The organism is Rhizobium sp. BK049 (genome assembly GCF_014193135.1).
GTDB lineage: Bacteria > Pseudomonadota > Alphaproteobacteria > Rhizobiales > Rhizobiaceae > Rhizobium.
Genome location: NZ_JACHYV010000012.1, coordinates 111,397 through 165,817, shown reverse-complemented (window position 1 = coordinate 165,817; position 54,421 = coordinate 111,397). Strand labels below are relative to the sequence as shown.

General features: G+C 61.3%; 56 protein-coding genes, 1 pseudogene and 1 riboswitch (1 of these 58 cut by a window edge). Of the genes and pseudogenes, 32 read left to right on the top strand and 25 right to left on the bottom strand.

Translation table 11 applies throughout. From position 1 onward, the window contains the following. The coding region (locus tag FHT70_RS15060) for a VCBS domain-containing protein (RefSeq protein WP_210282839.1) at positions 1-653 on the bottom strand (653 nt) is incomplete at its 3' end. Positions 654-1,143: 490 nt separating this feature from the next. On the opposite strand from FHT70_RS15060, the gene FHT70_RS15055 reads away from it, so the two are divergent. Continuing rightward, positions 1,144-1,467: a hypothetical protein gene (locus tag FHT70_RS15055; protein WP_183702538.1), complete on the top strand. Its 324-nt coding sequence runs from the start codon at positions 1,144-1,146 to the stop codon at positions 1,465-1,467. A gap of 148 nt (positions 1,468-1,615) precedes the next feature. On the opposite strand, the gene FHT70_RS15050 is transcribed toward FHT70_RS15055, so the two are convergent. Both FHT70_RS15050 and FHT70_RS15045 read right to left on the bottom strand, forming a co-directional pair. Next, complete coding sequence (locus FHT70_RS15050) at positions 1,616-2,059, bottom strand: SRPBCC family protein (RefSeq protein WP_064803462.1); 444 nt, start codon at positions 2,057-2,059, stop codon at positions 1,616-1,618. Between the two features lie 143 nt (positions 2,060-2,202). Then, on the bottom strand, positions 2,203-2,895 hold the full coding sequence (locus FHT70_RS15045; RefSeq protein WP_097598105.1) for a type 1 glutamine amidotransferase domain-containing protein: 693 nt from the start codon (positions 2,893-2,895) through the stop codon (positions 2,203-2,205). Between the two features lie 212 nt (positions 2,896-3,107). On the opposite strand from FHT70_RS15045, the gene FHT70_RS15040 reads away from it, so the two are divergent. The 13 genes from FHT70_RS15040 to FHT70_RS14980 all read left to right on the top strand — a co-directional run bounded on the left by FHT70_RS15040 (position 3,108) and on the right by FHT70_RS14980 (position 16,903). Then, on the top strand, positions 3,108-4,109 hold the full coding sequence (locus tag FHT70_RS15040) for a LacI family DNA-binding transcriptional regulator (protein ID WP_183702536.1): 1,002 nt from the start codon (positions 3,108-3,110) through the stop codon (positions 4,107-4,109). A 168-nt stretch (positions 4,110-4,277) separates the two neighbouring features. Then, positions 4,278-5,312: a sterol desaturase family protein gene (locus FHT70_RS15035; protein ID WP_183702534.1), complete on the top strand. Its 1,035-nt coding sequence runs from the start codon at positions 4,278-4,280 to the stop codon at positions 5,310-5,312. Further along, positions 5,309-5,620 carry a MocE family 2Fe-2S type ferredoxin gene (locus tag FHT70_RS15030; RefSeq protein WP_183702532.1) on the top strand — a complete coding sequence of 104 codons (312 nt, stop codon included), beginning with the start codon at positions 5,309-5,311 and terminating at the stop codon, positions 5,618-5,620. The genes FHT70_RS15035 and FHT70_RS15030 overlap by 4 nt, the downstream gene beginning before the upstream one ends. A gap of 101 nt (positions 5,621-5,721) precedes the next feature. Further along, complete coding sequence (locus FHT70_RS15025) at positions 5,722-6,927, top strand: FAD-dependent oxidoreductase (RefSeq protein WP_183702529.1); 1,206 nt, start codon at positions 5,722-5,724, stop codon at positions 6,925-6,927. Continuing rightward, positions 6,924-7,757, top strand: coding sequence for a sugar phosphate isomerase/epimerase (locus FHT70_RS15020; RefSeq protein WP_183702527.1), 834 nt, complete (start codon positions 6,924-6,926; stop codon positions 7,755-7,757). The genes FHT70_RS15025 and FHT70_RS15020 overlap by 4 nt, the downstream gene beginning before the upstream one ends. A 241-nt stretch (positions 7,758-7,998) precedes the next feature. After that, positions 7,999-9,648 (top strand): EAL domain-containing protein, encoded by a 1,650-nt coding sequence (locus tag FHT70_RS15015; protein ID WP_183702524.1) that lies wholly within the window; start codon positions 7,999-8,001, stop codon positions 9,646-9,648. A 72-nt stretch (positions 9,649-9,720) separates the two neighbouring features. After that, positions 9,721-10,227, top strand: coding sequence for a hypothetical protein (locus FHT70_RS15010; protein WP_097598100.1), 507 nt, complete (start codon positions 9,721-9,723; stop codon positions 10,225-10,227). After that, a complete protein-coding gene (locus tag FHT70_RS15005; protein ID WP_097598099.1) occupies positions 10,224-11,396 on the top strand; it encodes a class I SAM-dependent methyltransferase in 1,173 nt (390 codons plus the stop codon). The genes FHT70_RS15010 and FHT70_RS15005 overlap by 4 nt, the downstream gene beginning before the upstream one ends. Then, positions 11,393-13,753 carry a SpoIIE family protein phosphatase gene (locus FHT70_RS15000; RefSeq protein ID WP_183702556.1) on the top strand — a complete coding sequence of 787 codons (2,361 nt, stop codon included), beginning with the start codon at positions 11,393-11,395 and terminating at the stop codon, positions 13,751-13,753. The genes FHT70_RS15005 and FHT70_RS15000 overlap by 4 nt, the downstream gene beginning before the upstream one ends. 3 nt (positions 13,754-13,756) lie before the next feature. Then, complete coding sequence (locus FHT70_RS14995) at positions 13,757-14,317, top strand: hypothetical protein (protein WP_085778606.1); 561 nt, start codon at positions 13,757-13,759, stop codon at positions 14,315-14,317. A 7-nt stretch (positions 14,318-14,324) separates the two neighbouring features. Further along, positions 14,325-14,663, top strand: a complete 339-nt coding sequence (locus FHT70_RS14990) for a hypothetical protein (RefSeq protein ID WP_085778607.1) — start codon at positions 14,325-14,327, stop codon at positions 14,661-14,663. A 468-nt stretch (positions 14,664-15,131) separates the two neighbouring features. Beyond that, a complete protein-coding gene (locus tag FHT70_RS14985) occupies positions 15,132-16,070 on the top strand; it encodes a sialate O-acetylesterase (RefSeq protein WP_183702521.1) in 939 nt (312 codons plus the stop codon). Between the two features lie 200 nt (positions 16,071-16,270). Continuing rightward, on the top strand, positions 16,271-16,903 hold the full coding sequence (locus tag FHT70_RS14980) for a hypothetical protein (RefSeq protein ID WP_183702553.1): 633 nt from the start codon (positions 16,271-16,273) through the stop codon (positions 16,901-16,903). 303 nt (positions 16,904-17,206) lie between these two features. Here the strand turns inward: FHT70_RS14980 and FHT70_RS14975 are convergent, their stop codons facing one another. Then, positions 17,207-17,794 carry a TetR/AcrR family transcriptional regulator gene (locus FHT70_RS14975; RefSeq protein ID WP_183702518.1) on the bottom strand — a complete coding sequence of 196 codons (588 nt, stop codon included), beginning with the start codon at positions 17,792-17,794 and terminating at the stop codon, positions 17,207-17,209. 150 nt (positions 17,795-17,944) lie between these two features. On the opposite strand from FHT70_RS14975, the gene FHT70_RS14970 reads away from it, so the two are divergent. Next, positions 17,945-18,706: an SDR family oxidoreductase gene (locus FHT70_RS14970; protein ID WP_183702515.1), complete on the top strand. Its 762-nt coding sequence runs from the start codon at positions 17,945-17,947 to the stop codon at positions 18,704-18,706. A gap of 326 nt (positions 18,707-19,032) precedes the next feature. Here the strand turns inward: FHT70_RS14970 and FHT70_RS14965 are convergent, their stop codons facing one another. After that, entirely contained in the window at positions 19,033-19,521 is a 489-nt protein-coding gene (locus tag FHT70_RS14965; protein ID WP_183702512.1) for a hypothetical protein, read from the bottom strand. Between the two features lie 169 nt (positions 19,522-19,690). Between FHT70_RS14965 and FHT70_RS14960 the strand changes: the two genes are divergently transcribed. The 3 genes from FHT70_RS14960 (at position 19,691) to FHT70_RS14950 (ending at position 21,188) form a co-directional block, all read left to right on the top strand. Beyond that, a complete protein-coding gene (locus tag FHT70_RS14960) occupies positions 19,691-20,293 on the top strand; it encodes a hypothetical protein (protein ID WP_183702509.1) in 603 nt (200 codons plus the stop codon). A gap of 121 nt (positions 20,294-20,414) precedes the next feature. Next, a complete protein-coding gene (locus tag FHT70_RS14955) occupies positions 20,415-20,681 on the top strand; it encodes a DUF2277 domain-containing protein (protein ID WP_097598091.1) in 267 nt (88 codons plus the stop codon). A gap of 120 nt (positions 20,682-20,801) precedes the next feature. Continuing rightward, on the top strand, positions 20,802-21,188 hold the full coding sequence (locus FHT70_RS14950; protein ID WP_097598090.1) for a cupin domain-containing protein: 387 nt from the start codon (positions 20,802-20,804) through the stop codon (positions 21,186-21,188). 169 nt (positions 21,189-21,357) lie between these two features. Here the strand turns inward: FHT70_RS14950 and FHT70_RS14945 are convergent, their stop codons facing one another. Both FHT70_RS14945 and FHT70_RS14940 read right to left on the bottom strand, forming a co-directional pair. Then, the gene (locus FHT70_RS14945) at positions 21,358-21,804 is read right to left on the bottom strand and encodes a DUF4168 domain-containing protein (RefSeq protein WP_097598089.1); all 447 of its coding nucleotides are present in this window, start codon (positions 21,802-21,804) and stop codon (positions 21,358-21,360) included. A gap of 172 nt (positions 21,805-21,976) precedes the next feature. After that, on the bottom strand, positions 21,977-22,840 hold the full coding sequence (locus FHT70_RS14940; protein ID WP_097598135.1) for a DMT family transporter: 864 nt from the start codon (positions 22,838-22,840) through the stop codon (positions 21,977-21,979). A gap of 180 nt (positions 22,841-23,020) precedes the next feature. Between FHT70_RS14940 and FHT70_RS14935 the strand changes: the two genes are divergently transcribed. Next, entirely contained in the window at positions 23,021-24,442 is a 1,422-nt protein-coding gene (locus FHT70_RS14935) for a PLP-dependent aminotransferase family protein (RefSeq protein WP_183702505.1), read from the top strand. A gap of 302 nt (positions 24,443-24,744) precedes the next feature. On the opposite strand, the gene FHT70_RS14930 is transcribed toward FHT70_RS14935, so the two are convergent. From FHT70_RS14930 to FHT70_RS14910, 5 genes are all read right to left on the bottom strand, one after another. Next, positions 24,745-25,146: a response regulator gene (locus FHT70_RS14930; protein WP_085778621.1), complete on the bottom strand. Its 402-nt coding sequence runs from the start codon at positions 25,144-25,146 to the stop codon at positions 24,745-24,747. A gap of 10 nt (positions 25,147-25,156) precedes the next feature. Then, positions 25,157-26,899 carry an ATP-binding protein gene (locus FHT70_RS14925; protein WP_183702502.1) on the bottom strand — a complete coding sequence of 581 codons (1,743 nt, stop codon included), beginning with the start codon at positions 26,897-26,899 and terminating at the stop codon, positions 25,157-25,159. A gap of 83 nt (positions 26,900-26,982) precedes the next feature. Beyond that, positions 26,983-27,897, bottom strand: coding sequence for an esterase (locus FHT70_RS14920; RefSeq protein WP_097598134.1), 915 nt, complete (start codon positions 27,895-27,897; stop codon positions 26,983-26,985). 182 nt (positions 27,898-28,079) lie between these two features. After that, positions 28,080-28,718 carry a PQQ-binding-like beta-propeller repeat protein gene (locus FHT70_RS14915; RefSeq protein WP_097598087.1) on the bottom strand — a complete coding sequence of 213 codons (639 nt, stop codon included), beginning with the start codon at positions 28,716-28,718 and terminating at the stop codon, positions 28,080-28,082. A gap of 26 nt (positions 28,719-28,744) precedes the next feature. Further along, positions 28,745-29,965: a helix-turn-helix domain-containing protein gene (locus tag FHT70_RS14910; protein ID WP_097598086.1), complete on the bottom strand. Its 1,221-nt coding sequence runs from the start codon at positions 29,963-29,965 to the stop codon at positions 28,745-28,747. Between the two features lie 115 nt (positions 29,966-30,080). Here FHT70_RS14910 and FHT70_RS14905 point away from each other — a divergent pair, with 115 nt between their 5' ends. Both FHT70_RS14905 and FHT70_RS14900 read left to right on the top strand, forming a co-directional pair. Further along, a complete protein-coding gene (locus FHT70_RS14905) occupies positions 30,081-30,878 on the top strand; it encodes a thioredoxin family protein (protein ID WP_097598085.1) in 798 nt (265 codons plus the stop codon). Positions 30,879-30,898: 20 nt separating this feature from the next. Further along, a pseudogene (locus FHT70_RS14900) lies at positions 30,899-31,105 on the top strand (hypothetical protein); the annotation flags it as partial. 60 nt (positions 31,106-31,165) lie between these two features. Here FHT70_RS14900 and FHT70_RS14895 read toward each other — a convergent pair. After that, the gene (locus tag FHT70_RS14895) at positions 31,166-32,173 is read right to left on the bottom strand and encodes an SDR family oxidoreductase (RefSeq protein WP_097598133.1); all 1,008 of its coding nucleotides are present in this window, start codon (positions 32,171-32,173) and stop codon (positions 31,166-31,168) included. 274 nt (positions 32,174-32,447) lie between these two features. Here FHT70_RS14895 and FHT70_RS14890 point away from each other — a divergent pair, with 274 nt between their 5' ends. Continuing rightward, on the top strand, positions 32,448-33,470 hold the full coding sequence (locus tag FHT70_RS14890; protein ID WP_183702499.1) for an LLM class flavin-dependent oxidoreductase: 1,023 nt from the start codon (positions 32,448-32,450) through the stop codon (positions 33,468-33,470). A gap of 184 nt (positions 33,471-33,654) precedes the next feature. Beyond that, positions 33,655-34,560 (top strand): LysR family transcriptional regulator, encoded by a 906-nt coding sequence (locus FHT70_RS14885; RefSeq protein ID WP_183702496.1) that lies wholly within the window; start codon positions 33,655-33,657, stop codon positions 34,558-34,560. Here the strand turns inward: FHT70_RS14885 and FHT70_RS14880 are convergent. Both FHT70_RS14880 and FHT70_RS14875 read right to left on the bottom strand, forming a co-directional pair. Continuing rightward, complete coding sequence (locus FHT70_RS14880) at positions 34,520-35,812, bottom strand: MFS transporter (RefSeq protein ID WP_097598082.1); 1,293 nt, start codon at positions 35,810-35,812, stop codon at positions 34,520-34,522. The two genes, FHT70_RS14885 and FHT70_RS14880, sit on opposite strands and share 41 nt — an antisense overlap. Beyond that, entirely contained in the window at positions 35,809-36,459 is a 651-nt protein-coding gene (locus tag FHT70_RS14875) for a helix-turn-helix domain-containing protein (RefSeq protein WP_097598081.1), read from the bottom strand. Before FHT70_RS14875 ends, FHT70_RS14880 begins: the two co-directional genes overlap by 4 nt. Positions 36,460-36,613: 154 nt before the next feature. Between FHT70_RS14875 and FHT70_RS14870 the strand changes: the two genes are divergently transcribed. Then, a complete protein-coding gene (locus FHT70_RS14870) occupies positions 36,614-37,297 on the top strand; it encodes a class I SAM-dependent methyltransferase (RefSeq protein ID WP_183702493.1) in 684 nt (227 codons plus the stop codon). Here the strand turns inward: FHT70_RS14870 and FHT70_RS14865 are convergent. The 5 genes from FHT70_RS14865 to FHT70_RS14845 form a co-directional block, all read right to left on the bottom strand. Then, the gene (locus FHT70_RS14865; RefSeq protein ID WP_183702490.1) at positions 37,287-38,090 is read right to left on the bottom strand and encodes an ABC transporter ATP-binding protein; all 804 of its coding nucleotides are present in this window, start codon (positions 38,088-38,090) and stop codon (positions 37,287-37,289) included. The two genes, FHT70_RS14870 and FHT70_RS14865, sit on opposite strands and share 11 nt — an antisense overlap. 7 nt (positions 38,091-38,097) lie before the next feature. Next, on the bottom strand, positions 38,098-39,135 hold the full coding sequence (locus tag FHT70_RS14860) for an iron ABC transporter permease (protein ID WP_097598078.1): 1,038 nt from the start codon (positions 39,133-39,135) through the stop codon (positions 38,098-38,100). Then, positions 39,132-40,136, bottom strand: a complete 1,005-nt coding sequence (locus FHT70_RS14855; protein WP_097598077.1) for an iron ABC transporter permease — start codon at positions 40,134-40,136, stop codon at positions 39,132-39,134. Before FHT70_RS14855 ends, FHT70_RS14860 begins: the two co-directional genes overlap by 4 nt. A gap of 20 nt (positions 40,137-40,156) precedes the next feature. Continuing rightward, positions 40,157-41,125 (bottom strand): ABC transporter substrate-binding protein, encoded by a 969-nt coding sequence (locus FHT70_RS14850; protein WP_097598076.1) that lies wholly within the window; start codon positions 41,123-41,125, stop codon positions 40,157-40,159. 130 nt (positions 41,126-41,255) lie between these two features. Beyond that, positions 41,256-42,353 (bottom strand): adenylate/guanylate cyclase domain-containing protein, encoded by a 1,098-nt coding sequence (locus tag FHT70_RS14845; RefSeq protein ID WP_097598075.1) that lies wholly within the window; start codon positions 42,351-42,353, stop codon positions 41,256-41,258. Between the two features lie 217 nt (positions 42,354-42,570). On the opposite strand from FHT70_RS14845, the gene FHT70_RS14840 reads away from it, so the two are divergent. Both FHT70_RS14840 and FHT70_RS14835 read left to right on the top strand, forming a co-directional pair. Further along, positions 42,571-42,774, top strand: coding sequence for a hypothetical protein (locus tag FHT70_RS14840; protein ID WP_183702487.1), 204 nt, complete (start codon positions 42,571-42,573; stop codon positions 42,772-42,774). A 9-nt stretch (positions 42,775-42,783) separates the two neighbouring features. Next, positions 42,784-43,008: a hypothetical protein gene (locus tag FHT70_RS14835; RefSeq protein WP_183702484.1), complete on the top strand. Its 225-nt coding sequence runs from the start codon at positions 42,784-42,786 to the stop codon at positions 43,006-43,008. A gap of 77 nt (positions 43,009-43,085) precedes the next feature. Here the strand turns inward: FHT70_RS14835 and FHT70_RS14830 are convergent, their stop codons facing one another. Then, positions 43,086-43,394, bottom strand: a complete 309-nt coding sequence (locus tag FHT70_RS14830) for a hypothetical protein (protein WP_097598132.1) — start codon at positions 43,392-43,394, stop codon at positions 43,086-43,088. Positions 43,395-43,568: 174 nt separating this feature from the next. After that, complete coding sequence (locus tag FHT70_RS14825; RefSeq protein WP_097598074.1) at positions 43,569-44,015, bottom strand: SRPBCC family protein; 447 nt, start codon at positions 44,013-44,015, stop codon at positions 43,569-43,571. Between the two features lie 184 nt (positions 44,016-44,199). Next, a riboswitch (FMN riboswitch) is annotated at positions 44,200-44,342 on the top strand. A 79-nt stretch (positions 44,343-44,421) separates the two neighbouring features. Between FHT70_RS14825 and FHT70_RS14820 the strand changes: the two genes are divergently transcribed. Then, on the top strand, positions 44,422-44,856 hold the full coding sequence (locus tag FHT70_RS14820; protein ID WP_064694549.1) for a 6,7-dimethyl-8-ribityllumazine synthase: 435 nt from the start codon (positions 44,422-44,424) through the stop codon (positions 44,854-44,856). 146 nt (positions 44,857-45,002) lie between these two features. Further along, positions 45,003-45,692 carry a VOC family protein gene (locus tag FHT70_RS14815; protein WP_183702480.1) on the top strand — a complete coding sequence of 230 codons (690 nt, stop codon included), beginning with the start codon at positions 45,003-45,005 and terminating at the stop codon, positions 45,690-45,692. Between the two features lie 141 nt (positions 45,693-45,833). Here FHT70_RS14815 and FHT70_RS14810 read toward each other — a convergent pair whose 3' ends face one another. Beyond that, complete coding sequence (locus FHT70_RS14810; protein WP_097598131.1) at positions 45,834-46,610, bottom strand: DUF1194 domain-containing protein; 777 nt, start codon at positions 46,608-46,610, stop codon at positions 45,834-45,836. Positions 46,611-46,784: 174 nt separating this feature from the next. Further along, positions 46,785-47,687: a LysR family transcriptional regulator gene (locus tag FHT70_RS14805; protein ID WP_097598073.1), complete on the bottom strand. Its 903-nt coding sequence runs from the start codon at positions 47,685-47,687 to the stop codon at positions 46,785-46,787. A gap of 188 nt (positions 47,688-47,875) precedes the next feature. Between FHT70_RS14805 and FHT70_RS14800 the strand changes: the two genes are divergently transcribed. Then, a complete protein-coding gene (locus FHT70_RS14800; RefSeq protein WP_183702477.1) occupies positions 47,876-48,601 on the top strand; it encodes an SDR family oxidoreductase in 726 nt (241 codons plus the stop codon). Then, positions 48,595-49,083, top strand: coding sequence for a RidA family protein (locus FHT70_RS14795; protein WP_183702474.1), 489 nt, complete (start codon positions 48,595-48,597; stop codon positions 49,081-49,083). Before FHT70_RS14800 ends, FHT70_RS14795 begins: the two co-directional genes overlap by 7 nt. 54 nt (positions 49,084-49,137) lie before the next feature. On the opposite strand, the gene FHT70_RS14790 is transcribed toward FHT70_RS14795, so the two are convergent. Further along, entirely contained in the window at positions 49,138-49,677 is a 540-nt protein-coding gene (locus FHT70_RS14790) for a Pycsar system effector family protein (protein ID WP_097598071.1), read from the bottom strand. 130 nt (positions 49,678-49,807) lie between these two features. Here FHT70_RS14790 and FHT70_RS14785 point away from each other — a divergent pair, with 130 nt between their 5' ends. Further along, a complete protein-coding gene (locus tag FHT70_RS14785; RefSeq protein ID WP_183702471.1) occupies positions 49,808-53,527 on the top strand; it encodes a FecR domain-containing protein in 3,720 nt (1,239 codons plus the stop codon). Beyond that, on the top strand, positions 53,527-54,421 hold the 5' portion of the coding sequence (locus tag FHT70_RS14780) for an adenylate/guanylate cyclase domain-containing protein (protein ID WP_183702468.1). 1,076 nt of this gene lie beyond the right edge of the window; only the first 895 of its 1,971 coding nucleotides appear in the window; its start codon is at positions 53,527-53,529; the stop codon falls past the right edge of the window. The genes FHT70_RS14785 and FHT70_RS14780 overlap by 1 nt, the downstream gene beginning before the upstream one ends.

Here is a 54,421-nt window from a genome sequence, read left to right as displayed (position 1 = left end):
CCATAGATGCCGTCGAGCGATGCCGGGGCGGCAAACACCGCCTCGCCGTCGTCGACGTCGCTGACCGTCAGCTTGCCGGAGGCGCTCGGATCGCCACTGCCGGCCGCCCCCGCCTCGACCGTTGCCCGGTCGTCGGTCACCGTCGCATCGACGACGATCGCAGCCGCATCGTTGGCGCCGGTGAGTGAGATCGAGACATTGGCCTCGCTCAGCGTGCCATTGCCGAGCCGTATCGCATAGACAAAACTATCTTTGAGGATTTCACCGGCAGACAGCGTATTGATATCCGCGCCCGAGCCCGCGATGCCGCTTCCATCGCTAATGCGGTATTCAATCTTTCCATTGTTGATCCTGACCCAATTGCCGAGCAGGGTCGTCTCCCAGGCAGATGCCCCATTCGCTCCGACGTCTTTCGCAATAAGCTCATAATCAGTTGTAATTGGATTGCCATCTCCGTCATCGACCGAGAAGAGGGATTTGGCATTCCCGCCAAGATCATTCGACATCACGTCAAGGGTTATCGTTTTGGTGGCCGCATTGTAGAGCTGAAGACTGAGCAGCTGATCTTCCGTCCAGATGTAAGAGTCATCCTTCGCCTGTGGCGCATTGGTGAAAGAAGTCGTGCTGCCACCGCCGGTGCTTTGCGTAGCCATTAAAATACCCCCATGAATCAAAACAAGTAATCTGGAACCGATTTAAGAATATTAAGGCTAAGACGACACGCAGGAACACGTCGCCGCCCCGGTATTGTCGAGGCAAACACCATTTTTCTTAATCCAGAACCGGAATACTCCCCACTCCTAATAAAGTGTTAACATATATACTATGAAATAAAAGACGATTTTCTTGCGACGGTTAATTTCTCCTCGAATTCGCTACGAGAGAAGGCCTCTTGTCAGCGCGGCACGCGCGCGACGGCGATCGCCGAGGCTTAAATCGCAGACGTCGATCGTAATGAGCAACGGGGTGTGACGCCGGTGCGAGGCGTTGGTGAAGCGCAGGCTCAAGCTTCAGAGCGTTTCCACTCTTCCTCGATCGATCAGGTCAGCACGGCTGAGTCCACGCCGATCATTTCATCGACATGTCATGAAACTTCTAGCTGGGGATCGGCTTTCTACAACGAAGCCAAACAAGGAGCTCCCAATGTCCGGCGAAGCCGAAAATAATGGAAAAACCGCCATCGTTCCAGTTCAGAACCCGTCAGCAGCCGAACAAGCCGTCACTGCGTCCGTGCTCGAAGACATGCAGAAAGCAAGCACGGAGACCCGTCAGCCGGAGCCGGCCGCCGCGTTGTTCTCCTGGGAGATCGATCCCCCGGAACTGGCCAAACTGATCTCCGAAGTGATGACACTGCCGATGATCCTGTGGTCGACGGGTATATCCCTGACCTATTCCCTCTGGCTGTCTTCGCTGCTTCCCGCACGCGAGACGATCGGCTCGCTCAAGCAAAGCGCGGATCACGCTTAGCAACTTCGGCCGACTGCGGCCGAACCACGCCCCCGGCCCCTGCAAGCTCCGCCTCTCCGCCCCCGTTCCACAGAATATCTGCGGAATGATGGGCGGAGAAGCGGCAAGCGCCTGCGCGCCGCCGCTCGTCAAGTTTCGCGCAATTGCATTATTCGTTGATGTCGGGCTCGACGACCCTAGCCAGATTGCGTAGCGACTCCTGCCAGCCGAGATAGCAGGCTTCGGGCGGGATGAGATCGGGCACGCCGGCCTGGGTGATATCCACCTCAGTGCCGACCGAGACTTTCTTCAGCGTCACCGTGACTTCCATTTCGCCCGGCAGGTTCGGGTCGTCGAACTTGTCCGTATAACGCACGCGTTCGCCCGGGACGAGCTCACGAAATTCGCCGCCGAAGGCGTGGCTATTGCCAGTGGTGAAGTTACGGAAAGACATTCTGAAGGTGCCGCCGACGGCCGGCTCCAGGTGATGCACTGTGCAGAGGAAGCCGTTCGGCGGAAGCCATTTTGCGAGCGCATCTGCCTCGATGAAGGCGCGATAGACCTTCTCCGGGCTCGTGGCGAAAACGCGGTGCAGTCGTATGGTGCTTGGCATAGTGGTGATCCTTGTCTGGACGGAATGAACGAGCTAAGGACGGACAAGTCTTCGCCGATCCGACAGTGAGCCGAAATTTTCTTTAAGAAAAAATCACTCACGTCCGAACTGCACCGCACCGCAAATACGCTTCCCCGTTCGCGTCATGCAGCCGCCTGCTCCCCCACTGCGTTGAGCAGCAGCCGTGCGGCCTGCTTCGACGATGCCGGGTTCTGTCCGGTGATCAGCAGCCCGTCCTGGACGACATGCACGGCCCAGTCCTCAGTCGCGGAAAACTTCGCCCCCTGCCCCCTCAACACGTCTTCGAGCAGATAGGGCACGACCTCGACGAGCTGCACGGCGGCCTCCTCGGAATTGGTAAAGCCGGTCACCGTCCGCCCCTTCGCGATCGGCCCGCCGTCTGGCGCCTTGACATTGGTCAGGATTCCCGGTGCGTGGCAGACGAGCGCCAGCGGCTTTCCCGCCGCAAGCGTCTCCTCGATCAGCGCGTGCGCATTGCGGTCGTTCGTCAGGTCCCAAAGCGGGCCATGGCCACCAGGGAAGAACACCGTGTCATAATCGGCCTGGTCGATGTCGGACAGCCTCAACGTATTGGCAAGCGCAGCCGTCGCGGCCGGGTCCTTTTCAAATCGCCTCGTGTCGTCCGTCTGAAACGCCGGCTCATTGCTTTTCGGATCGAGCGGAGGCTGGCCTCCTTTCGGCGACGCAAGCACGACCTCGGCCCCAGCGTCACGGAAGACGAAGTAAGGGGCCGCGAGCTCCTCAAGCCAAAAGCCGGTTTTCTTGCCGGTATTTCCCAGTTGATCATGCGATGTGAGAACCATGAGAATTTTCATTGCTAAGCTCCTTCGACCCGGCCGGCGGACAAAATCTCCCGCGTCCGGTTTAACGGTGAATGACTGCCTGCAATCTCATGCTGAACCAGCAGAACCATAGATCGGCTGCACCCGCGTTACAAGCTCTGTGAGTCTTGGGGCTCAGGTGTATGAAGAACGACAGATTGCCCATAGGATCAACCACATCGCGTTAGCATCCGAAGGACTTGGAAGTGAGCAAGCCGAATTATCGGGATATCGCCCGCCACGCCGGCGTTGGAACGGCCACGGTCGAGCGGGTCCTGAACGGACGCGGGGGCGTTCGGCCGGAACTGGTCGAGAAGGTCATATCCGCGGCGCGTCACCTGGACTACCCGCGCAAGCTTCCCGACACCCATCGCGGCCTGCTCCGGATAGAAGTGCTGATGGTTCGTCCGGAAACGAGCTTCTATCGTCGTCTTTCCCACGCCTTCGAAAGGATTGCGGCAACCCTTGATCCCTTGGTCGTCGTGCATCGCAGTTTCACCGACGAAATGAATCCGGAGGCGATTGCGCGCCGCATTCTCTCCACCGACCTTTCCCGTGCCGGCTTGATCCTTGCCGTGCCGAGCAGCCCCTTGATCAGCGCCGCGGTAGAAAAGGTGAATTCGCAAGGCCTGCCGGTGGTCCATGTCGTCACCCGCGCTTCCGAACGTGTCGGGGAGTTCGTCGGCATCGACAACAATGCCGCCGGCCGGACGGCTGCGCTCTATATCAGCCGAATGGCCGTTCGAGCCGGGCCTGTGGTTGCGATCTGCCATCCCATCTATCAGGTGCATCGCGATCGGATCCGCGGTTTTTCGGACTATTTTCGCGATCATCCCGGCGCCTCCGATTTCGGATGGCTGGGATTCGGTGGCGATGAAGAGCGCGCCAGCGCCGATTTCTTATGGTCGGCCCTGGAGATGTATCCCGGGCTTGCCGGCCTCTACAATGCCGGCGGCGCTAATTCCGCCCTGATCGAAGTGCTTCGCCGCCATCCGCGCGGCGGCAACGTCTTCTTCGTTGGACATGAATTGACGGACTATACCCGCGCGGCCCTGAAGGACGGCATCATGGATGTGGTACTTGACCAGGCGCCGGAAGCTCAGGCGCGACGCGCGCTCGACCACATCCTGCGCCGCATCGGCTTGACCGATATCGAGCCGGACCGGACTCCGATCCGCTTCATCACCATCACCAAGGAAGGGCTTTGATCTAATTAGATCAAAGAAGCCTTCGCCGTTCGAAATGCCCCCTGCTACTTTCGCCTCAGGAGAAGTTCCGGTGCGTAAGGAGCCGCATCGGATCAAGGCGCGCGGGGCGCTCTCCTTTTCCAAGAATATGTGCGGCACCGAGACATCCGGCGCCCGGAGGAGATGCCAATGGATGATCTGAACTTCGGCAAGCGTAACAAGCGCGGCGATTGGGCGCCGAACCAGCCGGTCGAAACCGCGCCGCTTTTCGTCTTCCCCCCGCAACTGATGGCAATCCTGAAATGGTTGCCGCACTACTTCCTTCCCTGGAACCTGATTTTTGCGGTGTCTGCGCTCGCCTATTGGACCTGGATCATTCCCCCGGTCGCCACGATGCAGACGCTGAGCCTCGGCTGGATCGCCTGGCTGTACGCTGTGAATGCGATCTGCGTGTTCCTGTTCTATGGCGCCTTCGAACTGCATCTCTATGTTCTGAAGCGCCAGGAAAACCGCTTCAAGTACAATGGCAAGTTCCCCGCCGAACAGAAAAACAGCGCCTTTTGGTTCCAAAGCCAGAACCTCGACAATATTCTGCGCACCTTCCTGTCTGGCGTCGTGATCTGGACCGCCATCGAGGCTGGTATGCTCTGGGCCTATGCCAACGGCTATGCACCCTGGCTCGGCTTCGCGGAAAATCCATGGACGCTCGCGCTCGTCGCGCTCGTGGTTCCGATCATTCACGAGTTCCACTTCTTCTGCATTCACAGGCTCATCCACACACCCTTTCTCTATAAATGGGTGCATTCGGTCCACCACAACTCCGTCAACCCTTCGCCCTGGTCATCGCTGTCCATGCATCCGGTCGAGCATCTGCTCTATCTGGGAACGGCGTTTTACCACCTGATCCTGCCCTCCAACCCGGTCATCATGCTCTATCAGCTGCACTATGCCGGCTTCGGGGCAATTCCCGGCCATGTCGGATTCGACAAGGTCGAGATCGGCAAGGAAAGATTGGTCGATAGTCATGCCTATGCTCATTACCTCCACCACAAATATTTCGAGGTGAATTACGGCGACGCCCTGATCCCGCTCGATAAGTGGTTCGGCACCTGGCACGACGGCTCCCCCGAAGGCGAAGCGCAGATGCAGGAACGCTACCGCAGGCGAAAGGAAAAGCTTCAAGCCCGCAAGGCTCGCCTCGAAACGGAAGGAGCCGCCGAATGACCTGGGTTTCAGCTGGCAGACTTGACGACATCGAACAGGAAGGCGCCATCCGTTTCGATCATGGCGGACGCACCTACGCGATTTACCGGGGCCCGGATGACAGCGTCTACTGCACGGCCGGGCTCTGCACACACGAGGCGATCCACCTCGCCGACGGACTGGTCATGGATTTCGAGGTGGAATGTCCGAAGCATTCCGGCGCTTTCGATTACCGCACCGGTGAAGCGCTGAGGCTGCCGGCCTGCGAGAACCTGAAGACCTATCCGGCGGAGGTCGTCGACGGAGAGGTGCGGGTGGCCATCGGTTAAGTGGCCAAAGAACCCGGCGGAATCCGCCAAGAAGAACTGATCCTCCCCGGCCGGCGTCTCATCCTCACGAACGCCGGCTGCTCATTCTACTGGAGAATGCAATGGACGGTATCGTCATCATCGGTGCAGGCGAGTCCGGAACCCGGGCGGCCTTCACCCTGCGCGAGGTGGGTTATTCCGGAGCCGTCACGCTGGTCGGAGCCGAGCCTCATCTGCCTTATGAACGGCCACCTCTGTCGAAAACTCTCGACGGCACGGTCCAGATGAAGCTGATCTGCCCGCCAGACGCATTGGAAGCGGCCGAAATCACCTATCTCAAGGGCTGCTCTGTCTCGACGCTGGATGCCGCCGCCGCGACCGTAACCTTGAGCGACGGGCGGGTATTGAATTACGAAAAGCTGCTTCTGGCCACCGGCGCACGGCCGAGACGGCTTCCATGTGCCGGCGCGGAACGCGCGCTCGACTTTCGCACCCACGCCGACGCCGAAGCGATATTCTCCAATGTCGCGCCCGGCCGACGCGTCGCGATCATCGGCGCGGGTCTGATCGGGATGGAACTCGCATCCGTCCTTCGCGCACAGGACGTTACGGTCGATGTGATCGAGGCCGCGCCGAAACCTTTGGGCCGCGCCGTCCCTGCCCGCTTTGCCGACAAGCTGCATGCCCGACATGCCGCCGAAGGTGTGCGCTTCTACTTTGATCGGAGCGTTGCGGAGATCGGCAAGGACAGTGTCGTCTTGAGCGATGGCACCATCCTGCCCGCTGATCTCGTCGTCAGCGCCATCGGGGTCCAGCCTGAAACCACTTTGGCGGAAGCATCGGGGCTGGCCACGGGCAACGGAATTCTGACGGACGCATGTCTTCGCACCAGCGCGCCCAACATATTTGCCGCAGGCGATTGCGCCGCGGTGGCTCAACCCGGCGGAGGACATATCCGCTATGAAAGCTGGCGCAATGCCAGAACGCAGGCCGAGACCGCAGCACGGAACATGGCCGGCGCCGCCGAGACTTTCGCCGCCATTCCCTGGTTCTGGTCCGACCAGTACGATCTCGGCCTCCAGGTGGCGGGGCAGCCGCTGCCCGCGCATCAGAGCGTCCGGCGATCGGCGCCAGAGGGAGAGCTCGAATTCTATCTCGATGACGGGCGTTTGGTGGCCGCCGCGGGTCTTGGCATCGGCAACGGCCTGGCCAAGCATATCAAGCTTGCTGAAATGCTGATTGCCGCATGTATCTGTCCCGAGCCTGCGGCATTGGCCGATCCGGGCGTGAACCTCAAGACCCTTCTGAAAAGCGCGCGGGCCGCATGATGCAGAAGCTCCTGATCTTCCAGTCACTCTGGGCCATGGAGCGCCGGCACACCGATGGGTTCGAGCCGAGCCTCGACGACAATATCGCTGCGATCTGCGAAGCGGGCTTCGACGGCATCAGTGCGCACTATACCAACCGCGACGATGTCATCCGCCTCAACAAGGCCATTCGGGGCACCGGCTTGAAGATCGAGGCGGTCTGCTTTCCCCGCAGCATCGAGGATTTGCGTCTGCCGCTGGAACTTGCCGCGGCCTTTCCGGTCAGCCACATCAACCTGCAGCCCGATATCCGCCCCCGCCGGATCGAGGATTGCCTGCCGATTCTCGATGGCTGGATGCGGCTCGCCGAAAATGCCGGTATTCCGGTATTCATCGAAACCCATCGCGACAGGATGACGACGGACCTGTTCTTCACGCTCGATCTGCTCGATCGACGTCCCGATCTGCCGTTGCTGGCCGATCTGTCGCATTTCCTGGTCGGGCGCGAATTCGCCTTTCCGGTCGATGAGGAAAATCACGCGCATATCAGGCGCATCCTGCAGAATGCCCATGCATTTCACGGCCGCGTCGCTTCACGCGAACAGGTGCAGATCGAAATCTCCTTTGCGCATCACCGGCCCTGGGTCGATCTCTTCCTGCAGTGGTGGGACTACGGCTTTCGCCATTGGCGATCACGCGCAGCCGATCAGGCCGAACTGGTCTTTACCTGCGAATTGGGCCCCAAACCCTATGCGATCACCGCCAGAGACGGCAACGACTCGACGGACAGATGGGCCGAGGCGCTGGCGCTGCGCCAGATGGTGCGCGAACTATGGGCTGCCATTGCCTGAGCCACAGCGCACGAACAATCGTGCGGCAATTCGTTCTCTCGTCACCCCCGCCGCCACTCTGAGGTGGCGGCCAATGACTCCGTCAGATCAGTGCAGGCGCGTCCACAGCGGTGAGTGCATTGGCAAAGGTTGGGGATTGTTAATCAGAAATGCCTAATGTATTTCTTAACGTGCACAAGTTGTGCGGCAGTTAAGTTGCTATAATATCTGGTAGGACATTCAATCAGGGAGAGCCTCCGACATGCGGAAAATTCCTGCTGCCAGCTTGGCCCTCGAAAAAACGGAGACAATCGATTCGGGGGGCCCGGTCGACCGGCTTATGTTCTTTGATCGCGATTTCAATCCCGTTGAAAATTTGCTTGGCAATGCTCTGCCCACCTCCTTAAAACCAGCCACCTCCTTCTGGGAGCATTTTCCGGAGCTGGACAAATCAGCAGTCATGCTGGCTTTCCGTTCACTGGGTGACAGCGCCCAGCCGTTGCGAATAACAGACGCGCTCGGCGGATCACATGACCTGACGATCTATCGGATCGGTGATCTGTTTGCCGTGCTCCAATCCGAGGAACAGGTTGACGACGAGCGCGCAACACTTTTGCATCTCGCCACACATGATCCGCTGACTGGACTGCCGAACCGGCGCCAGTTCAGCGAGGACCTGAGCGCGCTGTTGCAAGAGACTGCAAGCTCGAACGAAACTCTTTCATTGATGCAACTCGACCTCGACGATTTCAAGCCCGTAAACGACACGCTCGGGCATGCGGCGGGCGACCAGCTTCTTCAATCGGCTGCGAGGCGTATCCAAGCCTGCCTCTCCAGCGATGACAGGGCCTATCGATTGGCTGGCGACGAATTCACGGTGATCTCCCTTGGCGGAGGACATCCGGCCAAAGCGCACCTCCTGGCCGAAGATCTGGTTGCCGCGTTCAAAAAACCCTTCACGATAGACGGCATTGCGCTCTTTGTCGGCACCAGCATCGGCATATCCACCGCTCCGTCGGACGGCACGAGTCCGGAACAGCTGATGAAGGCTTCCGACCTCGCACTCTACGCCGCCAAGAAAGAGGGGCGTGGTCGGGCAAAAGCCTATGACCCAACAATGCTAGAATTGCTGGAGCAGCGGGAACTGCTTCGCCGCAGTCTGCGCATGGCACTCGACCAACAGCAATTCTATGTCGAATACCAGCCGATTGCCGAGGGCGGCTGCATTGTCGGCTTCGAGGCGTTGCTGAGATGGCACCACCCCCTGCTTGGAAAAATTCCACCGTCGGTATTCATTCCAATGGCCGAGGCGGACGGAATGATGCCGGATATTGGGGCGTGGGTGTTGGAACAGTCATGTCGCGAGGCGATGAAATGGCCGGACAACTACCTCGTCGCCGTCAATGTGTCCGCGGCTGAATTCTTGACAAGCGGCCTGACCGACCGGATTTCCCAGACGCTGGACCTGGTCGGACTGCCGCCCGAGCGTCTGGAGCTCGAAATAACCGAGAGCGTACTGCTCGAGCGGACAGTCAACAACATTGATACGCTCAACACGCTCAATGTGCTGGGCATACGAATTTCGCTTGACGACTTCGGCACGGAATATTCGTCCCTGAGCTATCTCAAGACATTTCCGTTCGACACGATCAAGATCGACAAATACTTTATCACTGATCTCGAAATCGATCTGAAAAGTCAGGCAATCGTCCGCTGCATCGTAAACCTTGCACATGACCTCGACATGCAGGTGACAGCCGAGGGAGTTGAAATGCCGGGTCAGGCGGAATGGCTGCACAGCGTGGGCTGCGACCGGCTTCAGGGCTACCTGCTGAGCAGACCGCTTCCCGTCGAGGCAATTGACGAATTCATCAAAGGGGCAGAAGCATTCAAAAACCGCGCCCGACGATAGTGCTCGAAACTTTTCGCCGTGCTTCTACATGCATGCAGATCCAACGCTCCTGACAGACGAACGGAGGACATATTGGAAGAGGAAGCATCCCGCTTCGACGACCACGCATTTGTGCCGATGGTATCACTGGAAATGAACGTTGCGATGTTCAAATCTCAATGGCAGTTTTGCGACGAGATTACCGAATATCTCTCCGATATCCTCGGCCAGGGTCATAGCGATCCGGCTCGCTATTCCAACTTTCTTTCGGTCGCTGCAAACGAGCTCATAGAGCTCGCCTTCCGCGCGACAAACGAACGGGGAAAGATACGTTTCAGCCTCTCACGCAACGCGACGTTCAACCGGCTGAGAATTGCCTTTCCTTGTGATGAGGAATTCCGCCGCAAACACACCAAGGTAGGATCAAGCGAAACAGAGCCTGGCCTCGACAACGGCTCCGGTCACCTGGTTACCAAGCCCAATGAGGCCTTGCTCAGTAATCTGGCGACGATATTAGGCGCCGGTATCCGCATCGAGAGAGACGGCGAGGACGGGATCGAAATCATTGCCGATTTCCCCTCGGCCGAGGATTTCCAATGAGCCTGCCTCCCCTGCCCTACACCGTGCGGTTTGATCCGACAAACCAGGAGCTCGTGTTGTCCGGCAAGATGCGGCCCGAAAGCACCGCCGAGATTGCCGATGCCCTCGAACTGATGCGGCAAAGTTTGGAAAGATACAGCGGCATCGTTTACCTCAATGTGAAACGCCTGACGCACATCAATATGACGGCCTTCGCCGCCCTCTCCGATGTCGTAGCGGCAGCCTGCCGAACCAGGCCGGAACGGCAGATCAGGATCATTACGTCGAGCGTGATGGCGTGGTCTGCCTCGCTGTTCGAGACGTTGACGACATCGCAACCCAACCTGTCGGTTGAAGTCTATGATTCGGCCTTTTATCCCGGGCAAAGCTTTGTCGAGGACGAGAGCTTCATTCCCATTCTGCGCACGCAGACGAAAATGACATGGCGGCACGAACGCGAACTCTTACCACGCCACGGTCTGCGCAACGGTCAGGTCATGGCCGATATCTGTTGTGGCATTGGTGATTTTGCGGCTCTGGTTCAACGGGAATTCAACCCGACGCGCCTTGTCGCACTGGACCACTCCGTGCGCAGTCTCGACTATGCCCGCAAGGTCGCCGCCGAGTTCGGCATGGATGGCATCGAGTACACCTATGGCGATGCATCACAGATGCTGCTTCGAGACAATCAATTCGATTTTGTAACCTGCCGGCACTCGCTACAGATTTTCGACCGCCCCGAGATGCTGCTGCGGGAGCTTTATCGTATCTGCAAGCCCGGCGGCCGTGTCTACATCACAAATGAAAAGAATTCGCATTGTTTGGGCGAGCCGCATGCCGACTCGATAAGATGGACCTACGAGGAAGTGGCAAAATTGTTCAGGCACTTCGACATGGACGTCGAGATGGGCCCGAAAAGCCGCCATCTCCTCCTCAATGCCGGCTTCGAGGACATCAAGGTCGACTGCTTCATGGTGACGAACCTTGACGGCGACCCCCAGGATTTCGCAGATATCATCGAAGCGTGGGAAAATGTCTATGCGGGTGAGATGGCGGTGCGCCGCGGCGACCCGCCGGATTTCATTCGCAAATTCCGGCAAGGGTTCAAGGATCATGTCTTTGCCGCTCTTCACCCCAAGGGTTATGCAGGCTGGCCGATCTGGGCAGCCTCTGGTCGAAAGCCGCTATAATGGATAGGGGATCATCGAAAAGACCGGTTGGACTGAGCTCGTTTCGGGCGAAATTCATCCTGGTCGTCGGTGGAGCCGTTCTCTTCGACTTATTGGTCAGCGGCGGCCTGGCGCTTTGGAATGTTCAGAGGCTGTCGCGTGACGCAACGCTGGAAGTCGGCCAGGGCCTCGAAGCCGCAAGCCAGGAATATATCCGCACCTATGCCGATTCGACCGCAGCCCAGGTGAACCTGCTCCTGCGGCAGGTTCACAACGACGTCGACACCTTGGCAGGCGTGCTGCAGGCGCAGATCGACAATCCCGTGCGCAATTCCGATGTCGGCGCGGCAATCGCCCGCACATCGCCGGACAGTGTCAGTCTGTCTTACGATGAGAAGGGGAAATGGTCGCAAAACGCTCCCGGCTCCGCTTCCGTCGTCAGCGTCTGGGGTTACTTGCTCGGTGAGGACCATCAGCCGAAGCCCGAAATCAGGCGCGATATAGAGACAAGCGCGGTTCTCGATCTCGTTGCGCCGAGCCTGCTACAGCACGGCGCTTCAAAGCTGCAGATGTATTACATCGGACCGAGGGAACGACCGATCTTCAGGACGGCGCCCTATACCGATCAGGCTCAGACCTTCGACCGCCTCTATCCCGGGCATAACGAAGCTGATTTCTGGAACTTCTTCTTTCCCGGCCTGTATGAGTCCTGGCAGGGATGGGCCAAGGACATGAAAACGCGACCCGTCGCGGACGATATCACGCAGACGGCTCCCTATACGGATGCAATTACCGGCAAGCTAATCGTCAGTTTCTTTCATCCGCTCTGGACCGCCGACCGCAAGGACGTCGCCGGGACAGCCGGCGCCGATATCACGCTCGACCAACTCGCCCAGACGGTTGAAAATGTGAAAGTGGCCCAGTCCGGCTTCGGCTTCCTGGCCATGTCCGACGGAAACGTGGTTGCGATCAACGGAACAGGCGAACAGACGCTCGGGCTGCGTTCTGCGAGCGGTGCGAGCGGAACCGGCGTGACCGGGCTGGAGCGTTCCTTGAAAGGAAGCGCCCAGCCTGCGATAGCGAAACTGGCCCTCGACCGGGAACAGGGCATTCAACATCTGCTGCTACAGCGGGACGGTAACGAGGTCCCCTATATCGTCATCGTCAAGAAACTGCCTGCGACGAATCTCTGGTCCAGCGGCCCGGTTCGGCAGGAGGCGATGTTGCTGGGAGTGGTTGTGCCGGAACGAGAAATCGACGCCTCGCTCTATGCCGCCCAGGCGAAAATTTCCGAAGCCACCAACCGGATCGTGATCTATCAGATCCTGGCGATCTTGATGTCGCTGCTGATTGTGACGATCGCTGTGTTTGCCGCTTCGAAACGCATAACGAGCGGGATCAGCGCACTTGCGGGGGCCGCTAAGCGCATTCAGGCGCAGGACTATTCGGTCAGAGTGGCGATAACAAGCAAGGATGAAGTCGGCGCAGCTGGTGAAGCATTCAATCGGATGGCCGAACAGATCAGCTATCACACCGAAAATCTCGAGCAACTCGTCGAAGAACGAACGGCCCAGATCGCAGATCAGAAGGAAGAGATCTCGGCGTTGAATGCACAGCTCCAGCGAGAAAATCGCCGTCTCGGAACAGAGGTGGCCGTCGCTGAAAGAATCCAGCTCATGGTTCTTCCGTTGCAACAGGAGCTGGAGGAATTTCAGGACATCGAGATCGCAGCCTATATGAGACCTGCGGAAGAAGTCGGCGGCGATTATTACGACGTCTTGAAGAACGGAAAGCGGTTGAAGATCGGGATCGGCGACGTCACCGGTCACGGGCTCGAAAGCGGCGTGTTGATGCTGATGGTCCAGTCTGTCGCCCGCGCCCTTCAGGAGGCGGGGAACACCGACGCCGTCAAATTTCTGGCGGATCTAAACAGCGCCCTGTTCAAGAACTTAGTAAGGACGAGAATAGACAAGCATCTCACCCTGGCCTTTCTCGACTATGACGGCAAGGAGATGATCTTGTCCGGGCAGCACGAGGAAGTCGTCATCGTGCGGGCGAACGGTGAGATCCAACGCGTCGACACCATGGATCTCGGCATACCGATCGGCTTGGACGCCGATATTTCTGCATTCATCAAAACTCGTGAAATAACGTTCGAGAAAGGCGACCTCATCCTCCTGCATACCGACGGCGTAACGGAAGCAGCGAACGGCGCGGGGGAAATGTTTGGCATCGAACGTCTCTGCAGCGAAGCGCTTCGCTTGAAGGGTCAAAGCGCCGAGAAGGTCGTTTCCGGCATTGTCACGACACTGATGCACTTCATCGGATCGCAGAAGATCTACGACGACATCACGCTTCTCGCAGTACGGCATAGGTGAGACATGGCGCCCAAAATATATGGCATCGAATCTTTGGCGGAGATAAGCCTGGATTCTGGCGCTCGCCTGACATTGAGTGATGGGCCGCTTCAGCTTGGATGGAAGCATTCAGGAATGACTTCGGACTTCATAGCGGAGATCATGGCGCTGCCCTATTCCCGGTCGAGGAAAGATTACCTGCAGGCGCATCATGATATCGGATACCTCAGCAACGAGCTGATCGAAAATGCCGTCAAATTTCGACAGCCTGGCGAGATCCTTATCGAAGCCGACATTATCGATGGAAGCTTTCTGTTCAGGGTCAAGAATGCCATCGACGGCGCGACATCATCTCGCTTCCAGCAGCTCCTGCAGCGCCTTCAATCGAAGGAACCCGGCGCACTTCTTCTTGAGCAAATCGAAACCAACGCCATATCGCCGGAAAGTGGTTCCGGTTTGGGCCTGCTCACCCTTTTGAGCGATTACGATGCGAGAATGGCATGGACATTCGAAGAGAATAATGACGAGCATATCATACTGACGACGACTGCAGCTGTGGCGATGCCACCCTCCTCCAATCGGTGAGCGAAGAATGGAAATCAGCGACGAAAGCTTCCGCGTATGGGCGGAAAAAAACGAGGTGTATTTCGATGGCGTCTTCCGCCTGGCAGGACCGGACGCCTATGCGCCGATCTATTCATTGATAACAGGCCTTCTCCGTGAGGGACACAAACAGGTAACGTTCAACCTGACGGGCCTCGAATTCCTGAACTCCTCGGGCATCAACCTCCTGGCGAAGCTGACCATCGAAGCCAGAAAGATGGACGACCTGCTGCTCATCGTCAAAGGCACTAATCAGCATCCGTGGCAGGCAAAATCCCTGCCGAATCTGAAGAAGCTGCACCCGCTGCTCGATTTACGCCTGGCGTGATTTGCGGCAAACAACTCTCCTTCTTCATTCCTCTCTCGGGCTGACCCGCGGGAGATGCAGTCGCGCGCAATAATGCCAACGACCGCGGTGATGCCCCCCAGATCGACCCTCCCGCGTCGACCCCACCAGTTGGCCGCGACGAATAGCCGGTGCTCTGCTCCCACGTTGTCCTCGGGCCACAATCTGTGATCGTCTTTCAGTGGACGAGCAACGGGAATTTTCTCCATGAAGCTGATGCTGCGGAGCACGATTTCTCACCCATCCGGATGATTGTAATCACTGGTCCGATCTATAGTTTAGAGCAGGTTTTTGGCGACGCCACGCGACTAGTCGACGATCGGGCTCGGATTTCGCGAAGAACTCTTTTTGCAAAGAGCATGCCCGAGCAAGCAGATGTGGCAGGTGTAAAGGAACTTTCGTGGCTGGACTAGCTTCGAATAGTCCGAATGATGTTTTAAAGGTAACAACATGCGTAAAACAGTATCAGTCGGCCTGGCAGCCCTGATTGCCATGTACCTTCTCGGCGGCACGAGCGCGAGACATGAGATCTTTCCTTGGCCGCAACTTTCCGCGGCGAAGAAAATGGTAACCGGAGAGCAGGCGGCAGCTCCAAGCCGTTATACTTTCGACGATAAGGAACGACTCATTGCCGATGAATCAAAAACCGCTGTGACCTGCCCGACTCAAACTGATCGAACTGCTGTCCTACTCATTCTTGGCCAATCGAACGCAGCCAACTACGGTGGACAACGGCACCGATCGGATTATGGCGCTCGCGTTGTAAACGCCTTTGACAAACGGTGCTTCATCGCGGCGTCGCCGCTTCTTGGCTCGACCAATACCAAGGGAGAGTACTGGACGCTTCTTGGGAACAAATTGATCGCGTCGGGACAAAACGACAGCGTCGTCCTCGCACCTCTCGCATACGGCGGATCAGAGGTCGCACGATGGGCGACAGGCGGTGACCTCAATTCTATGCTTGTCGATACAATGAAACAGCTTCACGATTCCGGTTATCGGATAACGAGCGTCCTCTGGGTGCAAGGAGAGGCAGACCTCGTTCACGGCACGACCGGGGAAGCCTATCAAAAACATTTCATGTCGATGGTCGACACATTGCGTCAGCACGGCGTCGAAGCACCCGTTTACATTTCGATCGCATCGAAATGCCTGGAACCGAGCAACGGCGGCTTCAAGGAGCACATTCCCGACAATGCGATCGTACGGGCGCAACTGGCCCTATCAAGAAGTGGCCACGGTATCCGAGAAGGCGTCAATTCTGACGCGTTACTCGATGGAGACGACCGCTACGACGATTGCCACTTCGGGGGCACAGCCGGAGAGAAAGTGTCGCAGGCCTGGCTGAACCTTCTGCGTAGCGAGAGCCACCTGGAAAGCTCGCGATAGTCTTCCCTGAACCGGTTCTCGCGCCTTCGTGAGCTTCGACCATGGCCGCCCGCAGGCCGAGTCTCGTATGCTTCTTCTGGGACCATAGCCGGGGCCCTTCGCCAGACCTCCGTCCGATGTGCAGAGCGCGATAGCAATCTATCCTCCAAGTCAGATCTCGTCGTGCAGTTGCACGGCATCTGGTCTCATTGGAGGAAACGATGCGGATAACAACTTTAGCGTCCCTGGCCGTGCTTTCGCTGACGCTTGCAGCAAGCCCGGCAACGATTGCGGGGCTCGACATGAGCGCACTGGCAAAGGACGGCGGGAACGGCGGCGGCAATGGTGGTGGCAACGGCGGCGGTAACGGCGGCGGCCACGGAAACGGTGGCGGCCACAACAGCGGTTCAAACCACGGCAATTCCAACTCGTCAGCCGTGAGAGGCAAATCGTCCGAGGCACCGGGCAAGTCCAAATCTGGCAAGTCAGACACCGCAACGACCAGCACCAAGGAGAAGAACCTGTCGGCGCAGCTTGCCGGCCTGAATTCCTTGAAACGAAATTACAGGGCGTTGATGCATACATCGGACCCGCGCATGGCTGCCATATCGGCCTATGCCGTGGCTTATGCCCAGTATGAAATTGACAACGGTATCGAGCCTGCGGCCGACGATCCCCTGCTGGGCGATCAGGCGCTGGAGGACGCCTTGGCTTCCGCAACGAAAACCGGTCAGGTCAGCCCGGCGGTCCTGGATAAAGCCAAGACCATTCTCGGGGTCGGCGATGCCGACGGCAAGATTGATCAGATCCGCAGCTCGCTGGAAAACGCCGCGTCGGCGGCGCCAGACGAATAGCCACCTGGCGAGATGCGAGAGGTGCGAAGCCGACATTGCTTCGCACCGAACTAGGAGAGCATTTCCGTTTCTCTCTGCGTCCGGAAATGCTCTATTTTTTTGCCAGTTTGCCGGCGGCCCAAGCCTTCCTTATCAGCCATTACGCATGGGCCAGCTCAGCTTTCAGATGGGTGCGCCTTTTCTCTTCCACCCAACTGTCAACAGAAGGCGCAAAGTGCCGACAGGCGCTCGGTTGACGGATGCCTGGAGCAGCGTTGAAGGGCGTGCTTCGAGGCTCCGCCCTCTCGGGCTGCGCACATCGGCTCACCGCCCCACCGGCCACGTCGACAGCGCCTGCTCGGCGACAGCCTCGAGCGTATCTCGGGTGAAGCCGGCTTTGGCCTGGACCGCCATGCCGTGCAGCACCGCCATAAGGAAGGCCGCAAGCACGTCGGGTTTGGCGGTCTCCGGCAGGTCGCCCTCGGCTTTCGCCCTTTCGAAGCGCTCGCGAAGCTGTGCCTCGCTCGCAGCGCGCGCTTCGATCAGGGCCTGCCGTATGGGTTCGGCCTCATCCGATCCGGCCAGCACGCCATTGATGACGAGACAGCCCCGGTGGTCGGCAAAGCGCGTGTTGAGATCGACGGCGCTGCGGAGGATATGGGCGGCAACCTCCCGCGCTGTCGGTAGCTCCAGCGCGGCCGGGACATAATCCAGATGGCGCTCGTAATAGCGCGCCAGCGCCTGGCGGAACATCGCTTCCTTGTTGCCGAAGGCGGAATAGAGCGCCGGTCTTTCGACTCCCGCCGCCTCGGTCAGGTCGGCATAGGACGCGCCTTCGTAACCCTTGCGCCAGAAAACGCAGAGGACGGCATCGAGCGCTTTTCCCACGTCAAATTCGCGATGGCGTCCCATCAGCTCGGCTCGGGCAATTTCATAATAGCCGTTATTAAATCTCTTGACGTAAGATGTCAAATTTCATACCGATCATTATCGTAACATTCGTTATGAAACAGGCGGCGACCTGACGAACTCAGGCGCCGCCACTATGAAGGACGGATTCTCATGTCTGATATACTCAAGGGCAAGGTCGTGCTGGTGACCGGCGGATCGCGCGGCCTCGGCGCCGCAACCACGGAAGCCTTCGCCGATCACGGCGCTGATGTCGCCATCAGCTACGCCGCCTCGGCCGACAAGGCTGCAGCGGTAGTGGAGAAGCTGAGGGCGAAGGGCGTTCGCGCCATCGCGGTCAAGAGCGACCAGGCAGACCTCGCCTCCGCCAAGCCGCTGATCGACCGGGTCATCGCAGAGTTCGGCAGGCTCGATATCCTCGTCAACAATGCCGCCATTGCCATCCAGGGCCAGAATATCGACGATCCTGCGCTCGACGGGGAGAAATATAACCGCCAATGGCAGGTCAATGTGCTCGGCACGATCGCCAACACACGGGCGGCAGCGCCGAGACTGACAGATGGCGGCCGCATCATCTTCGTCGGCTCGCTGCTCGGCTCCTACGTGCCCTTCCCCGGCGTTGCCGATTATGCCGGCACCAAGTGGGCGCTCGTCGGTTATGCCAAGGGCATCGCCCGCGAGCTCGGCCCGCGCAACATCACCGTCAACATCGTCCAGCCCGGCATCATGCCGACCGACATGGCAGCAGAGGTCGCCGGCGAACTGCCGAACCGCGACGCCATCCTCGACCTGCACCCGATCCGCCGCATCGCGACCCTTGAAGAAGTCGCCCAAACCATCTGCTTCCTCGCCGGCCCGCATGCGGGGTATATCAATGGCGAGCAGATCAATATCGCCGGCGGGCTTTCGATCTAGGTGTCAAAGGCCGCCCCTCACCCTAACCTTACCAGGGTCGAGCCACTCGTCTCAACCCCGTCCTTCGGACCCGCGCTTGCGGGGCGAGGGGACGTGCCCTTCGAGAGCGAGTGGAAACGGGGAGGTCGCCCCTTGTCCCTTCTCCCCGTCAAAAAGGGGGAGAAGGTGGCGGCAGCCGGATGAGGGGCTGCACTCCCACCCCGAGCGCGAGGATGGCCCGGACGATCGCCTGGATTGGGCATTGCTTTCAACCTCGGCCATGAAGCTCTTGTCGAGGGTGAGAGGAGCACGGCGTCTCCAGCGAGAAGTAGCCAGTGCCCAGATACTCACTGGTAATCGGGGATCCTGACGTTCCCTTCCGGCGTGTCGTACCAAGCTCGATAGATCTCGTAGGTCACCGCGCCCGAAGCGATCCCTTTGACCATTCTGCAGCAAACTTCCCTCGTCGCCTGCCCAACCGGTTGAGATGTCTCGCGCTCGACCTCAGCCTTCATATCGCCATCCATCTTCGCGATTGCCTTCTTCGCGCAGTTGTCGATGAGACGGCTGTGCGTCTCCTGCAACTGACGGATGATCGAGGCGTAATATTCGAACGTTTCCTCGTTGAAGCCGCTCTCATCGGCCACCGCTGCGCCCGCCCATCCAACGAGCAGAAAAACAAGCACCGAGCTGCGCACCAACAATCCTCCGGGGAACTTATGAACATGATCGCCTCCTGCGAAGCCGAAAGCGAAGTTTATTATCGCGATGCTTTTGCGGTGGCGATAAGCTCTTTTTTGACGAAATTTTTTACTTTGGTCTGATGGAATTATCAAACACTGTGTCGGTGGTGGACGGTAGCAGTTGGCGGATTATTGGATAAGAATGCGTATCCGCCGGTTCATGATCTGGACGAAGACAGCGGAGTGGATGGGACGGCTTGAACAAGATGGAGCAATTTGACCGAAGCACCATGGTAGCGGATTTACATGAGAGATATCTGGGATGTCGATCTTGCTAAGAAATCTGTCGCTTCTGGTCGGAATAACTTTAGCGGTGCCGGCCCTTGGCAATTGCTTGACCGCCAATGAGACCAAACAGGGCGTGCTGCTGACCAGAGAAGAGCCTTTCTATTCCGTCTTCTACAAGCCGGACGGCCCGGTCCTCACCGAACAACGACTGATGGAGCGTGACCGTTCGCTGCAGCCGGCATCGGTTGTCTATCTCCACCCCTTGCTCGTCGATAAGAGAGTGACTGCCAACGGGACGCATGAGCTGAAATACGCGAATGCGATTGCGTTGGACGATCTACCAGAGAAGAAGAACTGGCAATCCGGCACCACGCTTTTCATCAATGGCAAAAAATCCGTTTCCGGGACGACGTCTCTTAGGTTCGACGGCTTCGGAGAGGAAACGATTGGATCTTGTTCCTACAAAGTCTGGGCCATCAACAGCCGTCTGAAATTGGCGGAATTGCCTCCGATTATTTTCGAACAATACTATTCCCCCGAGCTTCATCTCGTTCTTCGTTCGGTAAGGCTAAACCCCTCCAACCGGCCGTTGAGCGAGCTTCGATTTGATCGGTTCCAAATCGGCTGGGGCAACTAGGGGGACATTGTGTCCCCTCTATCATCCCAGAAAGCCAGTTGCAATTCACGCCCATGCGACTACCTTTCATACGAGGCCCCTCTCCCCTCAGCGGCAAGCAGAAACGACCGTGAGCAAAGCCATGTGCCGAAACATAAAACCCCTGTTCAATTTCGATCCGCCGGCGACGGACGAAGAGATTCATGATGCCGCGCTCCAGTTCGTGCGCAAGCTCAGTGGAACGACCAAGCCGTCGAAGCGCAATGAGGCCGCGTTCGAACGCGCGGTCAGCTCGATCGCTGCCTGCGCCCGCGAAATGCTCGATTCAATGGAGACGTCTCAACCGCCTCGCGATCGCGAGGAAGTGGCGGCGAAGGCGCGCGCGAGATCCGCGATGCGGTTTGCGTAACTCGCAGATACACAAGCATACAAAAATACGGGTTCTTCGACACATGCCTGGTTCAATCATCGACTGAAATGGCGTCGCGGCCAACGAGCCGGAAACGACCAATTCAGGAAGGATGACACAATGAAAACGATCCAGGCCATGGTGCTCGCCCTTGCTCTCGGCGGCGCGGCGGCAGCGCATGCGGAGCAGCCGATAGAGCGCACCGACCTCATCAAGAACGATATCGACGTGCCGGGCCACGAAGTCGTCCAGGTGCGCGTCGATATCGCTCCGGGCGTGCTCGCACCGAACCACTCGCATCCCGGCGAAGAGGTCGCCTTCGTGCTCGAGGGCACGCTGGAATATAAGCTAGAAGGCAGGGAGCCGGTAACGCTGAAGGCCGGCCAGTCCCTGTTCATTCCCTCCGGCGTGGTGCACTCGGCAAAGAACGTTGGCAGCGGCAAGGCATCGGAATTGGCGACCTATATCGTGCGCAAGGGTGAGGCGCTCGTCGTGCCTGCCAAGTGAGGTCACGTGAGATTAGGGCGGGCGCTTGGAACTCGGTCCGCCACTTCGATTTCGGTCATTTCACGCCCGAGGATTGGAAAACTGCGTGCCGAGGTTTTCGACCGGCGCTGCGGACCGGGCCGAAGCAGCGCCCGGCCAAATGGCGGGGCACTGCGCCTTAGACGGCAGCCTATCGCTGCTGCTGCGCCGGCGGCGGGGTGCCGATCTTTTCCAGAACCTTCTTGGCGAGCGCCGGGTCGCTTTGCGCGGCGGTCAGGATCGAGGAATATTCCTCGACGGAGATGTCGGGAGAGGCCTGGACGGTTTCGACCATCTGCTTCTTGGCTTCATCCTGCAGCTTCTGCTTCGAAGCCTGATCCTTCGTAGCGTCGATCTTGGCGGAATATTCCTGCCTGACTTTATCGACCTGCACGTAGGCAACGGCAAAGGCCTCAAGTTTCTGATCACTGACAGGGGAAGCCGCACCGGTACCGCCCTGTCCTTGCATGGGCGCCTGGCCCTGTGCCGGCGGCTGCTGTTGTGCCTGGGCAAGCTCGGTCGCAGATGCCGGGCTGAGAGCAAGCAGGCTGAGCACCGCGGCCGTCATCGTTGCGAGGGATGTATAACGAGTGATCATTTTCATTCCTTTTCCGGTGATTTTGGACGGCAGCAAGACCGCCTCGGTCGATCGCTCAGCCGCTCAAAAGGCTGGCGAGGTCGCAACGATGAAGGCTGAAAAGGGCTCGGTGCGGCGATAACAGGGCCATTTGCTGACGATTGAGCGGCAGCTTTGTGGCCTGAGGCAGCCACTACCTCGCGAACTTCCGCGCGCCCATCACGCAGAGAATGACCGCAACCGTCACGCCGAGCATGGCCCACGTCACCGGCTCGTGCAGCAGGGTGGCGGCGAGCGCCAGACCGAAGAAGGGCTGGAGCAGCTGCAACTGGCCGACGGCGGCGATGCCGCCCTGCGAGAGGCCGCGATACCAGAAGATGAAGCCGATCAGCATCGAGAACAGCGAGACATAGGCAAGGCCGACAAGCGCCGGCGTTTCTATTCCGGCGAAACTTGCCGGCCGGTAGATGAACGCGACGGCGATCATGATCGGCAGCGACAAGACCAGCGCCCAGGAAATCACCTGCCAGCCGCCGAGCGTGCGCGACAGCCTGCCGCCCTCGGCATAACCGAGACCGCAGGCAAGGATTGCCGCAAGCATCAGCAGGTCGCCGACCGGCGAGGCCGTCAGGCCTTGCGTCAGGGCAAAGCCCGCCACGAGCGTACTGCCGAGTATTGAGAACAACCAGAAGGCCGGCTTCGGCCGCTCGCCGCCGCGGATGACGCCGAAGGTGGCCGTTGCAAGAGGCAGCAGACCGACGAAGACGATCGAATGGGCTGACGTGACATGCTGCAGCGCCAGCGCGGTCAGCAGCGGAAAGCCCACCACGACGCCGAGCGCGACAACGGCGAGCGAGAGGATATCGCGCCCGGCCGGCCGCCTCTCACGAAAGACGATCAGCAGGCAGAGCGCCAGCAGCCCGGCGATCGCCGCGCGCGCAACGGTCAGGAAGACGGGATCGAATTGCGCCACCGCCACGCGCGTCGCCGGCAGCGAACCGCTGAAGATCACCACACCGATCAAACCATTGACCCACCCTGCCGTCATTCGCTCCATCATGCATTCCTTCCGAGATGCATGCCGTCGAAACCCTGCGGCCTTGAGAGAACGGCATGCATAAACAATAAGCTGAGGCGCGTTAGTTGAATCGAATTCGCAAGAACGGGCCGTCCAGTCTTATTCGCCAACACCGATAGCCCCGACAGTGACGGTCTGATACGATTTTGCAAAACTGTTATGGTTCAAAAGGCAGTACGGATGAAGGAAGAGATAACGGGCCGCACGCGCGTCGAGATGGTGATGACGACGATCCGGCAGCGCATTGCCGGTCGCAGCCTGACGCCGGGGGCAAGGCTGCCCTCGGTGCGCGGCCTCGCAGCCAGCATGAAGCTCTCGACTTCGACCGTCGTCGACGCCTATGAGCGTCTGGTCGCCGAGGGCGCGATCATGTCCCGGCCGGGCTCCGGCTTCTATGTCGCCAATCAGGCTGCCCCCTTCGCACTGACCGAGGCCGGACCGAAGCTCGACCGCGCCGTCGACCCCTTCTGGATTTCGCGGCAATCGCTGGAGGCGGATGAAGCCGATCTGAAGCCCGGCTGCGGCTGGCTGCCGCCCTCCTGGCTACCCGGCGAGGGCGTGCGCCGGGCGCTCAGAACGCTTGCGCGCGCCGAGGGGAAGGCCCTTGCCGATTACGGCTCGCCGCTCGGTCTGCCGCCGCTGCGCCAGCTGATTTCGCGGCGCATGGGCGAGCGTGGCATCGAGGCCTCGCCGGATCAGATCCTGCTCGCCGAGTCCGGCACGCAGGCCATCGACCTTCTCTGCCGTTTCCTGCTCGAACCCGGCGACACGGTGCTGGTCGACGACCCCTGCTATTTCAACTTTCACGCACTGCTGCGCGCCCACCGGGCGAAGATCGTCAGCGTGCCCTATACACCGTCAGGCCCCGATCTCGAACTCTTCGCACAGACGCTCGCCGAACATCGGCCCCGGCTCTACATCACCAATTCGGCCATCCACAATCCCACAGGCGCGACACTCTCTCCCGTCACGGCCCACCGGCTCCTGAAATTCGCCGACCAGTTCGATCTCACCATCGTCGAGGACGATATCTTCGCCGATTTCGAATATGTGGCCGCGCCCCGCCTCGCCGCTTTCGACGGGCTCGAGCGGGTCATCCAGATCGGGAGCTTTTCCAAAACGCTTTCGGCCTCCGCCCGCTGCGGCTTCATCGCCACCAGGCCCGAATGGATCGAGGGCCTCACCGACCTCAAGATCGCCACCTCCTTCGGCGGCGGCCGGATGATGGCCGAGCTGGTGCTCAACGTCCTGAGCGACGGCGGCTACCGCAAACACATGGAAATGCTCAGGCAGCGGCTGGCGCGCGCCATGAGCGAAGTCTCCGCGCGCCTAAAGAGTTTGGGGATAAAACCCTGGCTTGAGCCCCAGGCCGGCATGTTCCTCTGGTGCCGACTGCCGGACGGCCTCGACGCAGCTGATGTCGCGCGGGCGGCGTTGCAAAAGCGGATCGTGCTGGCGCCGGGCAATGCGTTCAGCCTGTCGCAATCGGCGACGAATTTCATGCGGTTCAATGTGTCGCAGACGCTGGATGAGAGAGCGTTTGCGGCGTTGGGGGACGTGTTGGGAAAGGCCGCACGATAAAGCTTACAACACATCCCTCGGAAAAACGGTGAGGACATCAGAGCGACCGAAAGGTCATGCAGTGGGACACTCCCCTCTGACCTGCCGGCCATCTCTCCCACAATGAGGGAGATTGGCTGGAAGCGCCGGCTTCCCCAAACAATAAGCGCCGCAAACTGCGCAACGTTAGTGATGCGCGAAGGTCAGGCCTCCTGCCGATCTCCACCCTTGTGGGGGAGATAGCCGGCAGGCCAGAGGGGGTGCCACACAGCACGCCGGTAGAATCAGCCAACGATTTCGGACGCGCTGGTCTCGCCCACCCATCAAAACGACCGATTGAGCGCCTTATCGTTCTCCAGCCGCGTCACGCAGCCCTCCAGCTTGGCAAGCAGCAGGTCGAAGTCGAGCGGCTTCGTCAGATAATCCGCCGCCCCGGCCCGCAGGCCGGCGAGCGTGTTTTCCCGGTCTGTCAGCGCCGTCAGCATGATGAAGGGAATGTTGGAGAGCTCCGGATGATTGATCTGGATTTCCGCCAGAAGCTGATGCCCATCCATAACAGGCATGGAAATGTCGCTGATGACGATATCCGGCCATTTCGACAGGATCATTTCCAGGCCTTCGGCGCCGTTCGAGGCCTCGAGCGTCCTGTAGCCAGCTTCGTTCAACTCTTCGACGAGGAGATTCCGGATCTCGACTTCGTCTTCTATGCACAGGACTGTAACCATAAGCTCTTCCTTAAGCTGCGACTTGTTGATCCGACAATAGAGATTCTATTGGCAGAGAAATGGCAAATGTAGTGCCCTTGCCAAGCTCGCTCGTCACCTCGACGGTGCCGCCGTGGAGCTCGACGACCTGCTTGACGACGTTGAGGCCAAGGCCGGTTCCGGCAATGCCCGTCGCGCTGCGGGCGCGATAATAAGGTTGAAACAGTTTCGGCAGATCATCCGCGTCCATGCCGATGCCGCTATCGGTAATGGTGATTTCCACCATTTTCTCGTCAACCCGCGCGCGCACATCAATATCAGGCTGATCGGGCGAATATTTGACGGCGTTCGAAATCAGATTGGTGAAGACCTGCTCCATCGCGCTTCGGTCGAAGGTCAATATGCCAGGTATGAGCTCGAGATCGAGATGAAAGACATGCGAAGGGCTAAGCTCGCGCTGTCGATCGCAGCAGGTGATGAGCAAGACTTTCAGATCACCCTCGCTCCGCTTCAGTATGATCTGTCCAGTTTCGAGCCGGCCGCTGGCAAGGATGCTCTCCATGAGATCGACCATGCGCACCACCGCGCTGCGGATCACTCCGGCTTTTTCGTGAACATACTCACCGCTGACGTTGGTCGTCGAGCGGCAGAGCCGCTGGGCGGCCGCGTCGATGATGGCAAGCGGCGTTCGAAATTCGTGCGAAGCCATGGCGACGAACTGGCGCTGCAGCGCATTCACCTGGCGTTCGTGCACCAGCAGGCGGTCCAGCTCCTGCCTTTGTCTTTCGATTTCGGCCGTTCGGTCCGCCACCATCTCTTCCAGATGGTTGCGGTGGTGGGTGAGCTCGGCCTGACTGTCCAGCAGGGTCAGCGAAGGGCGATGCAATCCCCGTCCGAGCCAGAATACCGCAGCGATCAGCAGGGCCAGACAGCCGAGCCCCGCCGGCGCGACCTGCTGAAGCAGCATGAAGCCTGGGCGGATCGGCTGCCACACGAGATAGCCGACCACCCCGCCGTCATGGGACAAGACGGGCACTTGCGCCCGCTCGTCGTCACCCTTCGAAGGAGAAAAATGCAATCCTTCCAGCCGCGCATAATGGGCGACGCTTTCAGCAGCTTTTCCGTCGATGAACTTGACAGAGACGGCGATGAATTCCTTACCCGCCTCGATTTGCATCCTTGTCGAACTCGGCAGAATGGGGCGCGCGCTTGTTATCGCCGGTCTGTTGCCGATCATGATCGTGCGTACCCTGGCCAGCTGGCCAAGCGGTTCGTCACCGGTCCTTTTGCGCTCGACGAGAGCCGCCCGCATCTCGCCGGCCAGGGCCGTCATTTCCTCGCCGTCGTCGCTGCCGAGGCGCGGCGGCATGGTGTCCGTCCCGTCGCGAAACGCAAACAGCAGGCGATTGCTATCGTCGAAGATATAGGTTCTGTCGTGTCCGAAATATTGGCTCGTCCAGCGGCCGACATTGTCAAGCAACCATTCATGGTTCCGCTGCTTGGAATAAAGGAAGGCGTCGTCCCATTTGGCGACGCTTTCCTGCTCCCGGGGAAGCGCGTTGATCTGCTCTGCCAATCCCTGGCGGACGAAATCGGCCTGCCGGCGCAGGTAGAAATCATCGACCTTCACCGCGGCGAGCCAGGCAAATCCGCACAGCAACACGGCCGCCGCGCAGGTGAGTGCCACCAGAACGAGCGTGATGTGCGATGTAAGCCCGACCTTCAATACTCGCAACCTTTTGATGGTGCCCGTTGCCTGAAAATTGACACGCAAAAGTTGACGGAGAGTGAATTATGCGCTCCAGTCCGGGTGTCTCGCTATCTTCCAAGGAGAGCTTGTGGACGTTGCCACTCCCCCTATCTGGCGAAAGCCTCGAACGGATTCTCGTGGGTCAGGCGCATCAGAGTCCCGTCGTCCACGCCCCGCCGTTTCAGCTCCGGCAGCAAGACCGTGGAAAGATGGGTGTACGGCTTGGGTGTCCCGCCCATCGGCAGCGCCGGATCGAACCAGCCCCGGTCATGGCTCAACAACAGGCGGTCGCCGCAGCCCGCCTCCAGCGCCTTGATCACCAGCTCGGCCACCTCGTCGTCCCCGGCGCGGCCGACATGGTCATATTCGATCCAGGCGCCTCGCTCGGCAACGGCGACATTATAGCCGAAGTCCTTCTCTTCCTGCGTGTGGATCGAGATGAACCTGTCGGCCCGATAGCCTTCCGCCTCGATGACGTCGAGCTGATCCATGACGACCCGTCCCCTGATCGTATGGCTGCCGATGACCGCACCTGTCTGCGCCGCAGCGCGCGCGGCTGCGCGCAGGATTTTCGTCTCGAGCGCCGTCATGCCGTCATCGCCGGCGCTGAGCTTGATCCAGCCTGCCTGGAACCCGGTCTCGCCGATGCCATCCGTCAGTTCGCGCAGCATCCACGTCTCCAGCTCCTTCTCGGAAGCATGGCGGACCCATTCGGGAATCCAGGGCTCGCGGTAATTGCCAGTGGGAACGACGATCGGAAAATCCGTCGCGAGCGACACGGCAAGATCGATATCCGCACGGCGTCCGACACCGCCCGTCGAGCATTCCACAAGTGCGGTCACCCCGAGCTTCTTGATCTTCTCGATTTCGGGGGCCATCAGCCGAACAACGTCTTCGATCTCTGCCTCGGCATAACCCGGCTGGTCCGGTGTTCGGAGGTCGACGAAGACGTGCTCGTGCGGGAGGATCATCCCAAGTTCGGATTTGCTCTTGGGCCCGAGCGTCGTGCGCAGATGTTTCAGAGTCTTCTCCCCCGACAAAGCCTTGACACTGCCGCGAAACTAGATCGTCGGGTGGCGAAATCAATCGCTCACCCGATCGAAATTCTGACAACGTGACGCTTGATGCGGACTTCCGACTTGGCAGCCGAATTGTCCGCGAGCTGACCGTCGCTGGAAAAGATATGCCGTATCGGCCCCTTCGGCTATTTGCCCTTCGGCCGGCTGATGGCGCGGATCTTGCCGCTGCCGCCTCCGCCGCAGAAGAAGCGGCCGGCGCCGTCGGATTCGAGGCCCGAGACGCCGGTGCCCTCGGGCATGTCGATCCGCTCCAGCACTTCGCCCGTCTCGGGATCGATGCGCCTGACGTCGCTGTCGTCGCCCTCCCAGGTGCCGTGCCAGAGCTGGCCATCGACCCAGGTGACGCCTGTGACGACGCGGTTGGATTCGATGGTGCGCAGGATCTTGCCGGTCTCGGGATCGATCTGATGGATCCGGCGGCCGCGATGCTGGCCGACCCAAAGCGTGCCTTCGGCCCAGGCGAGGCCGGAATCGCCGCCATTGCCGGGCGCGGGAATGGTGGAAAGGATCTGGCCGGTCTTTGGATCGACCTTGTGAATGACGGTCTCGGCGATCTGATAAAGGAATTGCCCGTCAAAGGCCGTGCCGGCATGGGAGGCGACCTCGATGGAACGCACCACCTCGCCGCTGTCGGGATCGAGTTCGTTCAGCCTATCGCCCGAGGCGAACCAGACATGCCTGCCGTCGAAGGTGACGCCGTTGACGCGGTCGGCATCCGGAAAGGGTCCATATTCACGCAGGATCGTTGCAGCCGATGTCTTCATCTCTTCCTCCTTGTGAGTTGCCCATACTAGTCGCTCGGCAACGGCCCGGGGAGTAACAAGATCGTCGGGAAAAAGGAGAGCGGCGGGCTCATCCAGCGGCGCGCCCGCCCGCGCCCGATCGCCTGTGCCTTGCCCTCGCCGGCGAGCGAATCCAGCGCCCGCTGCACGGTCCGCGGGCTGGCGCCGAGCGCGATCGAAAGCGCCGAACTCGACCACGCCTCGCCATCGGCCAGAAAGGCGAGCACCGCTCCGTGCGGTCCTTCCATGAGGGGTGCGAGCACAGCAATCTCGCCGGCGCGGCCGGGCGAAATGGCAAAACCGCGTTTCGTCGCCGAGACTTCCGCCAGCCCGGCAAGCGCGGCACGCAGCCGGCCGATCTCGACGCGCAGCCGGGCACGATGCGATTCATCGGCATGTTTGCCGCGAAAGGCGCGCGCAATCAGCGTGCCCCGCGCCACATCCGCAGGCCAGGCCTCGGCCAGGATGCGGGCGAGCGCAAACAGGACCGGCCGGCTCGCCAGCGGCACGACAGCACCGGCATCGCGCACGACATGGCGGCAGGCGTCGACGACGAGCGCGCCGCTCGAAAAGAGCGCCTCCACCTGCCCGAGCAGCAGCGGGCGCTCGTCTCCGCGTGAAATCAGCCGCGCGGCCGGCGTATCGAGCACATGGGCTGCGGTTTCGACCTCCGCCGATAGGGCGGGGATATCGGCCTGCCGCGCCGCAAGCCGTGCCCGGTCGATGGCGGCGCGCGCCGCCTGCGTCTTCAGGCGCCGGACCGCGATGCCCGATGCGACCAACTCGTGGGCGGCCCGCAACTTTGGCGGCAAGGGCATTGGGTCGAGGCGGCCAAGCGCCTGCTCGGCCTCGTCGAGCCTGCCGATCAGCACCAGCCGGCGTATGGCGACATTGCCGGCATGAGCGGCATTGACCCTGTCGCCATGCGCTTCCAAAACCTTGCGCGCCGCTTCCAGCGCCTTGACCGGCCAGGTGAGGTCGCGCGAGACGAGGGCGATCTCCGCCTCGGCGACGACGCAGCGGGCGCGGGCCACCGCCTCGCGCGGCCCGAAGGCGCGCGCCGCGCTCTTCAACAGCGCCTTGGCGCGGACGAGATCGCCGAGCTGTGCCATGGCGATGCCGCGCAGGGCCAAAGCAGGCGCATCGTCGCGCAGCGCCACCCGTTTCAGGGCACCGAGCGCGTCGCCCGATGCCAGCGCCAGTGCGGCGGCCGTGATCAGCGAGTCCATTTAAATCCCGTCATACTTGTCACTCCACCATTCGCCCGTCCGGCCGTAATCTTCTCTCGACCGGCAGGCAATCCGCGCCGGATGCTACGACGAGAGACAGGCAAAGGAGAAGACCATGACGGCAGTGCTCAACGCAACCCGCGAGCAATGGCTGGCCGCGAGACTCGATCTGCTCGAGGAAGAAAAGGAACTGACGCGGCGAAGCGATGCACTGGCGGCCAAACGCCAGCAGTTGCCCCGTGTTCGCATCGACAAGGACTACCGCTTCGACACCGAAGGCGGGCAAGCCTCGCTGAAGGATCTTTTCGGCGGACGCTCGCAGCTTCTGATCTACCATTTCATGTTCGGGCCGGATTACAGCGCCGGATGCCCCTCCTGCTCCTCGATCGCCGACGGTTTCAACGGCTTCTTCGTCCATCTGGAAAACCACGATGTCGCCTTCTGGGCCGTCTCGCGCGCGCCGCTCGCAAAGCTTCTGGCGTTCCGGCAGCGGATGGACTGGAGCTTTCCGTGGGCCTCGTCGGCCGGCAGCGATTTCAATGCCGATTTCAGCGTCTGGTTCAGCCCGGAGCAGCAGCGCCGGGGCGAGATCGAATATAACTACCGCCGCGAACCGCCCGCCCCTCAAGCGCCGGCGGGCAAGGCAGTGCCGGAATGGCAGCCGCGCGGCAGCGAGGAGCCCATCGTCCAGATCGCGTCCATGACCGGCACCGACGTTTCCACCTATACCCGCGACCGTCCCGGCGTCAGCGCCTTCGAACTGATCGACGGCGCCGTCTACCACAGCTATTCCAGCTATGCGCGCGGACTCGACGGGCTCTGGGGCATGTACCAATGGCTCGACCGCGCGCCCAAAGGCCGCAACGAAACCGGCATCTGGTGGCGCCACCACGACCGCTACGGCAAGGAGTGACCGTCATGGCGCTGGCTGCCTCCGACTACCTCTCGCTTGCCGCCGCCCCGACATTTGCCATCATGGCACTGCTGACGGCCGCAACCGGCAGCCCCGACATGATCTGCATGACCACGCCGGATGCCCTCCCGATCGGCGGGATGGTGCCGATGTACCTGCTGATGAGCGGCTTTCATCTGGCTCCGTGGCTAAGGCTCGCCGGCAGTCAAAGGCTGGGCCGCAGATGATGGTTCAGCCCTCACAAGTCCGTTTATGGCGTGGGCAAGCACCCACGCCATCTAACCTGTCTACCAAAACCTGTGCCGACTGCCCAAGGCCAGCCGCCGGCGCGGGTACGTCCTCGGCCCAGCAGCCGCAAGCGCCAGCACGGCGACAGCGACAAGGCCGAGGAGGAGCGGCGCCGAATATCGGCGCGGCGATCGCAGTCCGCCGTCAATGCGGGCGGTATCGGTGGAGGGCCGGTAGAGATTGCCGTCGCTTTCGACGGCGCGCGGCGCCCGCTTGAAATAGGCAGCCATCAGCCGGCCGAGCGTCCTGGCGGCGAGATTAGGCGCCAGCAGATGGGCGAGCCGCGTCGCAGTTGTGACCACGCCGACGGTGGTGGTTGCGCGTGGCGATCTGGCGACGCCGACGATCGCCTCGGCGACCCGGCGCGCATCGAGCACCGGCGGCGGCGCGGAAACCTGGCGGCCGACATAATTGGCGCCGTGCCTGAGGCCAGGCGTATCGACGAAGGCGGGATAGACGTCGCAGACATGAATGCGCGGCTTGTCGGCGACCTCCGCCCGCAGCGCCTCGGAGAAGCCGCGCAGGCCGAATTTGCTGGCGCTATAGGCGGCCGCGAAAGGTGCCGCCGCAAAGCCGCCGAGCGAAATCATGTTGATAAAGACGCCCCTGTCCTGCTTCAAGAAGATCGGCAGCACCGCATGGGCATCGTTCATGTGGCCGATCAGATTGGTGCGGATGATCTGCTCATGCGCCTCGATCGGCGTTTCCTCGAACCGACCGACCGCGCCGACGCCGACATTGCTCACCCAGACGTCGATATCGCCGAGAGCCTTTGCCCTGTCGGCCAGCGACCGCACGGCAGCAGGCTCGGTAACGTCGGTAACAACGGAAATCGCCTCCGCACCCAGACCCCGGCACGTCTCGGCAACCTTTTCCAAGGCCTCGCCGTTGCGGGCCGCCAGCACCAGCCTGCTTCCGCGCCGAGCGAATGCCTCGGCAGTGGCCTGACCGATGCCGCTCGATGCTCCCGTAATGACGACCACTGCATTTTCGAGATTGATAGACATCGTTCCGCCTCTCTGCCTGGGGAAAGCGCCGGCGCCACAGCGCGCATCCATCAAACACCTCCGTGAAAGCGGAGTTCCCGAATGACGACCGCTGCCTGCATACTCGGCCCCGGAAAAGCGACTCGTTTCCCGATATTTGCGAGCATTGTCTCGCATCCCGCTTCTGCAAGAGTCGCCGGCCAAGCGCAGCGTTCCATCCGGTTACGATTGTCTTGCGCACCGAAACTATGCGATGACCAATCCACCAAGAGATGCAACGGATAAAAGGCGCGCCATGAAGAAGATCGGTTTTCTCTCGTTCGGGCACTGGACGCCCTCGCCCCAATCGCAGACGCGCTCGGCAGGTGATGCGCTGCTGCAGTCGATCGACCTTGCCGTTGCGGCCGAGGAGCTCGGCGCCGATGGGGCTTATTTCCGCGTGCACCATTTCGCCCGGCAGCTCGCCGCGCCCTTTCCGCTGCTTGCCGCCGCCGGCGCCAAGACCAGCCGGATCGAGATCGGCACGGCGGTTATCGACATGCGCTATGAGAACCCGCTTTACATGGCCGAGGATGCCGGTGCTGCCGATCTTATCGCCGGCGGGCGGCTGCAACTCGGCATCAGCCGCGGCTCGCCCGAGCAGGTGATCGACGGCTGGCGCCATTTTGGCTATGCGCCGCCGGAAGGTCAGAGCGAGGCCGACATGGCCAGGCATCATGCCGAAGTCTTCCTCGAAGTGCTGCGCGGCGAAGGCTTCGCCAAACCGAACCCGCGGCCGATGTTTCCAAACCCGCCGGGCCTGCTGCGCCTCGAGCCGCATTCGGAAGGCTTGCGCGAGCGTATCTGGTGGGGCGCAAGCTCCAACGCCACCGCCGTCTGGGCGGCCAAGCTGGGCATGAACCTGCAGAGCTCGACGCTGAAGGACGACGAGACCGGTGAGCCATTCCACGTCCAGCAGGCCAGCCAGATCCGCGCCTATCGTCAAGCCTGGAAGGAAGCCGGCCACACGCGCCAGCCGCGCGTTTCGGTCAGCCGCAGCATTTTCGCGCTGGTCGACGACCGAGACCGCGCCTATTTCGGCTACGGCAACGACGAAAGCGACAAGATCGGCTTCATCGACGAGAAGACGCGGGCGATCTTCGGTCGCAGCTACGCTGCCGAACCTGACGTGCTCGTCAAGCAGCTTGCGGAAGACGAGGCGATTGCTGAGGCCGACACGCTGCTCCTCACCGTGCCCAACCAGCTCGGCGTCGACTACAACGCCCACGTCATCGAGGCGATCCTCGCTCACGTCGCTCCGGCACTCGGCTGGCGCTGACGGCGAGGGTTGGCGCGAGCCTTCGATATGCGCTGTGGTAATGCGAAACGGCAGCTGTCGTTGGGCCGGCATCATTTCGATGCGCCCGGGACCTAACTGGCGCGGTCGGCGTTGATGATGCGAGCCTTGAATCGGTCACGTCGCGACCGACTTAAGGCTGCAGTCGAATCGCTCGAGTTGCCTCATGCCGCGCACGAACCTGAACGACATCCTGATCTTCATGGCCGTCGTCGATGCCGGAACCTTTATCGCCGGGGGGCAGGCCATGGGCCTCTCCCGTTCGGCGGCGGGAAAGGCCGTCACCCGCCTCGAGGAGCGGCTCGGCGCGCGCCTGCTCAACCGTACGACGAGGACACTCAGCCTGACTGATGAAGGACGAGTGTTCTATGACCAGGGGCTGCAGATCCTGGCATCGGTCGACGAGGCGGAGGCGAGCATTGCGGGGCGAAGTGGTTTGCCGCGAGGCGTTCTCAGACTTGCCGTTCCCGATGTCTTCGGGCCGCTGGTCATGCTCCCTTTACTCGAAAAATATCTTCGCACGTGGCCCGACGTGCAGGTCGAAGTGAGCTTCACCGATCACGCGGCCGACATCGTCGAGGATGGCTTCGATCTGGCGATCGGAATTGGCGCGAAGTCGTCGGCCGCCGACAGCCGATTGATCACGCGCGTGATCGCGAGTGACAAGGTGCTGCTCTGCGCCTCGCCCTCCTATCTCACCGAACGCGGCGTCCCCAATGATATGGCGGATCTGGCCGCCCATGACTGCCTGTTCGTCACCAGCCGCGGCCAAAGGCAGGGCTGGCGCTTTCGCAGCGGTGGCGGCTGGATCAAGGCGCAGGGGCGCAGCCGCCTGAGGCTCGACAGCGGTGAAGCCCTCCACGACGCTGCCCTGGCCGGCTTCGGGATCGCTCTCCTGCCGAACTTCATCATTGCCGCCGATTTGACCGCCGGCCGTCTCCGGCAAGTCCTCCCTGATCTAGAAACCGACGACACCAAAATCTTGGCGCATTATTCCGACAAAGGCGTGTTGGAGCCGCGCGTCCGCTGCTTCATCGATCTGTTGATCGAGGAATTCGGAGGTCAAGGCTAGGCCCGCGCGGCGCTGATGCCACCGCCTTGTCAAAACCGCGAAAGCTCTTGAGCGCCAGCGGAGAGAGGGTGGCGGCGAGGTAAGCGAGGCCGCAGAGAAGCAGCGCCGCGCCAAGCCCGATTGTGCTGATCAGCGCGCCACCGACGAGGCCGCCGAAGGGAATGAGGGCAAAGCACAGGGCGGTGTTCATCGCGGTGACGCGCCCGGACAGCGGTTTGGGGATCCGCTCGAAGATCACCGCCGACAGGATCGGGTTGAGGAAACCGGAGGCAAAGCCTGCGATTGCGAGTGTTGCAAACACGGAGCCGAGCGGCGCATCCACCGCGAGCACCAGGAAGCGCGGAAATCCGGTCAGGAGGAAGGCCACGGTATAGACGATCAGACGCGGCATGCGCTCGCCGATAACAGCGGCAATCACCGCGCCCGCGATGGAAGCGCCGGAGAAGGCGGCGAACATCGCTCCGAGCAGCTCCGGCCCATGCCCGGCATTCTTCGTCCAGACGGGCAGCAGCACGGCGTGATAGGCCTGATCGAGCAGATTGGTGATCGCCACCATGGTGACAATGCTGACGAGCACGGCGTCGCTGCGCAGAAAACGCCAGCCTGCCCGAAGATCGTCGAGATAGGACGACGTTCTGCCAGGCCGCGAGTCGGGCGCGGCGGGGATCTTGGGAACGCGGCGGGTGCCGGGTATGCCTGATGCAACGACCAAGGCAGCCGCAGCGAAGGTGGCGGCGTTGACGAGGAGCGCCTGACCCGGGCCGATCAGTCCGATCAGCGCGCCCGCGCCGGCCGCACCCACCGTCGAGGCCAGCCGCTCGATGGCGCTGGAGACGCCGGTCACCCGTTCGAGCGGCACTTCGGCGAGGGTCGCGATATCGGGAACCATGGCCTGCTTGGCGGCATCGGAAGGCCCGCGCAGCACACCCATGGCAAAGACGAGGGGCAGCAGCACCGGCACGGTCAGCACAGCGAAGAGATCGAGAAGCGGCACCAGCCCTACCGTGATCACGGAGGCCGTGTCGCAGATGATCGCGATGCGCTTGGCGCCGATGCGGTCGATCAGCGGCCCGCCGAGCGCCTTGGCGAGCACATAAGGCAGCATCTCCATCATCGCCGTCAGCCCGGTCAGCACCGGGCTGCCTGTGGCGCTCAGCACGAGCCAGGGGATGGCGATGGTCGATAGCCGGGTGCCAGAAAGTGAAAGTGTCTCTGCGGCGGCAAGCGCCAGGAATGGCCTGCCTTCTCTCACCGCTCGTCCTCCCACTCGCGGTGCGGCAGCCGGCCCGGATAGGGGAAGGCGTGCAGCATGACATAGAAAGGAACCATGCCAGGATTCCGGGACGCCGCCTCCCCCAGCGGCGGGGCGGCCCGCATCGCTTCAAGGATGATGCCTGTCAGCCGCTTCGTCAGGGCCTCGGCTTGTTCCGCCGTCATCGGGATGATGATGTCGTCGGCCGTTGTCGCCCTGCGCCATTCCGCCGGCAGCTCGGCATATTCCTCCAGCGCCTGCTGCATCTGGCCGACCTGCAGCGAGAGAGCCGCCTGGTTGAAGGCCATGTCGAGATCGAGCGCCTCGCCTTCGGATTCGCTCGGGGGAACCGAGGTCAGTTCGTGGCGGGCACGCCACCAGCGGTCGCGCCGCGAGACATGCGGCGCTTCCTCGATGAAACCGTATTGGGCGAGCTGGCGCAGGTGATAGCTGGTCGCGCCGCTGTTCAGGCCTAGCCGAACGGCGAGCTGCGTCGCCGTGGCGGGACCGTCGATCCTCAGCATGCCGAGCATGCGCAGCCGAACCGGATGCGCCAGCGCCTTCAGCGCGGTCGGTTCGGGCACGACACGGCTGACGGTGCGCGAGGCAACAGCATCGGCGGCGGGTTCGGACTTCTGCTCTTTCATGACCCATCATATAATTGCAAACATATCTTTGCAAATAATCCGTTGCAAAACTATCCACCTCCGAAAGGCGCTTGAAAACCGGCTTCGGCCCTAGTCAAGCATCATCACGCGCCCTAAGAGCATCGCCACGATCCGCATGAACAAGGGGCAAGGGATGGCTGAGGAAGCGCAGAAAAACATCGGCACGTGGTATATCGACCCCCATGCCGAAGACAGGATGGCCGATGGGCATGCTCCGATCTGGCGCCACCTGATCGATCTCATGCTCGAGCGGGACCTTTCCGAAAAGAGCGTGCTCGATTTCGGCTGCAACCAGGGCGGCCTGTTGCGGCATCTCTATGCGATCCGCCCATTCCGCAAGGCGCTGGGTATCGACATCGCCGAAACTTCTATTGCCAAGGCTGAGACGCTGACAGGCAATCTGCCGATCCGGCATCAGGTCGGCGGCAGGCTGGAGGGCTGGAGCGACGAATTCGATCTCGCCCTCAGCCACGAGGTCATTTACCTCGTCCCCGACATCGACGCGCACGCTGCCGATATTCGCCGGGCACTGAAGCCGGGCGGCGTCTATTATGCGGTGACCGGCTGCCACACGGACAATCCGCTCTGGCCGAAATGGCGCGAGCTCGTCGCCAACCGCACCAATACCGTCGTTCAGGATCGGTCGATCACCGATTACGGCCGCGCCTTCGAAAGGGCAGGCTTCGACGTTTCTGCCCGCAAGCTTGAATATGACGGATTCATTCCCTTCGTCGCGGATGGCTGGACGCCGGACTTTGCCGATGCGCTGAATTACTACACGCAAACAAAAATCGTCTTCCGGCTGGTCAAGCGCTAAACACTGCTGGCTGAAGTTTCATCAGCTCCACATCGAAATGCGGCGGACTATTCGGAGCGAGCTGGACGAAACGGCCCCTGACGCGGAAGATTTCCTGGACGAGGCCGCACTCCGCAAGCTCGCGCGGCGCGCCGTCGAACCTGAGCTGCCCCTTTTCGAGCAGCGAGATGCGGTCGCTGACGGCGATCGCCTGGTTTATGTCGTGGATCGCCATGACCACGGTGACGCCCTTTTCGCGGCTCAGCCGATGTACGAGATCGAGCACTTCGACCTGATAGCCGATATCGAGGAAGGAGGTCGGCTCGTCGAGTAGCAGGATCTCCGCCTCCTGGGCGAGAGCGGCCGAAATCCACGCCCTCTGTCGCTCCCCGCCGGACAATTCGCGCAGGCTGCGATCGGCTAAATCAGACAGGCCGGTGCTTTCGAGCGCCCATTCGATCGCCTCTTCGTCGCGGCTGTCGTAATAGCGGAACAGACCGACATGGGGATAGCGGCCCTGGCGCACGAGCTGGGCGACGGTCATCTCGTCGGGCGCCGTCGGCTGCTGCGGCAGGAAAGCAAGCTTCTTCGCCAGCATCCGGCGCGACATGGAAGCGACGGCAACGCCGTCGAGCGACGCCCTGCCCTCCGCCGGCCGGATGAGGCCGGCCAGCGCATGCAACGCCGTGCTCTTGCCAGAGCCGTTCGGCCCGATCAGCGCCCGGATCTCCCCCTTTTCGAGCGAAAGGCTGAAGCTGTCGAGAGCTTTGCGCTTGTTGTACATCACCGAGAGGTCGGAACAGGACAATGGCATTTCGGCCTCACATGGTTTTGCGCAGCAGCGCCAGCAGAAGCGGCACGCCGAAAACGGCCGTGACCACGCCGATCGGGATTTCCTCGGCATGGCCGAGTAGCCGGCCAATGAGATCACCGAGCGCGACGACGACGGCGCCGAGCACGATCGTCAGCGCCAGCGACAGCCTAAAATTCCGCCCGGCCAGGAAGCGAGCGAGATGGGGCACGATGAGGCCGACGAAGACGATCGGCCCGACCGCGCCGACGGCACTTGCCGCAAGCGCGCAGGAGACGACCAGCACGATCGAGAACTGCCTGCGATAACCGAGCCCGAAGGACCGGGCGACGGGCGCATCGAACTGCAGCAGCATCAACGGCCGGTAGATCACCGGCAGCATGGCGAGGCCGGCGATGGTGAAGGGCAGCAGGAAGAGCGCATGATCCCAACTGCGGGCGTAAAGGCTGCCGGACAGCCATTCGAGAATGATCTCGATGCGGGCCGATCCCCATCCGGCGATGAGGCCGATCGCCACCGCATGCAGCACCGCGCCGACCGCCACGCCGCAGAGCGTGATGCGTAGCGCGCTGAGGCCGAGGCGGAAGGCGAGCAGATAGATGACGCCGCCGGCGAGTAGGCCGCCGGCAAGCCCTGCCGCCGGCAGCCATGCGACCGGCAGTTCGGCCAGCGTGTTCGAGCCGGGCTCGAAAATATAGACGGTAAACAGCAGAAAGATCGTTACCGACAGTGTCGCTCCCTGCGACACGCCCATCAGCGAGGGATCGGCAAGCGGATTGCGGGTGATGGTCTGCAAGAGATATCCCGCCAGCGAAAAATGAATGCCGGCTAGGATGCCGGTGGCGATGCGCGGCAGCCGGATATCCAGAATGATCAGCCGCGCCTCCGCCGAGCCGCCGCCGCTCAGAACGGCCGCGACGTCTCCCATGGGAATGTCGGCGACGCCGAGAAAGATCGCCGCCGCAATTGAGAGGACCGTTAATACGGCGAGCGCAGCTGTCATGCCGAAGCTTGCCTGACCGGCCAATATCGATGCCGGCGCGCTCATGGCGTCTCACCGGCAAGGCTCAGCCGCCCGCGCTGGACGAGATAGATGAAGATCGGGCCGCCAAGCATTGCGGTGACGATGCCGACGGGCAGTTCACGCGGGATGGCGATGCTGCGCGCGAAAACATCGGCGACCGTCACGATCAGCGCGCCGAGCGAAGCGCTCAACCCGATCTCCCAACCCGTGCCGCGGGGTTTCAGCAGCCGGGCGATGTGGGGAGCGGCAAGACCGACGAAGGCGACCGGCCCGGCGACGGGCGCAACGCCCGCGACCGGAATGACGGCAAGGATGAGAACGAGCGGCTTCCACAGGCCGAGCTGCAGGCCCATGCCGGCCGCCGCATGATCGCTCAGCATGAACATGCCGATGACCCGCCGCAGAAGGAGCGTCCCGGCAACCCCGGCGAACGTCCAGGGCAGCATATAGAGGACATGTGACCAGCTGCGCCCCTGGAAGCCGCCGGCAAGCCAGAAGAGCAGCGATGCCGATTGCGGCCCTGTCAAGAGCAGCACATAGGTGGTGATCGCGCTTAAGAACAGCGAGACGCTGACGCCGCCGAGCGCAAGCTGCAGCGGCCGCCCCTGCCCGCCGCGCGAAACCCAGAATGTCACCGAGGCAGCCAAGACCCCGCCGGCAAGGCCGATGAAGGGATAATAGGCAGGTGAAAGCCAGGGCAGAAAAACGAAGCAGCAGACGATCGGCGCGACCGCCCCGGATGTCACGCCGGTAATGCCCGGATCGGCCAGCGGATTGCGCGTCAGCGTCTGCAGCAAGTAGCCGGAAACGGCAAGGCCCGCCCCGCCGGCGGCCGCCGCCAGGCTGCGCGGCAGCCGCAGCGTCCAGACGAGGACAGATTCGAGCTTGCCGTCGGGCGCCAGAAGCACGCGCAGCGCTGTCTCGACCGAAAGCGTCTTGGCGCCAACCAGCAAGCCGAGCATCGTCGCCAGCATCGCGGCGGCGACAATGAGCCCTATGGCCAGGAATGATTGCCGGGGGCTCATCGCAGGCCTTTTCCTTGAACTTAGTTCTGCAGTTCGGCCGGGATCAGCTTGGCAGCCTCGGCCTTGACATCGACAGCCGGGAACGTGTCGGGGTAGAGGTAGTGCGCAGCCTCGCGCAGCACGATTTCGCGGGCGATCGGGCCGTTGGTCTCGACCCACTGGTCGCCGACGTAGAAGACGCGGTTGTTCTTGACTGCCGACAGCTGCGACCAGATCGGGTTGCTCTCATGCGGGCGATCCGGGCCCGAATCATAGACGAAGATGACCTCCGGATCCTTCTCGAGCATGGTTTCGAGGCTGAGGTCGATGCCGAACTCGCCGCCCGGATTTTTCGGCCCCGGAACATTGTCGCCGCCGATCGCGGCGACGATCGAGGCCGAGGTATTTTCCGTGTGGAAGGCGAAGGGTGTCGCGCCGCCCCACATGATCAGGAAGCGCGGGTGAACGCCCTTCGGCGCCTTGGCGGCAAATTCCGCAAGATGCTTGCGGAATTCGGCGTTCAGCTGCTCGCCGCGTTCGGGCTGGCCGAGCAGCTTGGAAAGGGCGGCGGTCTCGCTGTAGCTCTCTTCGAGCAGTTCCATATTATAGGCGACGTAGGGCGCGATGTTTTGAAGCTGCGCCGCATTGCCGACCGTATAGCGGCGGATCGCGACGATCAGATCCGGCTTGGCTTCGGAGAGAAGTTCCAGATTGGGCTTAGCGCGCTGGCCGATCTGCTTCATTCCGGAAGTCAGGCCCAGCAGGAATTCGGGCTCGCGGCCTTTCGTCATATAGGTGCTGGCGACCGGCTTGATGCCGAGTGCCAGCGCGACGTCATCTGCGAAATAGGAAATCGAGGCAAGGCGCTTCGGCTGTGCCGGAACTTCGACGGTGACGCCACGATCGTCGACGACCGAGACTTTCTTGCCGTCGTCGGCCGGCGCGGCCCCTGCCACGAGCATTGCGGACAGTCCGAGGGCCGAGAAAAATTTATGTGCGTATCGAGTCATATCTGAAAACTCCCCTCTGACCGGCAGAGGCTTTAGCCAAAAAAGCGGAGTTTAACAATCATGATTCTTTTGCGCTGTTTCTGGGAAGGGACGGCACTGCCTGCACAAGCGGTCAGTTCCCATCTCAGGCTCAATCCTCAGCCAAAGTGAAGACGGCGCACGGCTCGGCGATGCCGCGCAGGGCGTGCTCGCCGAGCGGCGTCAGCGCAGCCTGGGTATTCGCCGCCACGGCGCCTGAGATCAGCACGCTGTGGCCGAGCGGCTTGCAGAGCCCTTCCAGCCGGCTGACCAGATTGACCGCCGGGCCGATGGCGGTGAAGTCAAGCCTGTCGGCGGCGCCGATATTGCCCCAGAGGATTTCGCCGAAATGCAGGGCGGCCCCGAAGGGCAGCGGCGCCAGCCCCTCAGCCTCACGCATCCGATCGAGATGAACCATGCCGGCGCGGCAGGCGGCTACAGCCCGAAGCGCCGCCTCACAGGCCTCTCGATCAGCTCCGGCCCCGTTGCCGGAAGCAGCAGTGACGGGAAAGATCGCCAGCACGCCGTCGCCGATGAATTTCAGCACCTCGCCGCCGAAGGCATGCACGGCGCCGGCGACGCGGTCGAAATAAGCGTCGAGCGCGGATATCATCGCCTGCGGCTCCGTCACTTGGGAAAGCGCGGTGAAATCCCGCAAATCGGCGCAGAGAAGAGCGGCGCGAATGGTTTCGCCGGTGCCCCGGGCAAGCGCACCCGCCTGAACGCGAGCCGCACTGCGCCGGCCGAGGTAGGCTTCCAGCAGCGCCGCCTGCGCTTCCCGCGCAGCAAGGACTGCGAGTGGCGCCGCAGCAAAACGCGCGACGTCCTGCAGCCGCGCGGCTTCATCAGGAGAAAATTCGTCCGCCCCTGCCCCCTTGCCGATGCCCGCCCAGCCGAGCACGGCGCCGTCCCGCGAAGCTCCAATCCTCTCCTCCCAAACCGGCCCGAGCCCGGCTAGCCATTCGCGCCCGGCATCGCTTTGCGGTGCGGCGGCAAACCCCAGCGCCTCGATGACGGCTCCGGTTTCCGCCCGCCACAGCCAGCTACGCCGCGCTATGATCGGATGCGGCACCGAAAGTGTCAGCGCGCCGCCGGAAAGCTCCAGGCCGTCGGCCAGCAGCCGGCGCCCGAGCTCGGCCAGAAACCGTTCGGGGCCGGGCGAAGCCGCAGCCTCGTCAATCAGCCAGGCAATGGAGGAAGGCAGATCCATGGGTTAACATTGGCATTGCAACAGGACGGGGGCAACCCCGCGACATCAGCCCCACGGAGACTCCTGCGGCATCTCAGGAGGTCTCCGGTATTCGCCTGTTGGCAACCAAAAATGCGCAACGACATCGTAGGACTTGTGCCGAGGATCTGCGGCGATCCAATTAAGAAAATGTAAATAAAGGTTTTCTGTTAATGATTGCCCTGGCCAGATGCAGAGCATGACTGACTTCATCGGCCCACTCAGGACACCTGTGGATTTCCTATCGGCACTTGCCCCCGCCGAGTCCCTCCGCAACCCTGTCAACCCCACCTCCCAACAACACTGTGGAAAACCATTCATCATGGTGGAAAACAACCCAATAAACACCTTTAAATTGCGCGACATTCGTTCGTTTATGTGCGAACTTGTCATTAGCGATTGAGGGGTTGCTATGGGCACGACATACTGGCCGAAAGACCCGCTGGACGGGAATGACATGACCCTGCTGACGTCGATCCTTCGGCGCTGGTGCGCGCGTTATGGGATCGAGTTTACAGCCGAAGAAAGCAAAGGGAAGGCGAAGGAACTCGTCGAATGGTTCGAGTTCGGTGTCAAGGATCCGGCCGAGCTCGAAGAGCTGATCGACGGAAAGCACTGGCTCGTCAGCCGCATCTGAGCGCAGCGTTATTTCAGCTGATAAAGGCCGGGCGAAACATCGCACCGGCCCTCGTTCGTCTCCCTCTGTCAAAAGTTTTAGTAGTCATCGCGCCAGCGGCGTTCGCGGTCCCAGCGCCCCTCATAGCGCCAGCGCGGGCCATCCCAATCGCGATGACGCCGCTCCCAGCCCCAGCGGGGCGGACCGCCATAGAAAGCTACAGGCGGCGGGCGGCGCCAGTTGCGCCGGCATTCGCCCCAGCGGGTCAGATGCCAGCCGCGACCACAGGCGTAGTCGACCTTTGTGACAGTGCTCTCAACCTTGATTGCCCCGATCGGCATCGCCTGAGCTGTGCCAATCGAGAGGCTGCCAGCGAGCAAGGCAGCCGCGATAGAAAGTGCCTTCATCGAAAACTCCATTTCATCCAGCCGCAATCACCTTAGGACCGCCAAATTGAACTGGAGATGAACTGCGCGTTCATGTTTGCGGACGATAAAGCAGCACTTTTTTTGACCGCAGCGGACCGTTCTTCCCGTAGGGTCAAGCGCTTGGGGAGCATCCTGTCGCCTGCCGAAAACCGTTCATGTCCTTCCGTAAAAAGGATCTGGACCCGGGTCCCGCCCGGCCGCGACTTCCGTGAGCCGGCCGAGATAATGCGCCCAGCCCTCCTCATGACCGGCGCATTGCTCCGCACTCGGCAGACCGCTATGGGTGAGCCGCAAAAGCGTTCCGCCTCCTTGCTCGATCAGATCGATCTCGACCAGGCTCGATCCCGGCGGCACCACCTCGCTGCCATCCCAGCCGAAGCTGTAGGCAAGCCGATGCACCGGCACCACCTCGCGGAAGGAGCCGCGCGCAAAACGGGCGCCGGTGACGTTCACGAGATAGAGCCCACCCGGCTCCGGCTCGACCTCGGCCTCCGTCCCCATCCAGCGCAGGATCTTCTCCGGATCGGTCATCAGTGCAAACACCGCCGCCGGCGGCGCCGCAAGATGCGCCTCGCGGCGCACGACGAAAGATTCTGGCATCGCTCTCTCCCATGGTTGCTGCTCTACCCCTCAATGAGGCCGAGCAGCATGCTTTTTCGACATGGATGTCCTCAGCGGAAGCATGTAGGTGGATGCGCACGCTGCGCAAGGGCGATGGGGCACGTGCCCTTCGGACGAAAACGTCTTCCCTATTGCCAGCCCGCCGCCTTGGCCCTATTGTCCGCGCCGTTCTCAGGGCGGGGTGAAAGTCCCTACCGGCGGTATGCAGTTTCGATTGCGAGCCCGCGAGCGCCTTCCTCGGAAGGGTCAGCAGATCAGGTGAGATGCCTGAGCCGACGGTCATAGTCCGGATGAAAGAGAACGTGCGCTGCTGCTGCCCTCCGGGCTGGCTGCGGATGCTCGTGATCGCCTTGGGTGATGTGTCTGTACGCCAAAGGAGATTACCATGACACCCACCCGTTATGCCTTCGTCAAAGCCGGCTGGCACGCCGATATCGTCGACCGTGCGCTCGAAGGTTTCCAACAGCTTGTTCCCGCCGAACAGATCGACGTATTCGACGTCCCCGGCGCCTTCGAAATGCCGCTGCTGTCGCGCGATCTTGCCGCGAGCGGGCGCTATGCCGCCGTCATTGCCGCCGCCTTCGTCGTCGATGGCGGGATCTACCGCCACGAATTCGTCGCCCAGGCCGTGGTCGATGGCCTAATGCGCGCCGGCATGGATACCGGCGTGCCGGTGCTGTCGGTCTCACTGACACCGCATCACTATCAGGAAACCGAGCATCACACGCAGATCTACCGCGCTCATTTCGTCGAGAAGGGCCGTGAGGCTGCGCGCGCCGCTCTGATGATCGGCAAAACGCGCGCCGCCCTTGCTGCTTAAAAGCTAGCGCAACAGACGGCGGGATGGCCCGCCGTCTTCTTCATGTCGACTGAAGAATTGATTCGACGCTCGACCCGCGCTGTGGTCCACTCGATCCTGACATGTATCGCCATTCTTAATGCGTCCAAACCTCAAGGGAGCTGAAGATGAGCAATGCAATGCGCAGTGAACCCCCAACCGAATCCATGAAAACACGACCGGGCGACACCAAGCTCGAAGTGGTCGTCATTCCCGTTTCCGACGTCGACCGCGCCAAACGTTTTTACGAGAGCCTTGGCTGGAGGCTAGAAGCCGATTTCGCCAATGATGCCGATTTCCGCGTGATCCAGTTCACCCCACCGGGCTCCGGTTGCGCGATCATCTTCGGCAAGAATGTCACCGCCGCCGCTCCCGGCTCCGCCCAAGGCCTCTATCTCATCGTCTCCGACGTCGAGGCCGCAAGGCGCGATCTCATCGCCCGCGGCGTCGAGGTGAGCGAGGTCTTCCACGATGCTTCAGGCGTCTACGCCGGCAAGGACGAGCCCTATCTCTTCGGGCGCCTGCGCATCGCCGGCCGCGACCCCGACCACCGCAGCTATCGTTCCTTCGCCTCGTTCAAGGATCCCGATGGCAACGGCTGGCTGTTCCAGGAAGTCACCACACGCCTGCCGGGACGCATCGACGCCGATGAGACCGCCTTCTCGACATCGAGCGACCTCGCCGCCGCCCTCCGCCGCGCCGCCGAGGCCCACGGCGAACACGAGAAGCGCAATGGAGGCAAACACGACGAGAACTGGCCGGACTGGTACGCCGAATACATGGTCAGCGAACAGGCCGGCAGGCAGCTGCCGTTATAGGTGGCGGCACGGAGCAGCCGCCTTGCCCGTCGGCACCTCAAGGTGAGGCTCTTCGAGCGGCAGATGCTTTCTTCTTTGCTTTGTCGGTATGCCATGTGACAACCACACGGCATACCCTCTCCGGGCTCATCAGGTCGCGACTCACCGATCGAATATATCCCGCCACTGCTTCTCGCCGATCAGACAGTCCGCCGTCGGCGCGTCGGCGGCTATCCTCTCCACCGTCGGCGAGGGTGAAATGCCGCTGATCTCGAGCACCAGCTTGCGGCGCACGGCGATGGCGAAATCCTCAATCCTGTGGACCGGCAGCACGAAGCTGCCGGGGCCGCCGATCACGCAATCGGCGTAATATTTGTCGAGCCCTCCGGGAGCATCGGAAGGACGCAGCATGATCGCCAGCCCGTTGATGATCATGCCCGACGCCACCGCCTTGTCCCTGGTGGCCGTCACCGGGCTGCCGGAATTGTTCGGACCGTCGCCGGAGACGTCGATCACCTCACGCCTGCCGCGAAAGGGTCCGGTGGTGATCATGCTGGCGCCCTGATCGATGGCTGTTGAGATCGAGGTGCGCCGTTGCGTGGCTATCGGCCGGGCGTCAAGCTTATCGGCGAAGGCGATCGCATCCGCTTCCGTCTCAATCACCTGCCAGTCGATCATCGAATCCTGGACGACATAGCCCGCCCATTCGAAATAGCTGATGGCGATGCGGCCGGTGAGCCCGCCTTTGACCGCATCGATGAATTCCTTGTGCTTGAGCGCCTCGACATAACCGTCGCGCTGAATGCCGATCTCTTCGAAATCCATTGACCGCGAGGTGTCGACGGCAAGCACCAGCGTCACATCAACCTCGTTTGCGCCCGCCCCAACTGTCGGCACGACTCCGGTAAGACCCATGAGTACCGCAAGCGTGGTCAGCATCGGCAAATCCCCGCGCATCGAGCAGGGAAATGTAACACAACTTGGCCCGCGAAGGACGCCCGGCCTCGTGCGGGGTTTCAATTTTCGGTGATATCAGGAGCGCCTGCCTTGTGCCTTGAGGCCGCTGCGGGGAACTCACAGAGAGACTCTCCTGCCATGCAGCTTTCCAGGACCTCAACGCAAAGGCGCCCATAAAGGGTTCTTCCACGCCTTCAGCGCTTCCAGAAAAACCTGCAGGCGCAGCGGCAGGAAGCGGCGGGTGGGATAGACGGCGTGCACGAAGATTTCCGGCGAGGACCAGTCCGGCAGCAGGCGAATGAGCTCGCCTCGGTTGATCCCTTCGTCGCAATAGGTCGAAGGCAGCAGCCCGATACCGTGGCCGCGATAGGTAAAGGCGCTGACCGCCTCGAAGTCCCGACTGGAGACCGGCCCGGACACGCGCACGTGGGCCGACTTGCGGCCGCTGACGAGATGCCAATCCGCCTCGCCGTTGCGGCCGTTCAGGAGCACGCATCGATGATCCTTCAGGTCCTCGGGCTTTAATGGAAGGGCCCTGCCCTCGAGATAGTCGGGCGTCGCAACCAGATAGCGCACACTCCGGCCGAGCCGCTGCGCGACGATGGAAGAATCCTTGAGTTCGCCGAAACGAATGGCGAGATCGACATTCTCGGCGACCAGATCGAGGAAAAGGTTGGTGACGAAGAGATCGATCTGGATATCGGGATATGTCCTCAGGAAGGACGAGATGAATTCGTAGAAGACGTCCTGCCCGAAGATGACGGGCACGGAGATCTTCAGCAGGCCTTCCGGCTTCCTCTGCGTCTCCGTCAGCGCCTGCTCGGCGTCCATAAGATGGGCGAGCGGTTCGCTGCACCTGTCGTAATAGGCTCGACCCTGCGCGGTAAGGCTGAGCTTGCGGGTCGTGCGCTGCAGCAGCGTCACGCCGAGCTGCTCTTCAAGCGACGTCACCTTCCGGCTGACGGTTGAAACCGGCATGCCGAGGGAATAGGCCGCACGGCTGAAGCTGCCATACTGCGCCACCTTCACGAAAACGGCGATGTCGTTGAGATCGGCCATGCGCCCATTTTTGCATTGATGCAAAAGAGAATCCAGATATTTCCATCTAATCGGGGAATGGAGTTTTCGCCATATTCACTTTGCGAAAACAACCACAACCCAGATGGCGGCGCGATCGCGGCGGCCCCATCTCGAGCGACCCGGCCGATCAGGCGCGACGTTGCCCGAACCAAATCACGGAGTTCAACATGACTACGAATAAGACTGTCATCGTTACGGGCGCCTCCCAGGGTATCGGCGCAGGCCTCGTCAACGGCTTTATCGCGCGCGGCTACAATGTCGTCGCCACCTCGCGCCGGGTCAGCGCCTCGGACGCCTTCGAGGCCTCCGACCGGCTGGCTCTCGTCGATGGCGACATCGGCGATGCCGAGGCCGCGGCGCGGGTTGCAAAGACCGCGATCGATCGCTTCGGCTCGATCGACGCGCTCGTCAACAATGCCGGCATCTTCTTGGCCAAGCCATTTGTCGATTTCACGATGACGGATTTCCGGACGTTGTCTTCGACCAATCTCGAAGGTTTCATCCATCTGACCCAGCTGGCAGTCAGACAGATGCGCGCGCAGAAGTCAGGCGGCAGCGTCGTCAGCATCACGACGCCATTGACCGATCATCCGATCGCCGGCTTCTCCGCTTCGGTGTCGATGATGACGAAAGGCGGCATCAACGCCATCTCCAAAAACTTGGCGATGGAATATGCGAACGAGAAAATTCGCTTCAATATCGTCGCTCCCGGTGTCGTGGACACGCCACTGCACAAGGACAATCCGAAGGATTTCCTGAGCACGCTCTCTCCGATAGCAGGCATTTCCAATGTCAATGAGATCGTCGAAGCGGTCCTCTTCCTGACGGAAGCCCCGCGCATCACCGGGGAGGTGCTGCACGTCGACGGCGGCGCACATCTGGGCAAATGGTAAACCATCAAAAAGCGCAGGCAGCCGGCGCGGAACAGCGGCTACGGGACCTCGGCATCACGCTTCCCCCGCCGCCGACGCCTTTCGGGGCCTATGTCGAGGCGATCCGGACAGGCAATCTCGTCTTCTTCAGCGGCATGCTGCCGGTCGTCGACCGCAAGCCGCGGTATATCGGCCGCGTCGGCGGCGCGTTGACTTCAGAGGACGGCAGGAAGGCCGCCGAAACGGCGACGCTCAACGCCCTCGCCGCCGCCAGAGAGTACCTCGGCTCGCTGGACAGGGTCGTCAGTGTCGTCAAGCTCGGCGTCTATATCGCGACCGAAGGCGATTTCCGCGACCACCCGAAGGTCGCCGATGGAGCATCCGAAATGCTGCTTCAGGTCTTCGGCGAGGAAAGACTCTCCGGCCGCGTCGTCCTCGGCGTCGCAAGCCTGCCCTTAGGTGTGCCGATCGAGATCGAGCTCGTCCTCGAAGTCGAGGATTGAATGGTCAGGGCGTGTCTCGGCGCGCCCTGCCTCCCTGAGGTCGCCGCCTCACTCTCACCCCGCCGCCAAGAGCAGCACATAGGCGATCACGCTCACCATCAGCCCGCGAAAGGCAAAGGTGACGCAGCGATACTTGTTGCAGGCGATGGCGGAGAGGATGTTGGCGTTTTCGAAATACTGGTCGAAGAGGTAGCGCTCGTCACGGCGGACAGCCGCCTCGAAGAACATGTCGCGATGCTTGGGCCAGGCGCCCCAGAACAGCGACGTGGACGTGCCGAGACGCCGCGGCAGCACGACGAGAATCGCCGACAGCATTGAGAAGACCGAAGCTGCGGCAAGCAGGCCGGAGAACAGTATGCTGCCCGGCGTACCGCCGGTGTAGCGCCCCAGGCTGAAGACGGCCCTCACCTCGCTGGAGCTTACTAGAAAGGCGAGCATGAAAGTAAAGATATAAGCCGCCTTCTGATCGGATATCTTGATCTGATCATAAAATATGTCATTGATTTTCTTGATATGATCGAAATACTCGGTACTGACGTCCCCGCTCGAGGGATTGCTCAGCATTACCTCAGTGACACTTTCAAATTCGCTCACCTGAATACTCCATACCTCAAAGTGTTTCCCTGATATTACACTTGTTGGCGAAAGCAAGAACACGTGTGCAACATGCTTGACTTTTCCACTCTACGCGGACAAAGGGGAAGCGGGGTATGGGGTCGAGGACATGCGGGGTTATTCCAGTAACATCTGTCGCATCGGGGTGGCGCTTGCATTTGCCGTGCCTGGTTTCGGACTGCCGGCAATGGCCGATCCCGTGCCGCGCGCCACGCCGGTCGCCGGCTCAGTCATTGCCCGCAAGACCGGTGAGGAAGTGCGATTCATCGACGTGTCGGACTGGCGCGTCGTTGACATCAATCAGGATCTCCTCACCGGCGACGTGCTGCGCACCAATGCCAACGGCCAGCTCGCCATTGTCTTTTCCGATCACACGCAGGTCCGCCTCGGCCGCAATTCATCGCTGCAGGTCAAAAAGATGGCGGTGAGCGGCGATACTACGTTGGAACTGCAATCGGGAACGATCTGGGCGCGCGCCGAGCGCGGCGGCCAGGGCCTGACTGTGGAAACACCGGCCGCCGCGGCCGCGATCCGCGGTACAGACTGGACAATGACGGTCGAAGGCGACAAGACCTCGATGATCGTGCTGGAAGGCCGCGTGGCTCTGAGCAATCCGCAGGGTAGCGTCGAGGTCAGCGAAGGCGAAGGGGCGGTCGCCACTATCGGCCAGGCGCCGCGCAAGGTCGTCATCGTGACGCCAGACGATCGCGAGCAAATGCTCTTCTATCTCACCCTGCGTAACGGCTTCGCCCTGATGCCCGCCTCACCGCTGCCGACTGCGACCATGCGCAGCGAACGCGGGCGCATCACCGCCGTGCCGGCGCAAAGTCGCAGTGCCGCGGACTGGTTGACGCTTGCCGAAGTGCAGTTGACGATCGATGGCGCCAAGGATGCGCTGGCGTCCCTCGCCCGCGCCCGCGCCCTGCCGCTGTCTGCCGCCCAACGCGCCCGCGCCGAGATGATCGAAGCCTTGATCGCAGGCGGGCGAATGCGTTATGCCGAGGCCGCAAGGCTTTTTGAGAAAGCGCTGCCGCATCTCGATCCGCAACGCCGCGCTATCGCAGCCTATGGCGGCTATTATTCACGTTCGCTCGCCGATCCGAAACGGGTGGAAAATCCGCCGACCGCTGCCGCCATCGGCCCGAACGGCGCCATCGCCAAGGCTTATACCGCTGGCTTCCTGAGGGATATCCCAGCCGCCATCGAGGTGCTGAAACAAGCTGAAAAGCAATATCCCGATGATGCAACTCTACCAGCGCGGCGCGCGCTGTTGGCCCAGCTCATCGACGACCGCGTTCAGATGAAGGAAGCGGTCGAGCGGTCGCTTTCGATCAATCCTGGCGATCCCGACGGTCTGCAGGCTCGGGCGCGCTATCGCGCGAGCTATGAAGGTGACACCAAAGGGGCGCTTGCTGATCTCAACCGGTCGCTTGCCGACATGCCGGGCTCGTCGATGAACTGGAACGATCTCGGTCTGCTCCAGTCCGACCGCGGCGCCAACCGTGAGGCGGAGGCAGCCTTCCTGAAGGCGATCGAACTCGATCCCGAGGACCCGGTCCCGCACGCCAATCTCGCCATTCTCTATCTCGACCAGTCCAGGATGAAGGAAGCCAAGCGCGAGATCGACACCGCCCTTGCCGTAGATCCCTCCTTCGACCTCGCCCTGCTTGCGCGCGGCCGCTATTACATCCAGAACGGGGAGACCGATAAAGCGCTTGACGATCTGCTGGCGGCCTCAACCGCAAATCCCGGCTATTCAGCGTCCCAACTGGGGCTTGCCATCGCTCATCTGGAGAAAGGCAACCGCATTCCCTCCGATCAGGCGGTCGACAATGCCGACCGGCTCGACAAGAACGACCCCGCCATATCCGCCTTCCGGACGGCTGTCGATATCGACGACTACGATGCCGATGGCGCAATTCGCAATGCCCAGGAATTCCTGCGTCGCTCGCGTGCTCGCGGCGGCGACTACAGCGCACTCGGCGCTAATGCGAGCGCCGGCTCGACGCTGAACGACGCCTTCCGCCTTCAGGGTCTGGATGCCTGGGGCCGCTATTATGGCGATGCCGTTTTCGATCCCTTCAAGGGCAGCGGCTATATCGATCAGTCGATCAAGGGCAGCATCTTTCCTTTCGTCAATGCAACGAGCTTCAGCGACGACAACATCATCCAGAACCGCGGCAATGCGTCAAGCTACTCGTCCTTCATCCAGGGCCTGCTGCTCTCTCCGCACATGCTCTCCGGCCGTTCGCGCTCGGCAACGTTTTTTGATGTGCCCTTCATCGAAGGCTCGCTCGGCGGCGGCATCAATAGCGTCGACGGGCACACCAGGCGCATCGGCGAAGCGGATATCCAGGGTTATTCCAACGAGATCATTCCGATCAGCTTCTACGGTAATCTGACCTGGGAAGAACTGGCGCTCGATCGCGATTATCGGGATTTCGGCGGCGTTCAGACTGATAACAAGTTGCTGACCGCCAACGGTTATCTGACCGCGACGGTCACACCTGATGATCGCATGGTGGCTTTCGTCAACCACGGCAAGAATGATGGCTCATTGAGCGCGTTATCGTCAAACACCGCGTTTATGGAACTCGTGTTCGGCGTGCCTCTTCCGCTGCCTCTTTACACGACACAGGAGACCGTCAGCCAGGCCACATTCGCCGGCATCGGCTGGAGCCACACGTTTGCGTATGAAAACGTGTTGAACGGAGCACTGCTTTATTCAGGAATCAAATCGAATACGGACAGCGCGCTCGATGTCGACCTGGACCCACTATTTATTCGGGCAGGCGTTCCCTTCATCATTCCCTTTAGCGACGTCACCCAAGAGACTGAATCCCAAACCTATATCGGCGCCTTGAGCCATTCCATCGGCGCCGGACCTTTGACATGGCGTTACGGTATCGAAGGCGGCTGGATGGATGTCAGCAGCACGGTCGATACGACACTCCTGGGCTTGACAGCTCCTCTCGATCACACCGAGAGCACCATCGATATCGGCCGCGCTTATGTCGATGTGCTTCACGAGATCACGCCCGATCTCAAGGGCGAATACGCCTTGTTCGCCACGCACCTCGAGGGTGATGGCATCGATATCAGCCGGCTGGAACCGCGCTTCGGCCTCGCCTGGGCGCCGGTTCAAAACCACTGGCTTCGTGCAGCCTTCATGCGTCAGAGCTTTGACACCACCGTGCCGACCCTTGCCCCGATCGGAATACTTGGGCTGCAGGCCAATCAGTTTTCCACCAATCCACAAGGCTATACGGATACGCTCGCCCTGCAATGGGATGCCGAATGGACTGACCGCTTCTTCACTTCGGTGGAGTACGAGCATCAGGAACTCCACGATTTCTCGATCGATTTTCCGCTGATCTCGCTTCCCTCGGATACCAGCTTGCCGATTTCGCGCGGCAGCATCGATCGCGCTGCCGTCACTGCCAACGTCGCGCTCGGCCACGGTTTCGGTCTTTCGGCGACCTATGCCTATATGGATTCGGAGAATAGGGATCCGCTCGAGCCGATCTACGGTGGCCCCCTTCCCTTCATACCGCAGAATTCCGGACAGATTGCCCTAACCTGGGTCAACGAAGCCAAGGTCAAGGCGACGGTTGCCGCCAACTATATCGGCGAGCGCGACGGCGATCGGTTTGGCACCAAGCTCGACGATTACTGGACCCTTGACGCCCACCTGGTCTGGGAACCGTTCGACAAGCGCGTCGAGTTGGAGGCAGCCGCCTATAACCTCCTCGCCGAGGACTTCGAGATCACGCCCGGCGTGCCCGGCTGGGGCCGCGCCTTCAAGGGCACGCTCAAAGTCCGCTTCTGATGCGGGTGCGGGACCAGCACCGACAGGCCAGGCAGATCAGGAGCCGTCACCTGAGGCTGCTGGTGCTGTCGCTGACCACGCTGATCGCCATCTCGCTCCTGTCGCGCCTCCCCGCCTGGTCGCTGCTGGAGCTCAGAAGCTTCGACTATCTGTCGACCGTCGACGATCCCCGTCCGCCACCCGGCGGACCGGTCATCGTCGCCATCGACGAACCCTCGCTTGCCGATATCAACGCGCAATGGCCCTGGCCGCGCAGCCTGCATGCCGAGCTCATCAGCCAGTTGCGCGCCGCCGGCGCCCGCGTCATCGGCCTCGATATCATCATGGCCGAACCCTCAGCACCGGATAATGACGCGGCGATCACCAGGGCCGTCGGCTCCGATGTCGTGCTGGCCGGCGACGAGACGCTGATCGAGACGCCGCAGGCATCGCAACTGATCCGGGCGACACCCCTGCCGCAATTGACCGAAGCGGGCGCCGTCACCGGCATCGCCTCGATCGATCTGAGCGGTGACGGCACATTCCGGCGCATCCCGGGCTATGAGGATGGCTTCGCGGCGATGCTGGCGAAGGCCTCGGGCGTGGCGCCCGAAGCGCTGCCAGCCGGCCGGCTTATCCAATCCTTCGGCCCGGCCCGCAGCTATCCCACGGTCTCCTATTACCAGGCGCTTGACCCGCAGAACCTGCTGCCGCCGGGCTACTTCAAGGACCGCGTCGTGCTCGTCGGTTTAAGCCTGCAGAACGCACCTGCGATCGACAAGGGCGGCGTCGATGCCTTCGCTACACCCTATACGGTTCACACCGGCAAGCTCGTCTCCGGCGTCGAGATCCAGGCCACGATCTACGACAATATCCGCAAAAGCCTGTCGATCGCAGAAGCCCGGCTGCCGACGG

Bases quoted from the DNA above. Each gene is read 5' to 3' on its own strand.
- FHT70_RS14910 (WP_097598086.1), bottom strand. From the start codon at position 29,965: ATGGACTCGCTGATCACGGCCGCCGCACTGGCGCTGGCATCGGGCGAC.
- FHT70_RS14870 (WP_183702493.1), top strand. From the start codon at position 36,614: ATGGCTGAGGAAGCGCAGAAAAACATCGGCACGTGGTATATCGACCCC.
- FHT70_RS15055 (WP_183702538.1), top strand. From the start codon at position 1,144: ATGTCCGGCGAAGCCGAAAATAATGGAAAAACCGCCATCGTTCCAGTT.
- FHT70_RS14800 (WP_183702477.1), top strand. From the start codon at position 47,876: ATGACTACGAATAAGACTGTCATCGTTACGGGCGCCTCCCAGGGTATC.
- FHT70_RS14835 (WP_183702484.1), top strand. From the start codon at position 42,784: ATGGGCACGACATACTGGCCGAAAGACCCGCTGGACGGGAATGACATG.
- FHT70_RS14995 (WP_085778606.1), top strand. From the start codon at position 13,757: ATGGCGCCCAAAATATATGGCATCGAATCTTTGGCGGAGATAAGCCTG.
- FHT70_RS15030 (WP_183702532.1), top strand. From the start codon at position 5,309: ATGACCTGGGTTTCAGCTGGCAGACTTGACGACATCGAACAGGAAGGC.
- FHT70_RS14975 (WP_183702518.1), bottom strand. From the start codon at position 17,794: ATGGGACGCCATCGCGAATTTGACGTGGGAAAAGCGCTCGATGCCGTC.
- FHT70_RS15005 (WP_097598099.1), top strand. From the start codon at position 10,224: ATGAGCCTGCCTCCCCTGCCCTACACCGTGCGGTTTGATCCGACAAAC.
- FHT70_RS14990 (WP_085778607.1), top strand. From the start codon at position 14,325: ATGGAAATCAGCGACGAAAGCTTCCGCGTATGGGCGGAAAAAAACGAG.
- FHT70_RS14805 (WP_097598073.1), bottom strand. From the start codon at position 47,687: ATGGCCGATCTCAACGACATCGCCGTTTTCGTGAAGGTGGCGCAGTAT.
- FHT70_RS14820 (WP_064694549.1), top strand. From the start codon at position 44,422: ATGACACCCACCCGTTATGCCTTCGTCAAAGCCGGCTGGCACGCCGAT.
- FHT70_RS15035 (WP_183702534.1), top strand. From the start codon at position 4,278: ATGGATGATCTGAACTTCGGCAAGCGTAACAAGCGCGGCGATTGGGCG.
- FHT70_RS14850 (WP_097598076.1), bottom strand. From the start codon at position 41,125: ATGACTCGATACGCACATAAATTTTTCTCGGCCCTCGGACTGTCCGCA.
- FHT70_RS14940 (WP_097598135.1), bottom strand. From the start codon at position 22,840: ATGGAGCGAATGACGGCAGGGTGGGTCAATGGTTTGATCGGTGTGGTG.
- FHT70_RS15045 (WP_097598105.1), bottom strand. From the start codon at position 2,895: ATGAAAATTCTCATGGTTCTCACATCGCATGATCAACTGGGAAATACC.
- FHT70_RS15050 (WP_064803462.1), bottom strand. From the start codon at position 2,059: ATGCCAAGCACCATACGACTGCACCGCGTTTTCGCCACGAGCCCGGAG.
- FHT70_RS14955 (WP_097598091.1), top strand. From the start codon at position 20,415: ATGTGCCGAAACATAAAACCCCTGTTCAATTTCGATCCGCCGGCGACG.
- FHT70_RS14890 (WP_183702499.1), top strand. From the start codon at position 32,448: ATGAAGAAGATCGGTTTTCTCTCGTTCGGGCACTGGACGCCCTCGCCC.
- FHT70_RS14830 (WP_097598132.1), bottom strand. From the start codon at position 43,394: ATGAAGGCACTTTCTATCGCGGCTGCCTTGCTCGCTGGCAGCCTCTCG.
- FHT70_RS14785 (WP_183702471.1), top strand. From the start codon at position 49,808: ATGCGGGGTTATTCCAGTAACATCTGTCGCATCGGGGTGGCGCTTGCA.
- FHT70_RS14970 (WP_183702515.1), top strand. From the start codon at position 17,945: ATGTCTGATATACTCAAGGGCAAGGTCGTGCTGGTGACCGGCGGATCG.
- FHT70_RS14855 (WP_097598077.1), bottom strand. From the start codon at position 40,136: ATGAGCCCCCGGCAATCATTCCTGGCCATAGGGCTCATTGTCGCCGCC.
- FHT70_RS14825 (WP_097598074.1), bottom strand. From the start codon at position 44,015: ATGCCAGAATCTTTCGTCGTGCGCCGCGAGGCGCATCTTGCGGCGCCG.
- FHT70_RS14915 (WP_097598087.1), bottom strand. From the start codon at position 28,718: ATGAAGACATCGGCTGCAACGATCCTGCGTGAATATGGACCCTTTCCG.
- FHT70_RS14885 (WP_183702496.1), top strand. From the start codon at position 33,655: ATGCCGCGCACGAACCTGAACGACATCCTGATCTTCATGGCCGTCGTC.
- FHT70_RS14840 (WP_183702487.1), top strand. From the start codon at position 42,571: ATGACTGACTTCATCGGCCCACTCAGGACACCTGTGGATTTCCTATCG.
- FHT70_RS14845 (WP_097598075.1), bottom strand. From the start codon at position 42,353: ATGGATCTGCCTTCCTCCATTGCCTGGCTGATTGACGAGGCTGCGGCT.
- FHT70_RS15020 (WP_183702527.1), top strand. From the start codon at position 6,924: ATGATGCAGAAGCTCCTGATCTTCCAGTCACTCTGGGCCATGGAGCGC.
- FHT70_RS14860 (WP_097598078.1), bottom strand. From the start codon at position 39,135: ATGAGCGCGCCGGCATCGATATTGGCCGGTCAGGCAAGCTTCGGCATG.
- FHT70_RS14810 (WP_097598131.1), bottom strand. From the start codon at position 46,610: ATGCTGACCACGCTTGCGGTACTCATGGGTCTTACCGGAGTCGTGCCG.
- FHT70_RS14945 (WP_097598089.1), bottom strand. From the start codon at position 21,804: ATGATCACTCGTTATACATCCCTCGCAACGATGACGGCCGCGGTGCTC.
- FHT70_RS14875 (WP_097598081.1), bottom strand. From the start codon at position 36,459: ATGAAAGAGCAGAAGTCCGAACCCGCCGCCGATGCTGTTGCCTCGCGC.
- FHT70_RS14795 (WP_183702474.1), top strand. From the start codon at position 48,595: ATGGTAAACCATCAAAAAGCGCAGGCAGCCGGCGCGGAACAGCGGCTA.
- FHT70_RS14935 (WP_183702505.1), top strand. From the start codon at position 23,021: ATGGTTCAAAAGGCAGTACGGATGAAGGAAGAGATAACGGGCCGCACG.
- FHT70_RS14960 (WP_183702509.1), top strand. From the start codon at position 19,691: ATGTCGATCTTGCTAAGAAATCTGTCGCTTCTGGTCGGAATAACTTTA.
- FHT70_RS14980 (WP_183702553.1), top strand. From the start codon at position 16,271: ATGCGGATAACAACTTTAGCGTCCCTGGCCGTGCTTTCGCTGACGCTT.
- FHT70_RS14865 (WP_183702490.1), bottom strand. From the start codon at position 38,090: ATGCCATTGTCCTGTTCCGACCTCTCGGTGATGTACAACAAGCGCAAA.
- FHT70_RS14815 (WP_183702480.1), top strand. From the start codon at position 45,003: ATGAGCAATGCAATGCGCAGTGAACCCCCAACCGAATCCATGAAAACA.
- FHT70_RS14950 (WP_097598090.1), top strand. From the start codon at position 20,802: ATGAAAACGATCCAGGCCATGGTGCTCGCCCTTGCTCTCGGCGGCGCG.
- FHT70_RS14895 (WP_097598133.1), bottom strand. From the start codon at position 32,173: ATGTCTATCAATCTCGAAAATGCAGTGGTCGTCATTACGGGAGCATCG.
- FHT70_RS15025 (WP_183702529.1), top strand. From the start codon at position 5,722: ATGGACGGTATCGTCATCATCGGTGCAGGCGAGTCCGGAACCCGGGCG.
- FHT70_RS14930 (WP_085778621.1), bottom strand. From the start codon at position 25,146: ATGGTTACAGTCCTGTGCATAGAAGACGAAGTCGAGATCCGGAATCTC.
- FHT70_RS14905 (WP_097598085.1), top strand. From the start codon at position 30,081: ATGACGGCAGTGCTCAACGCAACCCGCGAGCAATGGCTGGCCGCGAGA.
- FHT70_RS14985 (WP_183702521.1), top strand. From the start codon at position 15,132: ATGCGTAAAACAGTATCAGTCGGCCTGGCAGCCCTGATTGCCATGTAC.
- FHT70_RS15015 (WP_183702524.1), top strand. From the start codon at position 7,999: ATGCGGAAAATTCCTGCTGCCAGCTTGGCCCTCGAAAAAACGGAGACA.